45 protein-coding genes and 2 pseudogenes (2 of these 47 only partly in view) are annotated in these 57,671 nt (G+C 62.7%); 21 read left to right on the top strand and 26 right to left on the bottom strand.

Features of this window, described 5'->3' with window-relative positions:
* Positions 1-1,917, bottom strand: the 5' portion of a protein-coding gene (locus AC07OJ_RS21825; protein ID WP_495095175.1) for a multidrug efflux RND transporter permease subunit. 1,173 nt of this gene lie to the left of the window's left edge; the window shows 1,917 of its 3,090 coding nt (coding positions 1-1,917); it begins with the start codon at positions 1,915-1,917; its stop codon lies off the left edge, out of view.
* Positions 1,918-1,929: 12 nt separating this feature from the next.
* A complete protein-coding gene (locus AC07OJ_RS21820; RefSeq protein WP_065906558.1) occupies positions 1,930-3,087 on the bottom strand; it encodes an efflux RND transporter periplasmic adaptor subunit in 1,158 nt (385 codons plus the stop codon).
* A gap of 289 nt (positions 3,088-3,376) precedes the next feature.
* On the opposite strand from AC07OJ_RS21820, the gene AC07OJ_RS21815 reads away from it, so the two are divergent.
* Entirely contained in the window at positions 3,377-4,078 is a 702-nt protein-coding gene (locus AC07OJ_RS21815) for a response regulator (protein WP_065906561.1), read from the top strand.
* A gap of 3 nt (positions 4,079-4,081) precedes the next feature.
* Entirely contained in the window at positions 4,082-5,383 is a 1,302-nt protein-coding gene (locus AC07OJ_RS21810; RefSeq protein WP_106804139.1) for an ATP-binding protein, read from the top strand.
* On the opposite strand, the gene AC07OJ_RS21805 is transcribed toward AC07OJ_RS21810, so the two are convergent.
* The 3 genes from AC07OJ_RS21805 to AC07OJ_RS21795 all read right to left on the bottom strand — a co-directional run bounded on the left by AC07OJ_RS21805 (position 5,384) and on the right by AC07OJ_RS21795 (position 7,218).
* Positions 5,384-6,058, bottom strand: a complete 675-nt coding sequence (locus AC07OJ_RS21805; RefSeq protein ID WP_495095174.1) for an anti-sigma factor — start codon at positions 6,056-6,058, stop codon at positions 5,384-5,386.
* Positions 6,055-6,585 carry a sigma-70 family RNA polymerase sigma factor gene (locus AC07OJ_RS21800; RefSeq protein ID WP_495095173.1) on the bottom strand — a complete coding sequence of 177 codons (531 nt, stop codon included), beginning with the start codon at positions 6,583-6,585 and terminating at the stop codon, positions 6,055-6,057. The genes AC07OJ_RS21805 and AC07OJ_RS21800 overlap by 4 nt, the downstream gene beginning before the upstream one ends.
* 111 nt (positions 6,586-6,696) lie before the next feature.
* Positions 6,697-7,218: a DUF3455 domain-containing protein gene (locus tag AC07OJ_RS21795; RefSeq protein WP_495095172.1), complete on the bottom strand. Its 522-nt coding sequence runs from the start codon at positions 7,216-7,218 to the stop codon at positions 6,697-6,699.
* Between the two features lie 137 nt (positions 7,219-7,355).
* Here AC07OJ_RS21795 and AC07OJ_RS21790 point away from each other — a divergent pair, with 137 nt between their 5' ends.
* Positions 7,356-8,126, top strand: a complete 771-nt coding sequence (locus AC07OJ_RS21790; protein ID WP_065906579.1) for a class I SAM-dependent methyltransferase — start codon at positions 7,356-7,358, stop codon at positions 8,124-8,126.
* A gap of 91 nt (positions 8,127-8,217) precedes the next feature.
* Entirely contained in the window at positions 8,218-9,003 is a 786-nt protein-coding gene (locus tag AC07OJ_RS21785) for a sulfite exporter TauE/SafE family protein (RefSeq protein ID WP_065906582.1), read from the top strand.
* 69 nt (positions 9,004-9,072) lie between these two features.
* Here AC07OJ_RS21785 and AC07OJ_RS21780 read toward each other — a convergent pair whose 3' ends face one another.
* Positions 9,073-10,311, bottom strand: coding sequence for an acyl-CoA dehydrogenase family protein (locus tag AC07OJ_RS21780; protein WP_495095171.1), 1,239 nt, complete (start codon positions 10,309-10,311; stop codon positions 9,073-9,075).
* Between the two features lie 268 nt (positions 10,312-10,579).
* Here AC07OJ_RS21780 and sfnG point away from each other — a divergent pair, with 268 nt between their 5' ends.
* The gene (sfnG, locus tag AC07OJ_RS21775; protein ID WP_213552896.1) at positions 10,580-11,665 is read left to right on the top strand and encodes a dimethylsulfone monooxygenase SfnG; all 1,086 of its coding nucleotides are present in this window, start codon (positions 10,580-10,582) and stop codon (positions 11,663-11,665) included.
* Positions 11,666-11,669: 4 nt separating this feature from the next.
* On the opposite strand, the gene AC07OJ_RS21770 is transcribed toward sfnG, so the two are convergent.
* On the bottom strand, positions 11,670-12,764 hold the full coding sequence (locus tag AC07OJ_RS21770; RefSeq protein ID WP_495006146.1) for a peptidase C39 family protein: 1,095 nt from the start codon (positions 12,762-12,764) through the stop codon (positions 11,670-11,672).
* Positions 12,765-12,858: 94 nt separating this feature from the next.
* Between AC07OJ_RS21770 and AC07OJ_RS21765 the strand changes: the two genes are divergently transcribed.
* Entirely contained in the window at positions 12,859-14,445 is a 1,587-nt protein-coding gene (locus AC07OJ_RS21765) for a RimK family ATP-grasp domain-containing protein (RefSeq protein ID WP_065906589.1), read from the top strand.
* A 6-nt stretch (positions 14,446-14,451) separates the two neighbouring features.
* Positions 14,452-15,384 (top strand): magnesium transporter CorA family protein, encoded by a 933-nt coding sequence (locus AC07OJ_RS21760; protein ID WP_495095170.1) that lies wholly within the window; start codon positions 14,452-14,454, stop codon positions 15,382-15,384.
* 84 nt (positions 15,385-15,468) lie between these two features.
* On the opposite strand, the gene map is transcribed toward AC07OJ_RS21760, so the two are convergent.
* Positions 15,469-16,230: a type I methionyl aminopeptidase gene (map, locus tag AC07OJ_RS21755; RefSeq protein WP_495095169.1), complete on the bottom strand. Its 762-nt coding sequence runs from the start codon at positions 16,228-16,230 to the stop codon at positions 15,469-15,471.
* Entirely contained in the window at positions 16,230-16,430 is a 201-nt protein-coding gene (locus AC07OJ_RS21750; protein ID WP_027606410.1) for a ParD-like family protein, read from the bottom strand. The genes map and AC07OJ_RS21750 overlap by 1 nt, the downstream gene beginning before the upstream one ends.
* 251 nt (positions 16,431-16,681) lie before the next feature.
* On the opposite strand from AC07OJ_RS21750, the gene ilvA reads away from it, so the two are divergent.
* Positions 16,682-17,704, top strand: coding sequence for a threonine ammonia-lyase, biosynthetic (ilvA, locus tag AC07OJ_RS21745; protein WP_495095168.1), 1,023 nt, complete (start codon positions 16,682-16,684; stop codon positions 17,702-17,704).
* Positions 17,705-17,937: 233 nt separating this feature from the next.
* Complete coding sequence (locus tag AC07OJ_RS21740) at positions 17,938-18,207, top strand: DUF1652 domain-containing protein (RefSeq protein ID WP_495095167.1); 270 nt, start codon at positions 17,938-17,940, stop codon at positions 18,205-18,207.
* Here AC07OJ_RS21740 and AC07OJ_RS21735 read toward each other — a convergent pair.
* The 11 genes from AC07OJ_RS21735 to AC07OJ_RS21685 all read right to left on the bottom strand — a co-directional run bounded on the left by AC07OJ_RS21735 (position 18,204) and on the right by AC07OJ_RS21685 (position 30,046).
* Complete coding sequence (locus AC07OJ_RS21735) at positions 18,204-18,602, bottom strand: hypothetical protein (protein WP_120448406.1); 399 nt, start codon at positions 18,600-18,602, stop codon at positions 18,204-18,206. The two genes, AC07OJ_RS21740 and AC07OJ_RS21735, sit on opposite strands and share 4 nt — an antisense overlap.
* Positions 18,603-18,680: 78 nt before the next feature.
* The gene (locus tag AC07OJ_RS21730) at positions 18,681-18,950 is read right to left on the bottom strand and encodes a DUF2790 domain-containing protein (protein ID WP_065906599.1); all 270 of its coding nucleotides are present in this window, start codon (positions 18,948-18,950) and stop codon (positions 18,681-18,683) included.
* A gap of 99 nt (positions 18,951-19,049) precedes the next feature.
* Positions 19,050-19,988, bottom strand: a complete 939-nt coding sequence (locus AC07OJ_RS21725; RefSeq protein WP_495095166.1) for a carbohydrate kinase family protein — start codon at positions 19,986-19,988, stop codon at positions 19,050-19,052.
* A gap of 12 nt (positions 19,989-20,000) precedes the next feature.
* The gene (xylB, locus tag AC07OJ_RS21720) at positions 20,001-21,482 is read right to left on the bottom strand and encodes a xylulokinase (RefSeq protein ID WP_495095165.1); all 1,482 of its coding nucleotides are present in this window, start codon (positions 21,480-21,482) and stop codon (positions 20,001-20,003) included.
* A gap of 138 nt (positions 21,483-21,620) precedes the next feature.
* Positions 21,621-23,102: a mannitol dehydrogenase family protein gene (locus AC07OJ_RS21715; protein WP_495095164.1), complete on the bottom strand. Its 1,482-nt coding sequence runs from the start codon at positions 23,100-23,102 to the stop codon at positions 21,621-21,623.
* Between the two features lie 16 nt (positions 23,103-23,118).
* Positions 23,119-24,222: an ABC transporter ATP-binding protein gene (locus tag AC07OJ_RS21710; protein ID WP_495095163.1), complete on the bottom strand. Its 1,104-nt coding sequence runs from the start codon at positions 24,220-24,222 to the stop codon at positions 23,119-23,121.
* 37 nt (positions 24,223-24,259) lie between these two features.
* The gene (locus AC07OJ_RS21705) at positions 24,260-25,090 is read right to left on the bottom strand and encodes a carbohydrate ABC transporter permease (protein WP_032886872.1); all 831 of its coding nucleotides are present in this window, start codon (positions 25,088-25,090) and stop codon (positions 24,260-24,262) included.
* Between the two features lie 10 nt (positions 25,091-25,100).
* The gene (locus tag AC07OJ_RS21700; RefSeq protein WP_065906617.1) at positions 25,101-26,027 is read right to left on the bottom strand and encodes a carbohydrate ABC transporter permease; all 927 of its coding nucleotides are present in this window, start codon (positions 26,025-26,027) and stop codon (positions 25,101-25,103) included.
* Positions 26,028-26,150: 123 nt separating this feature from the next.
* Entirely contained in the window at positions 26,151-27,434 is a 1,284-nt protein-coding gene (locus tag AC07OJ_RS21695) for an ABC transporter substrate-binding protein (protein ID WP_371920659.1), read from the bottom strand.
* Between the two features lie 344 nt (positions 27,435-27,778).
* Entirely contained in the window at positions 27,779-28,684 is a 906-nt protein-coding gene (locus AC07OJ_RS21690; RefSeq protein WP_065906623.1) for an AraC family transcriptional regulator, read from the bottom strand.
* 72 nt (positions 28,685-28,756) lie between these two features.
* On the bottom strand, positions 28,757-30,046 hold the full coding sequence (locus tag AC07OJ_RS21685) for a glycosyltransferase (protein ID WP_495095162.1): 1,290 nt from the start codon (positions 30,044-30,046) through the stop codon (positions 28,757-28,759).
* A 159-nt stretch (positions 30,047-30,205) separates the two neighbouring features.
* On the opposite strand from AC07OJ_RS21685, the gene tpx reads away from it, so the two are divergent.
* The 7 genes from tpx (at position 30,206) to AC07OJ_RS21650 (ending at position 43,194) form a co-directional block, all read left to right on the top strand.
* On the top strand, positions 30,206-30,706 hold the full coding sequence (tpx, locus tag AC07OJ_RS21680) for a thiol peroxidase (protein ID WP_120448412.1): 501 nt from the start codon (positions 30,206-30,208) through the stop codon (positions 30,704-30,706).
* Positions 30,707-30,937: 231 nt separating this feature from the next.
* Positions 30,938-32,242 carry an MdtA/MuxA family multidrug efflux RND transporter periplasmic adaptor subunit gene (locus tag AC07OJ_RS21675; RefSeq protein WP_495095161.1) on the top strand — a complete coding sequence of 435 codons (1,305 nt, stop codon included), beginning with the start codon at positions 30,938-30,940 and terminating at the stop codon, positions 32,240-32,242.
* Positions 32,239-35,340: an MdtB/MuxB family multidrug efflux RND transporter permease subunit gene (locus AC07OJ_RS21670; RefSeq protein ID WP_065906631.1), complete on the top strand. Its 3,102-nt coding sequence runs from the start codon at positions 32,239-32,241 to the stop codon at positions 35,338-35,340. Before AC07OJ_RS21675 ends, AC07OJ_RS21670 begins: the two co-directional genes overlap by 4 nt.
* Positions 35,337-38,444 (top strand): efflux RND transporter permease subunit, encoded by a 3,108-nt coding sequence (locus tag AC07OJ_RS21665; protein WP_065906633.1) that lies wholly within the window; start codon positions 35,337-35,339, stop codon positions 38,442-38,444. Before AC07OJ_RS21670 ends, AC07OJ_RS21665 begins: the two co-directional genes overlap by 4 nt.
* A 167-nt stretch (positions 38,445-38,611) precedes the next feature.
* Positions 38,612-40,021: an efflux transporter outer membrane subunit gene (locus AC07OJ_RS21660; protein ID WP_226939992.1), complete on the top strand. Its 1,410-nt coding sequence runs from the start codon at positions 38,612-38,614 to the stop codon at positions 40,019-40,021.
* A gap of 275 nt (positions 40,022-40,296) precedes the next feature.
* Positions 40,297-42,393 carry a putative bifunctional diguanylate cyclase/phosphodiesterase gene (locus AC07OJ_RS21655; RefSeq protein WP_495095160.1) on the top strand — a complete coding sequence of 699 codons (2,097 nt, stop codon included), beginning with the start codon at positions 40,297-40,299 and terminating at the stop codon, positions 42,391-42,393.
* A 54-nt stretch (positions 42,394-42,447) separates the two neighbouring features.
* Positions 42,448-43,194, top strand: a complete 747-nt coding sequence (locus AC07OJ_RS21650) for an SDR family oxidoreductase (protein ID WP_065906637.1) — start codon at positions 42,448-42,450, stop codon at positions 43,192-43,194.
* A gap of 44 nt (positions 43,195-43,238) precedes the next feature.
* Here AC07OJ_RS21650 and mapR read toward each other — a convergent pair whose 3' ends face one another.
* The 3 genes from mapR to AC07OJ_RS21635 all read right to left on the bottom strand — a co-directional run bounded on the left by mapR (position 43,239) and on the right by AC07OJ_RS21635 (position 46,577).
* Complete coding sequence (gene mapR, locus AC07OJ_RS21645; protein WP_065906638.1) at positions 43,239-44,648, bottom strand: GntR family transcriptional regulator MpaR; 1,410 nt, start codon at positions 44,646-44,648, stop codon at positions 43,239-43,241.
* Positions 44,649-44,743: 95 nt separating this feature from the next.
* Positions 44,744-46,153 carry a cytochrome c oxidase accessory protein CcoG gene (ccoG, locus tag AC07OJ_RS21640; protein WP_495095159.1) on the bottom strand — a complete coding sequence of 470 codons (1,410 nt, stop codon included), beginning with the start codon at positions 46,151-46,153 and terminating at the stop codon, positions 44,744-44,746.
* A 184-nt stretch (positions 46,154-46,337) separates the two neighbouring features.
* Positions 46,338-46,577 (bottom strand): DUF3203 family protein, encoded by a 240-nt coding sequence (locus tag AC07OJ_RS21635; RefSeq protein ID WP_495095158.1) that lies wholly within the window; start codon positions 46,575-46,577, stop codon positions 46,338-46,340.
* Between the two features lie 122 nt (positions 46,578-46,699).
* On the opposite strand from AC07OJ_RS21635, the gene AC07OJ_RS21630 reads away from it, so the two are divergent.
* Positions 46,700-47,191 carry an MgtC/SapB family protein gene (locus tag AC07OJ_RS21630; protein ID WP_065906642.1) on the top strand — a complete coding sequence of 164 codons (492 nt, stop codon included), beginning with the start codon at positions 46,700-46,702 and terminating at the stop codon, positions 47,189-47,191.
* Here the strand turns inward: AC07OJ_RS21630 and AC07OJ_RS21625 are convergent.
* Entirely contained in the window at positions 47,169-47,342 is a 174-nt protein-coding gene (locus AC07OJ_RS21625; protein ID WP_315413253.1) for a hypothetical protein, read from the bottom strand. The genes AC07OJ_RS21630 and AC07OJ_RS21625 overlap by 23 nt on opposite strands.
* A 203-nt stretch (positions 47,343-47,545) precedes the next feature.
* Between AC07OJ_RS21625 and AC07OJ_RS21620 the strand changes: the two genes are divergently transcribed.
* From AC07OJ_RS21620 to AC07OJ_RS21605, 4 genes are all read left to right on the top strand, one after another.
* Positions 47,546-49,534: an alpha-1,4-glucan--maltose-1-phosphate maltosyltransferase gene (locus AC07OJ_RS21620; RefSeq protein ID WP_495095157.1), complete on the top strand. Its 1,989-nt coding sequence runs from the start codon at positions 47,546-47,548 to the stop codon at positions 49,532-49,534.
* A 149-nt stretch (positions 49,535-49,683) separates the two neighbouring features.
* Positions 49,684-53,031: a maltose alpha-D-glucosyltransferase gene (treS, locus tag AC07OJ_RS21615; RefSeq protein WP_495095156.1), complete on the top strand. Its 3,348-nt coding sequence runs from the start codon at positions 49,684-49,686 to the stop codon at positions 53,029-53,031.
* Positions 53,028-55,265 carry a 1,4-alpha-glucan branching protein GlgB gene (gene glgB / locus AC07OJ_RS21610; protein WP_495095155.1) on the top strand — a complete coding sequence of 746 codons (2,238 nt, stop codon included), beginning with the start codon at positions 53,028-53,030 and terminating at the stop codon, positions 55,263-55,265. Before treS ends, glgB begins: the two co-directional genes overlap by 4 nt.
* A gap of 52 nt (positions 55,266-55,317) precedes the next feature.
* A complete protein-coding gene (locus AC07OJ_RS21605) occupies positions 55,318-56,484 on the top strand; it encodes a GGDEF domain-containing protein (RefSeq protein ID WP_495095154.1) in 1,167 nt (388 codons plus the stop codon).
* Between the two features lie 2 nt (positions 56,485-56,486).
* On the opposite strand, the pseudogene AC07OJ_RS21600 reads toward AC07OJ_RS21605, so the two are convergent.
* Positions 56,487-56,825: pseudogene (locus tag AC07OJ_RS21600) on the bottom strand (response regulator); the annotation flags it as partial.
* A gap of 71 nt (positions 56,826-56,896) precedes the next feature.
* Positions 56,897-57,671, bottom strand: a pseudogene (locus AC07OJ_RS21595) (ATP-binding protein) (its annotated part continues 1,002 nt past the right edge of the window); the annotation flags it as partial.

The raw sequence follows: 57,671 nt of genomic DNA, 5'->3' as shown, positions 1-57,671 counted from the left end.
GGCGGAGTCATCGCTGCCACGCTGCGACCAGTCCTTGAGCGTGGTAAACGCCAGCGCCGCGTTCTGCCCCGAGCCGGAGAAGCTGAAGCCCATGATCATGGTGGTATCGCCCACCCCTGGCTCGCTGGCGTTGTGCGCTTCAATCTGCTCGGCGACCTGCACCGTGCGGTTCTTGCTCGCACCCGGCGGCAGCTGGATATCGGTGATGGTGTAGCCCTGGTCTTCGACGGGCAGGAACGAGGAGGGCAGGCGGCTGAACATCAGCCCCAGGCCCACCAGCAACACCAGGTAGACCAGCAGGTAGCGGCCGCTGCGCTTGAGCGCATAAGCCACCCAGCCTTCGTAGCGATCGGTGAGTTGCTCGAAACGTTTATTGAACCAGCCGAAGAACCCCCCCTTGGCATGGTGCTCGCCCTTGGCGATCGGCTTGAGCAGGGTGGCGCACAGCGCCGGGGTCAAGGTCAGGGCCAGGAACGCCGAGAACAGGATCGAGGTGGCCATCGACAGCGAGAACTGCTGGTAGATCACCCCCACCGAACCGGCCATGAACGCCATCGGCAGGAACACCGCCACCAGCACCAGGGTAATCCCGACGATAGCGCCCGTGATCTGGCCCATGGCTTTCTTCGTCGCCTCCTTGGGCGACAGGCCCTCGGTGACCATGATCCGCTCGACGTTCTCCACCACCACAATGGCGTCATCCACCAGGATACCGATGGCCAGCACCATGCCGAACATGGTCAGCACGTTGATCGAGAACCCCAGCAGCAGCATGGTCGCGAAGGTGCCCATCAGCGCGATCGGCACCACCAGCGTCGGGATCAGCGTATAGCGCACGTTCTGCAGGAACAGGAACATCACCGCAAACACCAGCGCCATGGCTTCGAGCAGCGTGTAGACCACCTTGGTGATCGAGACCTTGACGAACGGCGAGGTGTCGTACGGAATCTTGTATTCGACATTGGCCGGGAAGTAGCGCGACAGCTCGTCCATCTTCGCCCGCACCAGGGTCGCCGTGTTCAACGCGTTGGCGCCCGGCGCCAGTTGCACGCTGACGGCGGTGGACGGCTTGCCGTTCAGACGGGTGGAAAACTGGTACTCCTGGCTGCCGATTTCCACCCGCGCCACATCGCCGATGCGCACGGTGGAGCCGTCCGGGTTGGCCTTGAGCACGATGTCGGCGAATTCCGCCGGCGTCGACAGCTGGCCCTTGACCAGGATCGCGGCGGTGATTTCCTGGGTCCTGGTGCCCGGCAAGTCGCCGATGCTGCCGGCGGAAACCTGGGCGTTCTGCGCGCTGATCGCGGCATTCACGTCCGCCGGGGTCAGGTTGAAGCCGATCAGCTTCTGCGGGTCGATCCAGATGCGCATGGCGCGCTCGGCGCCATACAACTGCGCCTTGCCGACCCCGTCGAGGCGCTTGAGCTCGTTCATCACGTTGCGCGCAAGGTAATCGCTGAGCGCTACGTCATCGAGCTTGCCGTCGCTGGAGGTGAGGGTCACCAGCAGCAGGAAACCGGCGGACACTTTCTCCACCTGCAAACCCTGCTGCGTCACCGCTTGCGGCAGGCGCGGCTCGACCGCCTTGAGACGGTTTTGCACATCCACCTGGGCCATTTCCGGATCGGTGCCCGGCTGGAACGTCGCGGTGATGGTGGCCGAACCGAGGCTGCTCTGGGATTCGAAATACAACAGGTGGTCGGCGCCATTGAGCTCCTGCTCGATCAGGCTGACCACGCTTTCGTCCAGGGTCTGGGCCGAGGCGCCGGGATACACCGCGTAGATCTCGACTTTGGGCGGCGCGACGTTGGGGTACTGCGCCACCGGCAACTGCGGGATCGCCAGCAAGCCGGCGAGCAGGATAAACAGGGCGACCACCCAGGCGAAGATCGGGCGATCAATAAAGAACTGCGGCATTCTCAATAATCCTTATTGGCCGGGTGCCTGGGCGAGCGGCACGGGGCTGTCATCCACCTGGACTTTTTCACCGGGGCGCGCGTGTTGCAGGCCCTCGACGACGATGCGGTCACCGGGCTTGAGGCCGCTGCTGACGATCCAGCGGTCCTCGACCACCGCACCCAGTTCCACCGGTTGCTGGCTCACGGTTTGCTCGGCGTCCAGCAGCAGCACCATGGGGATACCGGCGCTGTCGCGGACGATGGCGCGTTGCGGCACGCTGATGCCTTGTTTATCGACGGCCTGCTCCAGGCGCACACGCACAAAGCTGCCAGGGAGCAAATCGAGGTCCGGGTTGGGGAATTCGCTGCGCAGGATGATCTGCCCGGTGCCGGGGTCGACGCTGATTTCGGCGAACAGCAATTTGCCCGGCAGTGGGTAGAGGCTGCCATCGTCCTGGATCAGCGTGGCCTTGGCCTGGTCCTGGCCGACCTGCTTCAGGCTGCCGGCGCGGAAGGCGCGGCGCAGGTCGTTCAGTTCGCGGGTGGATTGGGTCAGGTCGGCGTGGATCGGGTCCAGTTGCTGGATGATCGCCAGGGGCGTGGCCTCGTTCTGGCCGACCAGTGCGCCTTCGGTGACCAGCGCCCGGCCGATGCGCCCGGAAATCGGCGCCGTCACGGTGGCGTAGCCCAGGTTCAGCTTGGCGCGCTCGACGGCCGCCTTGTTGGCGGCGACTTCGGCGTTGGTCTGGCGCACGGCGGCGCGGGCGTTGTCGTAGTCCTGGCCGCTGATTGCGTTGCCTTCGACCAGCTGGCTGTAGCGCTGCTCCTGCAGGCGCGCCTGGAACGCATTGGCCTCGGCCTTGCTCAGGTTGGCCTGGGCGCTGTCGAGGTCAGCCTTGAACGGCGCCGGGTCAATGCGAAACAGCACGTCGCCCTGCTTGACGTCGTGACCTTCCTTGAACACCCGCTGCATCACCACACCGGCTACCCGCGCGCGCACTTCGGCGATGCGCGGCGCGGCGATGCGCCCGCTCAGCTCGCTGCTGATGGACAGGGGCTTGGCCTGCAGGGTTTCAATGCGGACTTTGGCCAGCGGCATTTCCGGCGCTTGCGTGGCCGACTTGTCGCAGGCACTCAGTGCCAGCGTCAGGGCCAGCAGGCAAAACGGCGCAAACAGATTCTTTGACATGCTCTTATCCCAATATTGACTGGCGCATCCTAAGGTCACCTGCGCCGTGGTGCTGTGAAGCTGTGTAGGTGGTCTGTGAAGAAATGTAAGGTGCGACCCATAGTCGGCAGAGGGCGTATATCCTTGCACAATCCTGCAAGCACTGGAGATCCCATGTGGGAGGGGGCTTGCCCCCGATCGCGGTGTATCAGTCGAAACAGCCTTCACTGACCCACCGCTGTCGGCGGCAAGCCCCCTCCCACATGGGATTTGTGTACGACCAATAACTGTATTTTCTGGAAACACCTTTATGCCCAACATCCTCCTGGTGGAAGACGACGCCGCACTCTCCGAGCTGATTGCCAGCTACCTGGAGCGCAATGGCTACCACGTCAGCGTGCTCAGCCGTGGCGACCACGTGCGTGAGCGCGCGCGGCTCAACCCGCCGGACCTGGTGATCCTCGACCTGATGCTGCCGGGCCTCGACGGCCTGCAAGTCTGCCGCCTGTTGCGCGCCGACTCGGCGGGCTTGCCGATTCTGATGCTCACCGCCCGCGATGACAGCCACGACCAGGTGCTTGGCCTGGAAATGGGTGCCGACGACTATGTGACCAAACCCTGCGAGCCACGCGTGCTGCTGGCACGGGTGCGCACCTTGCTGCGGCGCAGCAGTTTGTCCGAACCGCAGGTGGCCAATGACCAGATCCTCATGGGCAACCTGTGCATCGACCTGTCGGAGCGCACCGTGACCTGGCGCGAGCAGGCGGTGGAGTTGTCCAGCGGCGAGTACAACCTGCTGGTGGTGCTGGCCCGGCATGCCGGCGAGGTGCTCAGCCGCGACCAGATCCTGCAACGCCTGCGCGGTATCGAGTTCAACGGCACCGACCGTTCGGTGGACGTGGCCATTTCCAAGCTGCGCCGCAAGTTCGACGACCACGCCGGCGAGGCGCGCAAGATCAAGACGGTGTGGGGCAAGGGCTACCTGTTCAGTCGTTCCGAGTGGGAATGCTGATCCATGTTTCGCGTACTGCTGCGCCTCTCCCTGATCATCATCATCACCTACAGCGCGGCAATCTTCTTGATTCCCAAGCTGGTGATCCAACTGTTCGAGCATCGCTACCTCGACTACAACGTCGAGCAGTCGCGGGGCATGCAAAAGCTCATTGTCAAGCAGTACCTGCGCGCACCGGTGGAGCGCTGGTCGCAGGTCACCGAACAACTGGACCGCGACTTCGCGCCGCTGAAAGTGCAGTTGCTGCTGCGTCAGGACGCGCGCTACACCCCGGCGGAGGCCTTGCAGTTGGCGCAGGGCAAGCCGGTGATCCGCCTCGGGGAGTGGGGTTGGATGGAGGAGGTCAGCTCACCGATCAACGACCAGTTCGTGGTCAAGCTGACCATCCCTCCCGATTCGCTGGACATGAACCTGCTGTACTGGTCGATGAATGTGTTGATCGGCATCGCGCTGCTGGCGTGCCTGCTGGTCTGGCTGCGCCCGCACTGGCGTGACCTGGAGCGCCTGAAAAGCACGGCCACCCAACTCGGTCGCGGCAACCTGAGCGCGCGCACGGGGATTGCCCCCAGCTCCAACATCGGCAGCCTGGCCTCGGTCTTCGACACCATGGCCGGCGACATCGAGCACCTGCTCAACCAGCAGCGCGACCTGCTCAACGCCGTCTCCCACGAATTGCGCACACCGCTGACGCGCCTGGACTTCGGCCTCGCCCTGGCGCTCTCCGAAGACCTGCCCGAAGCCAGCCGCGAGCGCCTGCAAAGCCTGGTGGCGCATATTCGCGAGCTGGATGAACTGGTGCTGGAATTGCTGTCCTACAGCCGCCTGCAAAACCCGGCGCAATTGCCCGAACGCGTCGAGGTGGTGCTCGACGAATTTATCGACAGCGTGCTGGGCAGTGTCGATGACGAGTTGGAAAACCCCGAAATCGTTATTGATGTGGCACTCGATTGCGCCGTGGAGCGCTTCAGCCTCGACCCGCGCCTCACCGCCCGGGCCTTGCAGAACCTGCTGCGCAACGCCACGCGTTACTGCGAAAAACGCATCCAGGTCGGGGTCAAGGTCTGCCCGAAGGGCTGTGAGATCTGGGTTGACGACGATGGCATCGGCATTCCGTTGGACCAGCGCGAACGCATCTTCGAACCGTTCTACCGCCTCGACCGCAGCCGCGACCGCGCCACCGGTGGTTTCGGCCTGGGCCTGGCGATCAGCCGGCGCGCCCTCGAAGCCCAAGGCGGCACGTTAACCGCGCAGGCCTCGCCACTGGGCGGAGCACGGTTTCGCGTGTGGCTGCCCTGCGTCGCCTGATCAGAGCACTTTGACCGCGCGGCCGATTGCCTGGATCGGCCCCGTGGGTTTGCCGGTGGGTGAGCCGCTCGGGGCCTCGAGGGTCAGCTCGAACAGCTGGTTTGGCGTCAGCGGCGGCAGCTTGTCCAGCGGCACCGAGAGGGTCTGTCCCGGCTTGACCAGGCCCAGGGACACCGGCCCTTGCCAGCCGTCGCCCTTGGTCCAGAACTGCAGGGCCTTGTCGGCCGGTACTTCCATCACCCCCAATGGAATCAACTGAATCTGCTGATTGTGGCTGGCCTGGATCACCCAGCCCGGCGCCTGGCTCTGTGGCGCCACCAGCACCACCACGAAGCTCGGCGCGGCGCCGGGTGGACGGGTCAGCAGCAACGCAGACAGCACCAGGCTCGCCAGCAGGCCGGCACCGGCAAGGCCGCGCCACACGGCCAGCAGGTTCCACCACGGCACGCCGCTGGCGGCGGGTGCGAGGGTGCGCTCGATGCGCCGCCACAGGTGAGGCGAGGGCGGCACCGGTGCTGCCAGGGCTGTCAGGGGTAATAGCCGTTGCTCCCAGGCATCCACCGCGGCCCGCAGTTCGGCATCGTGCGGCAGGCGGCGTTCCACCTCGGTACGCTGCTCGATGGGCAGGGTGCCGAGCACGTATTCGCTGGCCAGTTCGTCGAGTGTTTCGTTCATGCCATGCACTCCCGCAACGCGGTGAGGCTACGTTTGATCCAGGCTTTGACAGTGCCCAATGGGGTGCCCAGTTTTTGCGCGATTTCGCTGTGGGAATAACCGTCGACATAGGCATGCAGGATGCAGGTGCGACGGGCCGGGTCGAGTTGCTCCAGGCAGGTGTGCATCTGCCCAGAGCGCGCGGGAAATTCAAAGGTCTCGGTGTCGGCGGCGAGCTGTTCGTGTTCCTCGCCCAGCGCTACCTCGCGATGCTGGTTGCGCACGTGGTTGAGCGCCAGGTGGCGGGTCACGCTGAATACCCAGCCGCGTGCCGAGCCGCGCACGGGGTCGAAACTGCCGGCGCCGCGCCAGATCCTGATAAACGCGTCGTGCACGATGTCTTCGGCCAGGGCCTTGTCCCGCACGATGCGCAATGCGACGCCGAGCAAACGGCTGCTGTCCTGCTCATACAACTGGCGCAGGGCGCGTTGGTCGCCCCGGGCACAGGCCGAGAGGCAGGCTGGGTAATCAAAGAGGGTCTCAGGCAAAACGTTGTATTCCTGGCACTGAATTAACCATCGCCACGGCCCCTGTGTGGCGAGCAAGCTTGCTCGCCACGACACGCGGGCGCCCACAGGGGGCAGCGTAGCTGACTTTGCTCAGCTGGCGGACCAGAAAATGTAATCGGCCTGGTAGCTCACTACCGCCTGCTCACCCTTGTTGGCGGCGCTGCACGCGGTACTCGGGGCAACGCCCCCTTTGAGCGCGACCCGCTGGATGTAGCTCACGCCGCTCATCGCGCCCTTGCCTTCGGCCGGGTTGGCCTTGACCAGTTGATAGGGCAGGTTGCCAGCACCCGACGGCGCCACGGCGAGCTGGGTGCCGGTGATTTTCGAACCGTCCTTGGCCTGCCAGGTGGCCGGTGGGCCGAAATAGGTGCCGACGGGCTTGCCGCTGCGATCATTGAGCACGGCCTTGGGGCCGACGAAGGTCCACTCGGTCTGGCCGGCGGCATTGGGCTTGTCGCGGCACTCGTAGGTGATTTCGCCAACGCCAGTGGTTTCCAGCGCGACCTTGTGGCCCGCCGGCACTTTGATGCTGTCGGGCACGCCGGTCTGGGCAAAAGCGGCGGGGGCGGCGATCAACAAACCGGTGAGGCAGAGCAGTGTTTTAGCGTTCATCGGTGCTTCTCCATTCAGTCAAACAGCGGGGGTACTGGAAGGACTACCCATGACGCGCACGATTGGATGCAGCGATTAGAAAATAAAGTCATGAAGGCGCACACTGTGTCCCCGCTTTATCCGAGGAGAGATTGGCAATGACTGGTGTCCACGCGTCTGCTCAACAAGGTTTCTCCACCCAGGCTGTCACCTACGCCCAGGGCCGGCCGGATTATCCACGGCAACTGACCGGCTGGCTCACGGAGGCGCTCGGCGTTGACGCGCAGTCAACTGTCATCGACCTGGGCGCCGGCACCGGCAAATTCACGCGTTTGCTCAGCACCCTGGCGCCGACCCTGATCGCCGTCGAACCGGTGCAGGCGATGGGCGCGCAGTTGAGCAAGCTGTTGCCGGACGTGCGCCTGGTCGACGGTACCGCCGACTCCATGCCCCTGGCCGCCGCCAGTGCCGACGCGGTGGTCTGCGCCCAGGCGTTCCACTGGTTCTCGACCCAGGCTGCGCTGCAGGAGATCCACCGTGTACTCAAACCCGCGGGCCGGCTGGGACTGGTGTGGAATGTGCGCGATGAGTCGGTGGCCTGGGTCGCGGCGATCACCGCGATCATCACGCCTTACGAGGGCGATACGCCGCGCTTTCATACCGGGCGCTGGCGCGAAGCCTTTACCGGCGAGCTTTTTTCCGCGCCTGAACTTAGCTGTTTCCCGTATAGCCATGTCGGCAGCCCTCAAGAGGTGATCATGGATCGCTTCCTCTCGGTGAGCTTTATCGCTGCGCTGCCAGACGCGGAAAAGGCCAAGGTGACCGCGCAGTTGCAGGACTTGATCGACACCCATCCGGACCTGCGCGGGCGCGACACCGTGGCCTTCCCGTACCAGACTCAGGCGTACGTCTGTCGTCGATTGAGCTAAAAGGCATAAAGTCAGATCATATTGATATAAGTCGTTATAAGAAAAATCGCTATCCTGCGGCCAGAAATTTATAAGGCCGCGGGAAGTTGTAATGGATGTGGGTAATGTTGGTTTTGTAGTCGCGGGCCTGATCGTTGGTTTTATCGTGGGCATGACCGGCGTGGGCGGGGGCTCGTTGATGACGCCGATCCTGTTGTGGTTCGGCATCAATCCGGCCACGGCGGTCGGCACTGACTTGTTGTACGCCGCGATCACCAAGTCCGGTGGCGTGCTGGTACACAGCAAGAACAAGAACATCGACTGGACCATCACCGGCTGGCTGACCCTGGGCAGCGTGCCTGCCGTGTTGCTGACCCTGTGGTTCCTCGCCAGCCTGCACACTGACCCCAGCGCCATGAACGCGGTGATCAAGCAGGCCCTCGGCGTGGTGCTGCTGCTGACGGCCCTGGCGATCCTGTTCAAGAAAAGCCTGCTGGCCTTCGCCCAGCGCCATGCCGGCGATGGCTACCACATGAACCCGCGCAACCTGAATGCGTTGACGGTGGTGACCGGTGCCGTGCTGGGCACCATGGTCGCGCTGACCTCCATCGGCGCCGGCGCACTGGGCACCGTCGCGTTGTTTATCCTTTATCCGTTCCTGGCCACCCGCCGCCTGGTGGGCACCGAGATCGCCCACGCCGTGCCCCTGACCCTGGTGGCGGGCCTGGGCCACGCCGGCATGGGCAATATGGACTGGCACCTGCTGGGCTTTTTGCTGATGGGCTCGCTGCCGGGCATTTACCTGGGCAGCCACATGACCGGCAAAGTCCCGGACGGCGTATTGCGCCCATGCCTGGCAATCATGTTGATGACCATCGGCTACAAACTGGCCTTTTAAGACATAAACAGGGTCCAAAGGTGAGAGGGGGCAAGCCCCTCCCACATGCTGACTGCGATCAACCTTGATTCAGGCTTTCGCCGGCCCATTACCGATCTGCCACACAAACGGTGGCTCGGTCGCATTGATCACCCAGTCGCCGACGATCCGCGCCTTGTAGATCACCGGGTTGTGCGACGACACCGTGCGCGCATTGCGCCAGTGGCGGTCCAGGGACTTGCCCTGGCGCACATCCGACGCCCCCAGTGCATTGAACAGTTCGCTGGTGGCGCGCTGGATCAATTCCGACACCACCACCTGCGCCGTGGCCGACTCGATCTCGGCGGCCAGATTGGCCGCGTGCTCAGCCGCATCATCGCCGCCAAACCGCGCCAGGTAAGCCTGTTGCGCCGGCGCTGCGGCTCTCAACGCGCTGGCTTCGGCGGCATACACCAGCGCCGCGACTTCACCCACCACCTGCTGGACCTGTGCATCCTGGCTGACATGCGGCGCATTGCCGTGGCTGTAGATGCGTTTGCGGCTGCGCACCTGATGGGCGACATCGCGCAACGCGGCGCGGCCGATACCGGCGAGGCTGGCGAGCAGCACCAACTGGTAGAACGCGGTCTGGTATTTGAAGCGGGTAGCGAAGTCGATGACGTTGTCCGCCTCCACCACCGCATCGGTAAAGCGCGAGGTGCCGCTGCCGGTGGTGCGTTGGCCGAAACCGTCCCAATCATCGCTGTGCACCACGCCGGGCTGGCGCGCGCGCGTGGCGGCGATCACATCGCCGCCGGTGTCGCTGCGTTGGGCGTACACGTCGATCCAATCAGCGAAAATGCTGCCGGTGCTGTAGAACTTTTCGCCGTTGAGCTTCCAGTTATCGCCATCCGGGCTGACCTGGGTGACCACCTCACCGATGGCCACGGCGCCGATTTCAGTCCAGGCGCAACCGACGATATCGCCGTCGACAAAGCGCTTGAACCACAGGTCGCGGCCGGCACTCGGGGCGGCGTTGAGGCGATCTTCGGCAAACGCGAAATGCCCGCGCAGGGCCTGGGGCACGTTGGAGTCGGCTTCAGCCAGCTCGATCAGCAACTCGAACAACTGCGGCAGGGACGCGCCGCCACCGCCGTATTCCACCGGCACCCGCACGGCGCCGAAACCGGCTTGTTTAAGCCACTGGATCGGTTCATGGGGCAGGGTGCGGGTTTGCTCGCGCTCCACCGCACCCGCAGCGATACGCTGGAAAATCGGGCGAAAGCGCGCGGCGAGGGTGGTGTAGTCGACGCCGGTGGACAGCGGGTTGATGACGTGTTGTTCGGTCATGGGCAAAAGCTCCAGGGCAGTGATCAATGCCAAGGGTGATTGCACACTCCGTGCCGGGTGCCCGGGCCCATGTTTACGCGGGAGATGCTGCGCCAGCTGTTGCCCCAGCAACAGTGAACCGACAAACCGCCACGATCCGCGACAGGCGTCTGCGCCTGATCGCCGGCCGGGTTTTCCGCCGTAGCCCGCACGGCGCGTGCGTTTGCCCACGGCTGGCACGCTTGCTGCTCAACCCCTCGGTACATCCCTGTGTGCGAGGTAGTGATCGATGAGTCAGCAAGCCGTGAAATTTGCCTATTGGGTGCCCAACGTCAGCGGTGGGCTGGTGGTGAGCAAGATCGAACAGCGCACCCATTGGGGCATCGACTACAACCGCAAACTGGCGCAACTGGCCGAAGCCGCCGGCTTCGAATATGGCCTGACGCAGATTCGCTTCACCGCCGGCTACGGCGCCGAGAACCAGCATGAGTCCGTGGCGTTCAGCCACGCGCTGCTGGCGGCGACCACCACGCTCAAAGTGATTGCCGCGATCCTGCCCGGCCCATGGCAACCAGCGCTGGCGGCCAAGCAACTGGCAACCATTGACCAGCTCACCAACGGCCGCATCGCGGTGAACATCGTCAGTGGCTGGTTCAAGGGTGAGTTCCAGGCCATCGGCGAACACTGGCTGGAACACGACGAGCGTTATCGCCGTTCCGAGGAATTCATCCGTGCCCTCAAGGGCATCTGGACCCAGGACAACTTCACCTTCAAGGGCGACTTCTATCGCTTCAACCAATACACCCTCAAGCCCAAGCCGCTGGGCCAGCCGGAAGTGTTCCAGGGCGGCAGTTCGCGCGCGGCGCGCGACATGGCGGCGCGGGTGTCGGACTGGTACTTCACCAATGGCAACACCCCTGAAGGCATCAAGGCCCAGGTCGATGACATTCGCGCCAAGGCCGCTGCGAACAACCATTCGGTCAAGGTCGGCGTCAACGCCTTCATCATTGCCCGGGATACCGAGGAAGAAGCCCGCGCCGTGCTCGCGGAAATCATCGACAAGGCCGACCCGGAGGCGGTGAATGCGTTCGGCGACGCGGCCCGGCAGGCCGGCAAGGCTTCCCCCGAAGGCGAGGGCAACTGGGCCAAGTCCAGCTTCGAAGACCTGGTGCAGTACAACGACGGCTTCAAGACCAACCTGATCGGCACCCCGCAGCAGATCGCCGAGCGCATCGTCGCGCTCAAGGCCGTGGGCGTGGACCTGGTACTGGCCGGTTTCCTGCACTTCCAGGAAGAGGTCGAGTACTTCGGCCAGCGCGTGTTGCCACTGGTGCGCGAGCTGGAGGCCAAGGCCGCGATCAAGCAGGTGGCCTGAACATTCACCGGGTGAAGACCACCACCGCCGCGCGCAGCTTGTTATTGCCAAAGCGGCACATGCGCTCGAACTCCGCATGGCTGACCGGCAGGTGCTGGCAGTCCAGGGGCTGGCGGTGCTGGCTGTGGTCCACATCCGGGTCGTGCAGGTAGACGAAGTCGTCGTCGCAGTCGGTGACGATCACCCAATGCGGGGATTTCGAGCGGGTAAGGCGGTAGCTGCTGATCAACACCAGCGGCTGTCCGCCCTCCTGCAACAGCCGGGGCAAGTCCAGGGCGCCGCCGAAAACCTGCTCGACGTCGCTGCCTGCCAACTCTTCCTCAAACGCGGCATGCACCACGCGCATGACGTCCTTTTTATGCGGATCGCGTACGCCATCCAGAAACAACGGCCCGCGCACATTCACCTGCATCCGCACCCGAAAGCCCCGACGCCACGCCGCCAGAGCCAGGCCTTGCGGGCTGCAGCCGCCATGGCCGGCGGTCATGAACACGGTGGTCGCTTCCCGCCAGATCTGCAGCTCTTCGCGGCGCAGGGCCGGGCGCTCCGGGACCAGCGCGCCCATGGCCATCAACAGGCAGGCGGCGCCACAGGTGAAGTCGGTGGTCTGTTGGTAATACGGCACGCTGTGCGAGCGCGCATCCTGGTGCTGCAGGATGCGTTTTTCCAGGCGCAGGGCCGGGCTGTGGTCTTCGTAGTAGTCGTTGATCAGGGCAAAGCGGCGGTAGCCGTTGCGTTCATACAGGGCGAGGGCGCCGGGGTTGTCGGTGCGCACTTCCAGGCGCAGGTAGGCGCAGTCGTGTTCCACTGCGCAGGCCTCGATGCGGCTCAGCAGCTGTTTGCCCAGGCCCATGCCGCGCGCGTGCTCGGCGATGGCGATGGAGTACAGCCGTGCCAGCGAGGTGCCACGGTGGAACAGCACCAGCGCATAGCCGAGCAATTGCCCGTCCTGTTCCGCCACCAGCAACCGGCCATGGGCGCGGCTGACCATCCAGTGGAAACTGCGCGGTGACAGCCGGTCAGTGGTGAAACAGTGCTGTTCCAGTGCCACTAATTCAGGCACGTCCTCGGGGGCTGCAACGCGAAAGAAAAGAGCCATATGACCGCCGTAAAAGTTGCGTAACGAAACGGGACTTCTCTAAAAGATCGTGCTTAATAGAAAAGGTCGAGTTCTCTAAAGCGGATCAAATATTATGTCGGCGGTACAAGGTCATTGGCGTGAAGTATCCGAGCAAACTGTCGCGGCGACAATAACCAATAAGGGTTATTTTTCCGCACCCCCCAAAGGCGCCAGTCAAGTTGTGATCATTGTCGAGCGCAAGGAAGACTGGGCCTCCTACTTCCCCAGCGAAGACATCGTCACCGCGCAGGAATACCTGGAGCAAACCCGCGAAAGCGAGACCGGCAAGCGTGTGCAGGTGATCAACTTGTGCCGCAGCTACAAGTACCTGGGGCACGGCTATTACTGTTCATTGCTGGCTGAAGCGCGCGGGCACAAGGTGATTCCGTCGGTGCGCACCATCAGCGAGCTGACCAAGAAGTCACTCTACGGCCTGGCGCTGGATGACCTGGATAAAACCCTCGATAAAGCCTTGAGTCATCATCTCTACAGCAATACCGAAGGCTTTACCCTGACCCTTTACTTTGGTCGAACCAATATTGAACCGTTGCAGGAGTTGGCCCGCCAGTTGTTTGAAGCGTTCCCGTGCCCGATCCTGTTAGTTGAATTCAGAAAGAACAACGGCTGGCACATTGAAGGGGTCAAGTCCGGCGTACTGCACAAGTTGCGCGATGACCAGGAAGATCAATTCGCCCACGCCCTCGACAACTTCAGCCGCAAGATCTGGCGTCAGCCCCGTTCACGTCGTCTGGCCCGTTATGACCTGGCGATTCTTCACGATCCCCAGGAGCAGCTGCCGCCGTCCAATGCCAAGGCGCTGGAGAATTTCATCCGCGTGGGCAAGGGCCTGGGCATCGATGTGGAGTTGATCGAGCGCAAGGACTACTCGCGCCTGGCCGAATACGACGCCTTGCTGATCCGCGAGACCACAAGCGTCGACAACCACACCTACCGCTTCGCCAAGAAAGCCGAGAGCGAAGGGCTGGTGGTGATGGATGACCCGGCCTCGATCCTGCGCTGCACCAACAAGGTCTACCTCACCGACCTGCTCAACAGCCATCAACTGGGCATGCCCGCCACCGAGATTCTCTACAAGGAACGACCGGAAGATTTCGAACGGGTCGGCGAGCGCCTGGGTTTCCCGCTGGTGCTGAAGATCCCCGATGGCTGTTTCTCCCGGGGTGTGATCAAGGTCGAAAGCCAGGAAGCCTTGCTCAAGGCCACTGCCGAGCTGTTCGAACATTCGGTGCTGCTCCTGGCCCAGGAGTTCTTCTACACCGAATACGACTGGCGCATCGGCGTGCTCAATCGCAAGCCGATCTTTGCCTGCCAGTACTTCATGTCCAAGGGCCATTGGCAGATCTACAACCATAAGGCCATTGGCTCGGACATCAACGGCGAGTGCCGCACCCTGGCGGTCCACGAAGCGCCCAAGGCGGTGGTGGAACTGGCGGTGAAGACCGCCAACCTGATCGGCGACGGGCTCTACGGCGTCGACCTCAAGCAGTCCGGCGACAAGGTGGTGGTGATCGAGGTCAACGACAATCCCAACCTGGATGCGGGCATCGAAGACGCCTATTTGCAGGACGACCTGTATGGCCTGGTGCTGGAGGAATTCGTTCGGCGCCTGGAGTTGAAACGCCAGGGCCAGGTCTGGTGAGTCGCGATGATCCAGCGTTTTGAGCTAATCAATGGAAAACTGCTGGGCGTGGACAGCACCTTGGCGCCGATCCTGTTATTCAACAACCCTGACCCGAGCGAGCGTGAATGGCTGCGTGACCATCACAAGCTGGATGAGCATGCACTCGCGTCGGCCCTGGACCCGGACGAGGTCTCGCGCATCGAGTTTCACCCCGACAACCTGTTCCTGATCTGGAAGCGCCCGGAGAACTATTCCGGCGGCGGCAACCTGGTGTTCGAAGTGTCGTCCTGCGGCCTGCTGTTTTCACCCGGCCGGCTGCTGGTAATCGCCACCGATGAAACCCCGCTGAGCGGCCTGGGCCAGCGCCGGCCGCTGCACACGCCGCTCGACGTGTTGCTCGACCTGCTGCTCAACAACATTCATCACTACCTGGGCCACCTCAAGGTGATCAAGCTGGTCGCGCGCGAGTTGCAGCAGCAGTTCAATGCGTCGATGAGCAACCATCACCTGATGCAGATGTTCAACCTCAGTGAAAGCCTGATCTATTACATCAACGCGCTGCACAGCAACGGCGCCGTGCTGTCGCGGCTGCGCAACCACGCGGAAAAAGAGCACTTCAGCGCGGAAATCCTCGGCTTGATCGATGATCTGATCATCGAGAACCATCAGTGCTACAAACAGGCCGAGATCTATTCCAACGTGTTTTCCGGGCTGATCGATGCGCGCGGCAACCTGATGAACAACAGCATGAACAACCTGTTGCGCAAGCTGACGCTGATCAACGTGGTGTTCCTGCCGCTCAATCTGATTGCCAGTGTGGGTGGGATGTCGGAGTTCAGCATGATGACGGCGGGTACGCCGTGGTGGGTGTCGTACCCGTTGTTCCTGGCTGCGATGGGGTTGGGGGCAGGCTTGATGGTGCTAGTGCTCAAGCGGATGGCGGGCGCGGCGATGTAAAGGTGGCGATGCATCAGGCACGCCTCTGCGCTTGGTTTGGGGCTGCTGCGCAGCCCAGCGCGGGACAAGCCCGCTCGCCACAGATTACTCGCCTGGCGGTGTTTGCAGGGTCAGCACTTCAAAGCCATCCGCCGTCACCGCTACCGTGTGCTCCCACTGCGCCGACAGGCTGTTGTCCTTGGTCACCACCGTCCAGCCATCTTTCAGGCTGCGCACCTTGGAACTGCCCTGGTTAAGCATCGGTTCGATGGTAAACACCATGCCTTCGCGCAGTTCCATGCCGGTGCCGGGGCGGCCGAAGTGCAGGATCTGCGGGTCCTCATGCATCTGCTTGCCGATGCCATGGCCGCAGTATTCACGCACCACGCTGTAGCCGTTGGCCTGCGCGTGGCTCTGGATTGCATGGCCGATATCGCCCAGGCGTGCGCCGGGCTTGACCTGGCGGATGCCGGCCCACATCGCCTCAAAGGTTATTTCCACCAGGCGCCGCGCCTTGGGGGCGACGGTGCCGATCATGTACATCTTGCTGGAGTCGGCGATAAAGCCGCCTTTTTCCAGGGTGATGTCGATGTTGATGATGTCGCCGTCCTTGAGGATCTCCTTGGCGCTGGGCATGCCGTGGCACACCACCTCGTTGATCGAGGTGTTGATGGAGAACGGGTAATCGTATTGCCCGAGGCTGGCGGGGCGGGCCTGCAGGTCGTTGCGGATGAAGGCCTCGACGGCGCTGTCCAGCTCCAGGGTGGAACGGCCGGCGCTGACAAAACCGTCGAGCATGTCGAACACTTTGGCCAGCAGGCGCCCGGATTCGCGCATGACAGCCAGTTGGGCGGCGGTCTTGATCATCAGCTGCGCCCCCGGATCAGGTCGGGCTTGTCCAGCAGCAGTTTGTTGATCAACTCGTGGTAGGGCAGGCTGGGGTTCAGTTCGGCGAGCAGGCCGACCTTGATCCAGAACTCGGCCTGGGCGTTGATGGAGCGGTCCATGGCCGCACTGGCCAGGCGGAGTTGTTCGTGCAGTTGGTCGCTGATCTTGACGATGCCCATGGTCTTCACTGTGCTGGATTGATATACGAATCGTATATGTTTCGTATGCTTGAAGTAAACAGGATGTTGACTTGGTCCGGATGGCCGGTTAATTTCCTGGCATGACCTTCCAAGCCTTCCGCAGCCAGCCAAGCATTATTATTACCGCCATTCCTCATTTGGCGGGATAGCACACGGCTGCACCCAGACCCGCCCTTGAGGCGGGTTTTGTTTTTCCGTCTCCCGGGCTCTACACACACCAGGAGACACCCATGAGCAGCTGTCCCGTTCCTCCCCGCGCTGATGCAGGCCTGCTTGACCACTATGTGAAAAAGATCCTCGCCGCTCCGGTCTATGACCTGGCGGTGCGCACGCCCCTGCAAGCCGCGCCGGCGCTGTCGGCATTGCTCGGCAACCAGGTGCTGCTCAAGCGCGAAGACCTGCAGCCGACCTTCTCCTTCAAGATTCGCGGTGCCTACAACAAGCTCGTGCAACTGACCGCCGAGCAGAAGGCGCGGGGCGTAGTCACCGCGTCGGCAGGCAACCATGCCCAGGGGGTGGCGCTGGCGGCGCGTGAACTGGGGATCCGGGCGCGAATCGTGATGCCCGCGACGACGCCTGAATTGAAGGTGCTGGGCGTGCGCTCCCGGGGCGCCGAAGCGGTGTTGCACGGTGCCAGCTTTCCCTTTGCCCTGGCCCACGCGCTGCAACTCGCCGACGCCTCCGGTTATACCTTCGTGTCGCCCTTCGACGACCCGGATGTAATCGCCGGCCAAGGCACGGTGGCCATGGAGATCCTGCGCCAGCAGCAAGGGCCGCTGGACGCGATCTTCGTCCCGGTCGGCGGCGGCGGGCTGATTGCCGGGATCGCGGCCTACGTCAAATACCTGCGGCCCGAAGTGCGCATCATCGGCGTCGAGCCCGAAGGCTCCAGTTGCCTGTTGGCGGCCCTGCGCGCCGGTGAGCGTGTGGTGTTGCCGAGTGTCGACGGGTTTGCCGATGGCACGGCGGTCGCGCAGATCGGTGCGTTTGGTTTTGAAATCTGCCGGCAGTGGGTGGATGAAGTGATCACCGTGAGCAATGACCAACTGTGCAGCGCCATCAAGTTGATCTACGACGATACCCGCTCCATCACCGAGCCTTCCGGTGCCTTGGCGGTCGCGGGTATTCGCCAATACGTGTCAATGCGTGGCATAGCGGGGCAGACATTGGTAGCGGTTAATTCCGGCGCGAACATCAACTTCGATAGTTTGCGATATGTTGCTGAAAGAGTGGTCGCGCAAGGCGCAGTTTGATACCAGGCGTGGGGTTAAACGATTAATCGCAGCAGTTCGACGATTATTTCATCTATCCGGCCAAGCTTATATAAGGGTGCTGGGTGCTTATGAGGAATGGTTACAACGAGACTGGATTTTGCCGAGTAGGCTGGTGATGGTAAGCGTCTTCCAGGGGCGGCAAGACGCGGCAGGCACACGCTTGCCAGACTAAAAACAATCGATTGGCAGTCTCAGAAAAGGAGAGGTTGGCCATGCTTTCGGAATTAGAACTTCGCAGTATTATCGAAGGAAGTTTCCTGCCTAAACGGTGCGAATGCACCAAAGCCGAAGATGCCTCGCTGACGATCAAGGTCTATGACGACCGCGACCGTGACCGGGTGGATTTGGAAGTCAAAGGTATCAACGCCGACAAACTCGACAGCAGTCGAGCCTTGTGCAACCTGATCACCGGGTTGCGTGAAGACCTCAAGCACAGCCATGCACCCGTGCTGCAACGAGTAGCTGCGCGCAACCTGTACTAGATCGACGCTTGAGAGTGAGTGACCGAAGACCTGTGGGCCTGGATAAACGCCAGGCCCAATACGGTTTCCGTTGCCACCGCCAGCAGGATCCCAGGGCCTGCATTGCCATTGATCCACTCCCCGAACCCCAATACGGCCAGCACCAGGCAGCCGGCGATAAACCCGCTGGTCAGGGCGCGGCGTGTGTCTGAGGGTGGGGCAAGGCGAGCACGGTAGAACATGAGGCCGATGGCCAGGAACAGCGCGGCATTGCGGCGCGACACCAGCCCGGTGGCGCTGGAATACTCGACACTCCATAACCACAGCAGCAGGTCAGGACGCAGGCCCCAGACAAGTGCAAGGGCGAAGCAGAGCAGGGCGGTGAATGTTGCGAGAGAGCGGAAACTCAACTGCATGGCGAATCCCTTCAGCCGTATGACAAGCCCGCAAGACTACTCCTTCCTGTGCGGGCCTGTCCTGGGTCTTTCACCGGCTCAATTCTGGAAATCGCAGGCTTCGGACATTTTCCGATAGCTCACGTCTTCGACCTTGCCGGCCGTGTCCACAAACTTGATATCCGCCTTGATGACTTTGCAGTCATTGGTCTGGGCCTCGTTCATGGCCAGCACCTTGGCGATGTTCATCGGCATGCCGTAGTGGTAGGGCACAGGGGTGACGGTCGCCGTTTGATCGGCAGCCTGGGCCAGGCCCGACACCGCCGCCAGCGCCAGCGCGCCGCCAAGCATTAAAGTGCGCAGTTTCATGGTGGTTCTCCGCAAGTGAGTACACTTTCACTCTCGACTTGCGGGATTAACCGTCGATTAATTTTTGCCTGGCTGACAAAACCTTCATAAAGGCTGGATTCAGCCGAGTTGATCACGATACGGCAAATCCGGCCCAGTCTTGCCACACGTCAACGCGGCAGCGCAGATGGCGAAGCCGAGCATCGTGTCGATCTGCGTGCGGGTCAGTTGTTGCAGGCCCTCCACTGAATCCAGGTTTTGCTCGGTCAACCAGGCAATCAAGGCGGCCTGGAAGGTATCGCCAGCGCCGACGGTATCGGCCATCACCACCTTCTGCGCCGGTTGCGACCAGTTGCCGTGCTGGCGGCTGAAGACGCTGGCACCGTCGCCGCCACGGGTGAGGAATACCAGCTGGCAGCGGTGCTGCAGCCAGCCTTGCAGCACGCTTTCCGGCGACTGGTCGGGGTAGAGCAGGTGCAGGTCTTCGTCGCTGACCTTGATCAGGTCGGCGTGCTTGACCAGCTCCGCCACGCGCTCGCGCCACAGCTGGATATCCGGCTGGGGGTTGAGGCGTACGTTGGGGTCGAGGCTGATCAGGCGCTTGCCGCTTTCGCGCTTGACCAGGCTCAGCAGGGTGTCGCCGATCGGCTGCACCACCAGCGAGAACGAGCCGACATGCAGGCCGCGAATGTCCGCGCCCAGCGCCGGCAAATGGGCGACTTCGAGCAGGCGGTCGGCGCAGCCTTCGCCGCGGAAGTTGTACTGCGGTGAACCATTGGCGCCCACGGCGACCATCGACAACGTCGTCGGCGCGGCAAACTCCACCAGGAATTGTTCGCTGACGCCTTCATCCTTGAGCACCTGCAACAAGCGACGGCCGAGGAAGTCGGTCGACAGCCCGCCGAACAGCCCGGCATCGATGCCCAGGCGGCGTAGCCCGACCGCCACGTTGAACGGCGAGCCACCGGCAATTGCCTTGTAATTGACCTTGGAAGCCTGCCCGCTGGCATCTTCCTCGCTGAAAAAATCAAACAGCGCTTCACCGCACACCAGATACATAGTCGTTCGCTCTTAAAGGGTTGCTACTAGCTGTTGATAGCGCGCGTACGCCTGTTGGTAGGCGCTGACGCTGGCTGCCACCGGCAGGGTACGGCTGGCCGGGTCGACGCTCACGCACCGGTCGCACAGGCTGGCCAGGGATTCGCCGGACTGGCACCACGCCGCCTGGATCGCCGCGCCCAGGGCCGCCGCCTCGCTTTGTTCGGTGCAGACAACCTCGGTATTCATGATATCGGCGACCATCTGCCGCCACACCGGGCTTTTCGAACCGCCGCCGATCAAGCGGATGCGCAGGCTTTGCAGGCCGGTGTGGCGCAGCAGGTCGAGGCCGTAGCGCAGGCCGAAGGTGGTGCCTTCGACCACGGCGCGGCACAGGTTGGCGCGGGTCAGGTTGGTCATGGTCAGGCCGTGCAGGCTGCCGGTGGCGTGGGGCAGGGCGGGCACGCGTTCGCCGTTGAGAAACGGCAGCATGCTCACGCCGTCGGCGCCGATCGGGGCCTTTTCGACCAAGGCGTTGAACGCGTTGAGGTCCAGCTCGAACAGCTCGCGGATTACCCCGGTGGCGTTGGTCAGGTTCATCGTGCAGATCAACGGCAGCCAGCCGCCGCTGGAGGAACAGAAAGTCGCCACCGACGCCTGCGCACTCACGTTGGGTTGGTCGGCGAAGGCATACACGGTGCCCGAGGAACCCAGGCTCATGGTGATCACACCGGGGGCGATATTGCCGGTGCCGATGGCGCCCATCATGTTGTCGCCGCCGCCGCTTGAGACAAGCGCGTTGGGGTTGATGCCCAGGCGTTCGGCGATGGCCGGCAGGATCGTGCCCACCGCCTGGTCGGCGTCAATCAGTTCGGGCAGCGCGGCCTGCAGGCGACCGCTGGGGTCGATGTGCTGGAGCAGCGCCACGTCCCATTCACGGGAGCGCACATTGAAGTAACCGGTGCCGGAGGCATCGCCGTATTCCGCCACGGCGCGGCCGGTGAGCCAGTAGTTGAGGTAGTCGTGGGGCAGCAGGATATGTGCGATGCGCGCGAACACGTCCGGGTGCTGCTCGCGGGTCCAGAGCAACTTCGACACGGTGTAGCCTGGCGCGATGGCCACGCCGAGGCGTTCCAGCGAGCCACTTTCGCCGCCCAGGTAGTGCAGTAGACGATCATTTTCGGGCGCGGTTTCGGTGTCGCACCACAGCTTGGCCGGGCGCAGCACCTGGCCGCTGTCATCCAACAGCACCAGCCCGTGCTGCTGGCCGGACACGCCGATGCCGAGGATATCCTGGCCGTCGACGCCGGCCTGTTGCAAGGCGCGGTGGGTGGCTTCGGTAAAGGCGTCCAGCCACTCCTGGGTGTGCTGTTCGCGACGGCCATTCGCGCCGCTGATCAGTGTGTGCGCCGCAGCGCCGAGGCCCAGCACCTTGCCGCTGGACGCGTCGAGGACGATGGCCTTGGTGCCTTGGGTGCCGCAGTCGATACCGAGGAACAGGTTTTGCTGGGTCATGAGGGTGTGCTCAGCGGTGTTATTTTTTTGGATTGGCAACCCGGTCCAGTGTGGGAGGGGGCTTGCCCCCGATGGCTGTGGGTCAGTGAAGGATATTTGCCTGACACACCCTCATCGGGGGCAAGCCCCCTCCCACATTTAAACCGGTTTCTTCAGGAGGTTCTGTAGGGTTTCGGTGACGCCGTTATCACGCAAGCTCCCATAGCAACGCTCGAACGCTGCCACAAACTCCGGCGAGTTGGGAATAGCCGTGCCGAAAATCTCTTCCACGCCCAGCAAGCGTTGGCTGATCAGTGCGTCATCCGTCACCAGCCCCTGGCAGAATTCGGCGCGCGGATCGGGGATCTTGTAGTGCACGCCATTTTCATCCACGCCCTTCAGGTACAAGGCCCACGCGGCAACGACCAGCGCGGCGCGCTCGGTTTCACGACCGTCGGCAATCAAGCGGTTGATGGTCGGCACGGTGAACTTGGGAAACTTCGAGGAGCCATCCGAGCACACGCGCTCCAACTGGTCGGCAATCGCCTGGTTGGAAAAGCGGTCGACCAGGGTCTGCTTGTAGTCGGTCAGGTCGATACCCGGTACCGGCGCCAGGTTCGGCGTGACATCCAGGTCCATGTAGGCGCGCATGTACGCGACGAACAGCGGGTCGTTCATGGTCTCGTGCACGAACCGGTAGCCCTTGAGAAACCCCAGGTAAGTCAGGGCCAGGTGGCTGCCGTTGAGCAGGCCGATCTTCATCTCTTCATAGGGCGTCACGTCATCGGTGAACTGCACGCCGACCTTCTCCCAGGCCGGGCGACCGTTGACGAACTTGTCTTCCAGCACCCATTGCACAAATGGTTCGCAGACCACCGGCCAGGCATCGTCGATGCCGTGCTCGTCGTGCAACTGCAGGCGGTGGGCGGTGCTGGTCATCGGTGTGATGCGGTCGACCATGGCGTTCGGAAAGCTCACATTGGCCTTGATCCAGTCGTGCAGGTCGGCATTGTGCAGCGCGGCAAAGGCCAGCAACGCCTTGCGCGTGACGGCGCCGTTGTGGGGCAGGTTATCGCAGGACATCACCGTGAACGCCGGGGTGCCGGCGGCGCGGCGCTGGGTCAGCGCGGCGCAGATAAAGCCGAACACGGTTTTCGGTGCGCCGGGGTGCGCCAAGTCATGCTGGATCTGCGGCAGGTGGGCCATGAACTCGCCGTTGCTGTCGTCGATGCAGTAGCCGCCCTCGGTGATGGTCAGGGAGACGATGCGAATCTGGGGGCTGGCCAGTTTGTCGATCAGTGCCTGGGCGCTGTCTTCGGCGAGCAGCATGTCGCTGATCGAGCCGATCACACGCACTTCGGTGTCGTCGGTATCGCCCAGTTCATAGAGGGTGAACAGGTAGTCCTGGCCCGCCAGGTCGTCGCGGGCCTTGCGGTCCTCGCTGCGCAGGCCGACGCCGCAGATGCTCCAGTCCAGGCCTTCGCCGGTGTTCATCAGCGCATCGGTGTAGTACGCCTGGTGCGCACGGTGGAAACCGCCGACGCCGATATGGGCGATGCCCTGGGAGGTGCTGGCAATCGCATAGGCCGGGATGTTCACGTGCGGCGCCAGTTGGGTAAGGTTCTGCTTATTCAGTTTCATCACAACTCTCGCGAAATCAGGCGGCAGCGCGCAGTGGGCGGGCCACGGCTACACCGTCGGTGTCGAACAGATGGCAGTGCGCCGGGTCCAGGTGCAGGTGCAGCGTCTCGCCGTATTGGCTGGCCATGTCGCCACGGATCCGCATGGTCAACGGCTCGCCATTGGCGGTGATGACGTGGCAGAAGGTGTCGCTGCCCAGGCGCTCGCCGACGTCGGCGGTGACGGTCAGGGAGGTCTGGCCCGGCGCGGCGATTTCCAGGTGTTCCGGACGAATGCCCAGGGTCACCGCGCTGCCGACGCTCAGGGTCGCGCCGCTCAACGGCAGGCTGATGGTGGTGCCGGCGTCGAGTTGCACCTCGCAGCCGTGGTCTTCGACGCGCGTGACCTTGCCCTTGAGGAAGCCCATCTTCGGCGTACCCAGGAAGCCCGCGACAAACAGGTTGGCCGGCTGGTGGTACAGCTCCAGCGGCGAGCCCACTTGCTCGATACGGCCGCTGTTGAGGACCACCACCTTGTCGGCCAGGGTCATGGCTTCGACCTGGTCGTGGGTCACGTAGATCATGGTCGCCTGCAGCTCTTTATGCAGGCGCGCCAGCTCCAGGCGCATCTGCACGCGCAGGGCGGCGTCGAGGTTGGACAGCGGTTCGTCGAACAGGAAGATTTTCGGGTTACGCACAATCGCCCGGCCAATCGCCACACGCTGGCGCTGACCGCCCGACAGTTGCTTGGGCTTGCGCTCCAGCAACGGGCCGAGTTCGAGGATACGCGCCGCTTCGCTGACTTTGCTCTCGACCAGTTTCTTGTCGACGCCGGCCAGGTCCAGGGCAAACGACATGTTCTTGCGCACGCTCATATGCGGGTACAGCGCGTAGGTCTGGAACACCATCGCCAGGTCGCGCTTGGCCGGGGTTACTTCGGTGATGTCGCGGCCGTCCAGTTCGATGGTGCCGTCGGTGACTTCTTCCAGGCCCGCGATCAGGCGCAGCAGGGTCGATTTACCGCAGCCCGAGGGGCCGACGAAGACCACGAACTCCTTGTCGTTCACTTCCAGGTCGATGCCTTTGATGATCGAGAAACCTTCGAAGCCTTTTTGCAGATTCTTGATTTTCAGGTTGGCCATGATGGGCCTCCGCTTTGAATTTTTTATTGAAAGGCCGTTATTTCACGGCGCCGAAGGACAAACCGCGTACCAGCTGTTTCTGGCTGATCCAGCCAAAGATCAGGATCGGCGCGCAGGCCAGGGTCGAGACGGCGGACAACTTGGCCCAGAACAAGCCTTCAGGGCTGGAGTAGGAGGCGATCAGCGCGGTCAGCGGTGCTGCGTTGGAGGAGGTCAGGTTCAACGACCAGAACGCTTCGTTCCAGCACAGGATCAGCGACAGCAATACCGTGGACGCCAGGCCGCCCTTGGCGATCGGCAGCAGCACCCGGACCATTTCCTGCCACAGGGTGGCGCCGTCCAGGCGCGCGGCTTCGAGGATGTCCTTGGGGATGTCCTTGAAGTAGGTGTAAACCATCCAGACCACAATCGGCAGGTTGATCAGGGTGTAGATAATGATCAGTGCGATGCGCGTATCCAGCAGGCCGAAGCTCTTGGCCAGCAGGTAGATCGGCATCAGCACGCCCACCGGTGGCAGCATCTTGGTGGAGAGCATCCACAGCAGCGTGCCTTTGGTGCGCTTGGTCTCGTAGAAGGCCATGGAGTAGGCGGCGGGCACCGAGATCAGCAGGCACAGGGCGGTGGCGCTGAACGAAATCAGCACCGAGTTCCAGGCGTAGCTGAAGTAGTTGCTGCGCTCGTTGATGTGCAGGTAGTTCTCCAGCGTCGGCGTGAAGATGAACTGCGGTGGGGTAGCGAACGCATCGATTTCGGTCTTGAAGCTGGTCAGCACCATCCAGAAGATCGGGAAGAAAATCAGGATCGCGATGGCCCAGGCCAAAGTGCCGAGCAACAGGCTTTGCAGGCGGCGGGATTGTTGAAGCGTCATGGCGCGGCCCTCAAGGCTTGTCAGTCAGGTTTTTGCCGATCATCCGCACCAGGATGATCGCCGCGATATTGGCGATGACCACGGCGATCAAGCCGCCGGCCGAGGCCATGCCCACGTCGAACTGCACCAGCGCCTGGTTGTAGATCAGGTAGGCGAGGTTGGTCGAGGCGTAGCCCGGCCCACCGTTGGTGGTGGTGAAGATTTCGGCGAACACCGAGAGCAGGAAGATGGTTTCGATCATCACCACCACGGCAATCGGGCGTGCCAGGTGGGGCAGGGTCAGGTGCCAGAAGATCGCGATGGCGCCGGCGCCGTCCAGGCGTGCGGCTTCCTTTTGTTCCTGGTCGAGGGACTGCATGGCGGTCATCAGCAGCAGGATCGCAAACGGCAGCCACTGCCACGACACAATGATGATGATCGACAGCAACGGATAGTGCGCCAGCCAGTCCACCGGCTCGGCGCCGAACAGCTTCCAGACGGCGGCGAGAATCCCCGACACCGGGTGGAAAATCAGGTTTTTCCAGATCAGCGCACCGACGGTGGGCATGATGAAGAATGGCGAAATCAGCATCACCCGCACGATGCCACGGCCCAGGAACTCACTGGCCTCCAGCAAGGCACTGATCAACACGCCGAACACCACGCTGATCAACAGCACGCTGCCAACCAGCAACAGGGTATTGGTGGCGCCCGGCAGGAAGCCTGAGTCGGTGATGAAGTAGGTGAAGTTCTCCAGCCCCACGAATTGGTTTTCGCCAGGGTAGAGCAGGTTGTAGCGGATCAGCGAAAAGTACAGGGTCATGCCCAGCGGCACGATCATCCACAGCAGCAGCATGGCGACCGAAGGGGTGACGAGGAACCAGCCGGGGTTGGCCAGGCGGCTTTTGCGTGGCGTGTGAGGCGTGGTCGTTTGCACTTGGGCAGTGGTGGTATTCATAGGATCAGGACCAGTCAGGTACATGCAGAACGAGAATCGGAGCGCGGTCAGGGTGGGAACTGGCTTGCCTGCATCGCCGGCAAGCCAGTTCCCACATAAAGCAGTTACGGCGGTGTGCCGGCTTTATTTGGGATAACCCGCCCGCTTCATTTCACGCTCGGTGGTGGTCTGCGCGGCGGTCAATGCAGCATCCACCGTCTGCTGACCGGTCAGCGCACCCGAGAAGAACTTGCCGACCTGGGTACCAATCGCCTGGAATTCAGGAATGGTCACCAACTGGATCCCGATATACGGCACGGGCTTGAGGGTCGGTTTGGTCGGGTCGGCGACTTTCAGCGATTCGAGGGTCACCTTGGCGAACGGCGCGGCCTTCATGTACTCGTCGCTGTAGGTCGATTTGCGCGTACCTGGCGGTACGTTGGCGATGCCGTCGGTCTTGGCCACCAACTGGCTGTATTCCTTGGAGGTCGCCCAACTGGTGAACACCTTGGCGGCGTCCTTGGCCTTGGAACTGGTCGGGATCGCCAGTGACCAGGAGTACAGCCACGAGGTGCCCTTGTCGGTCTTCTCGTGCGGGGCAAAGGTGAAGCCGACATGGTCAGCCACTTTGCTTTGGGTCTTGTCGGTGACAAACGAGCCGGCCACGCTGGCGTCGACCCAGATTGCGCACTTGCCGCTGTTGAACAGCGCCAGGTTTTCGTTGAAACCGTTGCTGGAGGCACCCGGCGGGCCGGATTTCTTCATGTTGTCGACGTAGAAGTTCAGCGCGTCTTTCCATTCGGGGCCGGTGAATTCCGGCTGCCACTTCTCATCGAACCAGCGCGCCCCGTAGCCGTTGGCCAGGGTGGTGATCAGCGCCATGTTTTCGCCCCAACCGGCTTTGCCGCGCAGGCACAGGCCGTATTGCTCTTTGCTCTTGTCGGTGAGTTTGGCCGCGAATTCGCCGATCTGGGTCCAGGTCGGGTGCTCGGGCATGCTCAGCCCGGCGTCCTTGAACAGGTCGGTGCGGTAATAGGTGATCGAGCTTTCGGCGTAGAACGGCAGGGCATACAGCGAACCCTTGACGGACAAACCGTCACGCACCGAAGGGAATACATCATCGAGGTCGTAGGAAGCCGGCAGATCCTTCATCGGTTCCAGCCAGCCCTTGGCGCCCCAGAGTGCGGCTTCGTACATGCCGATGGTCAACACGTCGAACTGCCCGCCTTGGGTGGCGATGTCAGTGGTCAGGCGTTGGCGCAGCACGTTTTCTTCAAGCACCACCCAGTTCAGCTTGATATCCGGATGCTCGGTCTCGAAGGTTTTCGAGAGCTTTTGCATGCGGATCATGTCGCTGTTGTTGACGGTGGCAATGGTCAGGGTTTGCGCGCCAAAGCTGACGGCGCTGAGGGTCATGCATACAGTCATGCAAGAACAGGCAAGCAGAGTTTTTGCTGTGAACTTCATCGCGCACTCCATTTCTGCGCCCAGGGGCTGCAGAAGGACAGTTATTGTTGTTGTGTCTTCCCACGAACGGCCAGGAAGAGTGTGCGTTGATTACAGCCTTCAAATGGGGTTATGACAAATCCTTGGGCGCACTTGCACTGATACTTTTTTGCACTCGCATTGAAAGCAGCTGAAACGATTCGCCGAGTGTGTCCCCCGGCAGGCTGGCGATGCTCGTAGACGAATACGCGCAAACCTGGATCAACGCGGCGTTTGTGGGACGTTCGCCGGCAAGCCGGCTGCTACGGGACCGCGCAGCGCTCGGTTCAGGCCAGGTTCTGCTCGGTGAGCCGCTGCACCGCCAGGCGCCGATAGTGGGAAGGGGTCATGCCTTTCAATTGCTGGAAACGCCGATTGAAGTTGGAGATGTTGTTGAATCCCGACTCAAAGCACACGTCCGTCACCGCCTTGTCGCCATCGGCCAGCAGTTCGCAGGACTTGCTGATGCGCAACCGGTTCACAAACTCGATAAACGTGCGGCCGGTGGCCTGCTTGAACACCCGGGAAAAATACGTCGGCTTCATCCCCAGGTATTCCGCGACTTCCTCCAGCGGCAACTCGCGTGCGTAGTGGGCGAAGATGTAGTCCACCGCGCGGTTGGTGCGGTCCACGCTGTGTTCGTCAGCCAGGTGGGCGGTGTTTACCCCCGACAGCAACTGGTAGTCCTCACACGCGCTGAGCACCTCCAACAGAATGAAAAAGTGCCCCAGGCGCGCCATGCCCTGGGCATCCTCGATGCGCTGCATCAGGGTCATGGCCTGGGCGATGGTCTTTTTGCAGCGAAATTCGATGCCGTATTGCGCCCGTTCCAGCAGCGGCGTGAGCGTCTTGAGTTCGGCGAAGATATGGCTGCCGTGCTCGAACAGCTCATCGGTGAAGTTCACCAGCATGTCGCGCTTGGGCACCACTTCGTCTTCCTCGACCTGGCTGATCCAGTTGTGCGGCAGGTTGGGGCCGGTGAGAAACAGGCTTTCGGGGTAGAAATTGCCGATGTAGTCGCCGATAAACACTTTGCCCGAACTGGCGACGATCAGGTGCAGCTCGTATTCCTTGTGGAAATGCCAGCGCACCAGCGGGCAGGGGAAGCCGTGTTGGCGATAGATGATGGACAGACCGTTGTGATCGTCCATCAGCTCGTAGGAAGGGTCGGTGATTCGCGCTGCTCGGGTCATGCTGCCGTCGCTTTATTGTGGTTGCTGCCTGGGATAATGCCCCCTCGCGCGCGACCTCGCCAGCACCGGTGTTCAGGCGAGGCGGTTTTTGGCCTCGATCCACTGGGACATGTACTGCGTACTTTTATGCGCGTGATGGCGCAGCATGCTGCCGGTGAAGTTATCCCGGCGATGGGCGGCAAGGTGGCTGCGGCAGTGTTCCAGGCAGGCCACCAGTGCCGGGCCGTGCAGGTCCTGGTCATAGCGGCTGGCCAGTAACTGGCGGCCGCGCTCCTGCGCCTGGGTCCAGCGTTCGCGGTCCTGGTACAGGCTGACCGCGGCGGCGACGAATGCCTGCGCGTCCTCGGCGAGTACGCCGGGCCAGGCCTGCTCGTCACCCATGGCTTCGGCGCCGATCGGGGTGGTGATATTCGGCGTGCCACACAGCATCGCATCGGCCAGCTTGCCCTTGATACCGGCACCAAAGCGCAGCGGCGCGAGGCAGATGCGTGCAGCGGTCATCACTTGCAGCGCGTCTTCTGCCCAGTTCATCACGTGGAAGCCTTGCGCCGGGTTGTGCAGGGCCGTGGCCTTGGGCGGAGTGTAGGCGCCGTAGATATGCAATTGGGCGCCGGGCAATTGCTGACGGATCAGCGGCCACAGGCTGTTCTTCATCCACAGCACCGCATCCCAGTTGGGCGCGTGGCGGAAGTTGCCGATGCTGAGGAAGTGCGCGCGGTCTTCAAACGGCACAAACGCCGCGGTCGGCGGCTGCAGCATCAGCGGGCACCAGTGGAGCAGGGCGGCGGGCACCTTGAACTGCTCGGTGAGCAGGCGGATTTCGACGTCGGAGATCATCAGGCTGATGTCACAACGATAAATCGCGGCGATTTCGCGCTTGGCCAGGTCGGTGTCGGCCATCAACTCGAATTCCTCCCGCAGCGCGGGGGTGAACAGGGCGCTGAAGTCGTCAGTGTCGGGATGGGCCTTGAGGTGCGCCTTGAAGCGCTGCTGGCGCGCGTCCCGAAGGCTTTGCAGGTCGGAGGTCTCAAGCACGCGCAGGGCGTCGGGGCAGCATTTTTCCACGCGCCAGCCGAACTGCTCTTCCATCATGAAACGGTCGAACAGCACGATGTCCGGGGCCAGTTTGCGGATAAAATCGTCGAAACTGCTGTTATTCAGTTCAATCGCGCATTCGCGGATGCCGAGGGCGGGCAGGTCCGCCTTGTGTTCGCCGATGGTCGCCGGACTGCTGAAGGTAATGTCCCAACCTTGTGTAAGAAAACTCTCAAGGATCTGCATCATGTGCCCGCCCGCCGCCGAAGAGCGCGGCTCCGGCCAGACATAACCAATGACCAGGACTTTGGTGGCAGGCTGATTCATCAACAACGGCTTCCTTTAAAGGCAGGGCAAAAGCGCGCAATTAAACCACAACCCGGTGGCATGACAATTTGCGTCTGGTGGTAGGTAGCCACGGTACTTTGTGGTTAACTTCGGCCTCTCGAATTCGTTTAACCAAAACCCAGCATAAGGATTCTGTTCATGGCTCAAGTCACCCACCGTGGCAACCCAATCAAGGTTGAAGGCGAGCTGCCGCAAGTCGGTTCCCAGGCTCCGGATTTCATCCTCACCGCCGGCGACCTGTCGGACGCAACCCTGGCGACCTTCGCCGGCAAGCGCAAAGTGCTGAATATCTTCCCAAGCGTTGACACCCCGACCTGCGCGACCTCGGTTCGCAAGTTCAACGCCCAGGCCAATGACCTGAACAACGCCGTGGTCCTGTGCATCTCCAGCGACCTGCCGTTTGCCCAGGCGCGCTTCTGCGGCGCTGAAGGCCTGGAAAACGTGAAAAACCTGTCGGACTTCCGCGACCCGGGCTTCGCCGTTGATTTCGGCGTCTCCATCGCCGAAGGTGCACTGCGTGGCCTGACCGCCCGTGCCGTGGTAGTGCTGGATGAACACGACAAGGTCCTGCACAGCGAACTGGTCAGCGAAATTGGCCAGGAACCCAACTACGAAGCCGCCCTGGCTGTTTTGAAGTAACTGTTTCGGCGCATTACTGTCGTTTTGCAGTAACACGCGTGCTACATGATTGCGGCCTGGCCTAGTCCAGGCCGTTTTTATTTGTCGTTCAGGCGCTTAGCGAAATAGGCAATGGACTAAGGTCAGAAGTTAAAAGTTGTAAGCCCAAGGTAAATAGCCGGTAAAGGCGCTTTTCTTAAAGCGCTCCAGTGCTTATCTTTCAGCCTCCCAAAGAAGAAGCTCTCGCGCCCAATGGTTGATCACTCCATGCAATCCTCCCCCCGCAACTCCCGCCGCTGGCTGTTCGGCCTGCTCGTGCTGCTGGTCATCGCCGGCCTGTGCTGGAAATTCTGGCCCGGCAGCCACAAGGACGCCGACGCGAAAAAACCGGCTGGGCATGCCGGCAAGTCGGGGATGATGCGCCCGGGCTTCGGCGGGTCTACCGGCCCGATCCCGGTGCGTGTGGCGCCTGCGGTGCTGGGGGAATTCCCGGTGTACTACAAGGCCTTGGGCACGGTGACGGCGCTCAATACCATCAATGTGCGCAGCCGGGTGGGCGGCGAGCTGGTGAAGATCGCCTTTGAAGAAGGGCAGATGGTCAAGGCGGGCGACCTGCTGGCCGAGATCGACCCGCGCAGCTACCAGAACGCCTTGCTCCAGGCCCAGGGCACGCTGATGCAGAACCAGGCCCAGCTGAAAAACGCCCAGGTCGACGTCGAGCGTTATCGCGGCCTGTACGCCCAGGACAGTATCGCCAAGCAAACCCTGGACACCGCCGAAGCGCTGGTCCTGCAATACCAGGGCACGGTCAAGACCAACCAGGGCGCGGTGGACGACGCCAAGCTCAACCTCGAATTCACCAAGATCCGCGCGCCAATCAGTGGCCGCGTCGGCTTGCGCCAGGTCGACGTCGGTAACCTGGTCGCTGCCAATGACACCACGTTCCTCGCGGTCATCACCCAGACCCAGCCGATCAGCGTGGCGTTCACCCTGCCGGAAAACACCCTGGAAACCGTGCTCGCCCGCTATCACGCCGGCAACAAGCTGCCCGTCGAAGCCTGGGACCGTGGCGACGTGAAGCAGCAGGCCACAGGCGTGCTGCAAAGCCTGGACAATCAGATCGATGTCACCACCGGCACCCTGAAATTCAAGGCGCGGTTCGATAACAAGGACCAGGCACTGTTCCCGAATCAGTTCGTCAATGTGCACCTGCTGGCCGACACCCTGCACAATGTGGTGCTGGCGCCGTCGGCGGCGATCCAGTTCGGCAACACCGGCACCTTTGTCTACGTGCTCGACGGTGACAAGAAGGTCAAGGTCCAGCCCCTGGTGGTCGGCGATACCGACGGCGACAACACGGTGATCAAGGAAGGCCTGAAGGCCGGCGACCGTGTGGTGCTCGAAGGCACCGACCGCCTCAAGGACGGCAGCGAAATCGAAGTGGTCAACGACAGCAGCGAAGTACCGACCACCCCCACCGAACACCTGCAGGGCCAGCCGGCAGCTAAAGGGGAGACCGGCGCCGCCGCCGGCAAGGCGCAAAAGGTCGGTTCATGAACCTGTCGCGGCTGTTTATCCTCCGCCCGGTCGCCACCACGCTGAGCATGCTGGCGATTGTGTTGGCCGGCATCATCGCGTATCGCCTGTTGCCGGTATCGGCGTTGCCCCAGGTGGACTACCCGACCATCCGGGTGATGACCCTGTACCCCGGCGCGAGCCCCGATGTGATGACCAGTGCGGTGACCGCGCCGCTGGAGCGCCAGTTCGGGCAAATGCCCGGTCTCACCCAGATGGCGTCCACCAGCTCCGGCGGCGCGTCGGTGCTGACCCTGCGCTTCAACCTCGACATCAATATGGATGTTGCCGAGCAACAGGTTCAGGCCGCGATCAACGCCGCCACCAACCTGCTGCCCAAGGATTTGCCGGCGCCGCCGGTGTACAACAAGGTCAACCCGGCGGATACCCCGGTGCTGACGCTTGCGATCACCTCCAAGACCATGCTGCTGCCCAAGCTCAACGACCTGGTCGACACGCGCATGGCGCAGAAAATCGCGCAGATCAGCGGCGTCGGCATGGTCAGCATCGCCGGCGGCCAGCGCCAGGCCGTGCGCATCAAGGTCAACCCCGAGGCCCTGGCGGCGAACGGCTTGAACCTGTCGGACGTGCGCACCCTGATCGCCGCCTCCAACGTCAACCAGCCCAAGGGCAACTTCGACGGCCCCACGCGAGTGTCGATGCTGGATGCCAACGACCAGCTGGTCTCGCCGCAGCAATATGCCGAACTGATCCTGGCCTACAACAATGGCGCGCCGCTGCGCCTTAAAGACGTGGCTGAAATTGTCGACGGTGCGGAAAACGAGCGCCTCGCCGCCTGGGCCAATGAAAACCAGGCCGTGCTGCTGAATATCCAGCGCCAGCCGGGTGCCAACGTGATCGAGGTGGTCGACCGCATCAAGGCGCTGCTGCCGAGCATCACCGACAACCTGCCGGCCGGCCTCGATGTGACGGTGCTGACCGACCGCACCCAGACCATCCGCGCCTCGGTCACCGATGTGCAACACGAATTGCTCATCGCCATTGCCCTGGTGGTGATGGTGACGTTCCTGTTCCTGCGCCGGGTCAGCGCCACGATCATCCCGTCCATTGCCGTGCCGCTGTCGCTGGTGGGTACCTTTGGCGTGATGTACCTGGCCGGTTTCTCCATCAACAACCTGACGCTGATGGCCCTGACCATCGCCACCGGCTTCGTGGTGGACGATGCGATCGTGATGCTGGAGAACATCTCGCGCTATATCGAGGAGGGCGAGACACCCTTGAATGCTGCGCTCAAGGGCGCCAAGCAGATCGGCTTCACCCTGATATCCCTGACCCTGTCGCTGATCGCGGTGTTGATCCCGCTGCTGTTCATGGCCGATGTGGTGGGGCGGCTGTTCCGCGAATTTGCCATCACCCTGGCCGTGGCGATCCTGATTTCCCTGGTGGTGTCGCTGACCCTCACGCCAATGATGTGCGCGCGCCTGCTCAAGCGTGAACCCAAGGAAGAGGAGCAGGGCCGTTTCTACAAGGCCAGCGGCGCCTGGATCGACTGGCTGATCGAAGCCTACGGGCGCAAGTTGCAGTGGGTGCTCAAGCACCAGCCGCTGACCCTGCTGGTGGCCATCGCCACGCTGGGCCTCACCGTAGTTCTCTATCTGGTGGTGCCCAAGGGCTTCTTCCCGGTGCAGGACACTGGCGTGATCCAGGGGATTTCCGAAGCCCCGCAGTCGATTTCCTTTGCGGCCATGAGCCAGCGCCAGCAGGAGCTGGCGAAGATCATCCTCGCCGACCCGGCGGTGGAAAGCCTGTCGTCGTATATCGGCGTGGATGGCGATAACGCCACGCTGAACAGCGGTCGCCTGCTGATCAACCTCAAGCCCCATGGCCAGCGCGACTTGAGCGCGGCCCAGGTGATCACCCGCCTGCAACCGGAAATCGACAAGATGGTCGGCATCCGCCTGTTCATGCAGCCGGTGCAGGACCTGACCATTGAAGACCGCGTCAGCCGCACGCAGTACCAGTTCAGCATGTCCTCGCCGGACGCCGACCTGCTGGCGCTGTGGAGCGACAAGCTGGTGCACGCCCTGAGCCAGATGCCGGAACTCACCGACGTGGCCAGCGACCTGCAGGACAAAGGCCTGCAGGTGTACCTGGTAATCGACCGTGATGCGGCCTCGCGCCTGGGTGTCAGTGTGTCGACCATTACCGACGCGCTGTATGACGCCTTCGGCCAGCGGCAGATTTCGACCATCTATACCCAGGCCAGCCAGTACCGCGTGGTGCTGCAGGCGCAGTCCGGGGAAACCCTCGGCCCTGCGGCGCTGAACCAGATCCACGTGAAAACCACCGATGGCGGCCAGGTGCGGCTGTCGAGCCTGGCCCATGTGGAGCAGCGCCAGGCGCAACTGGCGATTGCGCATATCGGCCAGTTTCCGGCGGTGATGATGTCGTTCAACCTGGCCCCCGGCGTCGCGCTGGGCAAAGGCGTGGAGCTGATCAACCAGGCGCAGAAGGACATCGGCATGCCGGTGGGCGTGCAGACCCAGTTCCAGGGCGCGGCGCAGGCGTTCGAGGCGTCGTTGTCGAGCACCTTGCTGCTGATCCTGGCGGCGGTGGTCACCATGTACATCGTGCTCGGCGTGCTCTACGAGAGCTACATTCACCCGATCACCATCCTGTCCACGTTGCCGTCGGCGGCGGTGGGAGCCTTGCTGGCGTTGCTGCTCAGCGGCAATGACCTGGGCATGATCGCGATCATCGGCATCATTTTGCTGATCGGTATCGTGAAGAAGAACGCGATCATGATGATCGACTTCGCCCTCGACGCCGAACGCAACCAGGGCCTCGACCCGCAGACCGCGATCTACCAGGCGGCGCTGTTGCGTTTCCGGCCGATCCTGATGACCACCCTGGCCGCGCTGTTTGGTGCGGTGCCGCTGATGCTGGCCACCGGTTCCGGTGCCGAACTGCGTCAGCCCCTGGGCCTGGTGATGGTCGGCGGTTTGCTGGTGAGCCAGGTATTGACGCTGTTCACCACGCCGGTGATCTACCTGTACTTCGATCGCCTGGGCCGTCGCTGGCGCAAAGAGCCGCAAAGCCTGGAGCCGGTTGAGTCATGAATTTGTCCGGACCGTTCATTCGCCGGCCGGTAGCCACCATGCTGCTGAGCCTGGCGATCATGTTGCTGGGGGGCGTGAGCTTCAACCTGCTGCCGGTGTCGCCGTTGCCGCAGATCGACTTCCCGGTGATCGTGGTGTCGGCCAGCCTGCCGGGGGCCAGCCCCGAGGTGATGGCGTCCACCGTGGCCACGCCGCTGGAGCGCTCCTTCGGCGCGATTGCTGGCATCACCACCATGAGCAGCTCGTCGAGCCAGGGCTCCACGCGGGTGATCCTGGCATTTGACTCCGACCGCGACATCAACGGCGCGGCGCGAGAAGTGCAGGCGGCAATCAATGCTTCGCGCAACCTGCTGCCCAGCGGCATGCGCAGCATGCCCACCTACAAGAAGATCAACCCGTCCCAGGCACCGATCATGGTGCTGTCGCTGACCTCGGACGTGTTGCAGAAGGGCCAGTTGTACGACCTGGCGTCCACCATCCTTTCGCAAAGCCTGTCCCAGGTGCCGGGCGTGGGCGAAGTGCAGATCGGCGGCAGTTCCCTGCCGGCGGTGCGCATCGAACTGGAACCCAAGGCCCTCGACCAGTACGGCGTGGCCCTGGACGACGTGCGCAACACCATCGCCAACGCCAACCAGCGGCGGCCCAAGGGCTCCCTGGAAGACAGCGAGCGCAACTGGCAGATCCAGGCCAACGACCAGCTGGAAAAAGCCAAGGACTATGAGCCGCTGCTGATTCGCTACCAGAACGGCGCAGCCCTGCGCCTGGGCGATGTTGCGAAGATCAGCGACGGCGTCGAAGACCGCTACAACAGTGGTTTCTTCAACAATGACTCGGCGGTGCTGCTGGTGATCAACCGCCAGTCCGGCGCCAACATCATCGAGACCGTCAGGCAGATCAAGGCGCAACTGCCGGCGTTGCAGGCGGTGCTGCCGTCCAGCGTCAAGCTCAGCCTGGCCATGGACCGCTCGCCGGTGATCACCGCCACGTTGCATGAAGCCGAGATGACCTTGCTGATTGCGGTGGGGCTGGTGATCCTGGTGGTCTACCTGTTTCTCGGCAACTTCCGTGCGTCGCTGATCCCGACCCTGGCGGTGCCGGTGTCGCTGGTGGGCACGTTCGCGATCATGTACCTGTACGGATTCTCGTTGAACAACTTCTCGCTGATGGCGCTGATCCTTGCCACCGGCCTGGTGGTCGACGATGCCATCGTGGTGCTGGAGAACATTTCCCGGCATATCGACGACGGCGTGCCGCCGATGAAGGCGGCGTACCTGGGCGCCCAGGAAGTGGGCTTCACCTTGCTGTCGATGAACGTGTCGCTGGTGGCGGTGTTCCTGTCCATCCTGTTCATGGGCGGCATTGTCACCAACCTGTTTCGCGAGTTTTCCATCACCTTGTCGGCGGCGATCATTGTGTCGCTGATTGTTTCGCTGACCCTGACGCCGATGCTCTGCGCGCGCTGGCTCAAGCCGCACGTGAAAGGGCAGATGACCGGCCTGCAGCGCTGGAGCCAGAAGATCAACGACCGCATGGTCGCCGGCTACGCCACCAGCCTCGACTGGGTGCTGCGCCACCGCCGCCTGACCCTGCTCAGCCTGTTGCTGACCATCGGCGTGAACGTGGCGCTGTACGTGGTGGTGCCGAAAACCTTTATGCCGCAGCAGGACACCGGTCAGTTGATCGGTTTTGTGCGCGGTGATGACGGGCTGTCGTTCAGCGTGATGCAGCCGAAGATGGAAACCTTCCGCAAGGCCGTGCTCAAGGACCCGGCAGTGCTCAGCGTGGCCGGCTTTATCGGCGGCAACAACGGCACCAACAACGCGGTGATGCTGGTGCGGCTCAAACCGATCAGCGAGCGCAAGATTTCCGCCCAGGCGGTGATCGAGCGCCTGCGCAAGGATGTACCGCTGGTGCCGGGCGGGCGCCTGTTCCTGATGGCTGACCAGGACCTGCAATTTGGCGGCAGCCGCGACCAGACCAGCGCGCAGTACTCCTACATCCTGCAAAGTGGTGACCTGGCAGCGTTGCGCCTGTGGTACCCGAAAGTGGTCGCCGCCTTGCGCGAGCTGCCGGAGCTGACCGCCATCGACGCCCGCGAAGGGCGCGGCGCGGCCCAGGTCACGCTGATTGTCGACCGCGACCAGGCCAAGCGCCTCGGCATCGATATGAACATGGTCACGGCGGTGCTCAACAACGCCTACAGCCAGCGGCAGATCTCGACCATCTATGACAGCCTCAACCAGTACCAGGTGGTGATGGAGGTCAACCCCAAATACGCCCAGGACCCGATCACCCTCAACCAGATGCAGGTGATTACCTCCACGGGCGCACGGGTGCCGTTGTCGACCATTGCCCATTATGAAAACAGCCTGGCGGATGATCGCGTCAGCCACGAAGGCCAGTTCGCCTCGGAAAACATCGCCTTCGACATGTCGCCCGGCGTCACGGTGGAGCAGGGCACGGCCGCCATCGAGCGGGCGATTGCCAAGGTCGGCCTGCCGGAAGACGTGATCGCCAAGATGGCCGGTACTGCCGATGCCTTCGCGGCCACGCAGAAAGGCCAGCCGTTCATGATCCTCGGCGCGCTGGTGGCGGTGTACCTGGTGTTGGGCATCCTGTATGAAAGCTACATCCACCCGCTGACGATCCTCTCGACCCTGCCGTCGGCCGGGGTTGGCGCCATGCTCGCCATCTACCTGACCGGGGGCGAGTTCAGCCTGATCTCCTTGCTGGGGCTGTTCCTGCTGATCGGTGTGGTGAAGAAGAACGCGATCCTGATGATCGACCTCGCCCTGCAACTGGAACGCAACGACGGCATGGGGCCGCTGGAGTCGATTCGCAGTGCCTGCCTGCTGCGTTTGCGCCCGATCCTGATGACCACGTTGGCGGCCATCCTCGGGGCCTTGCCGCTGCTGCTTGGCACCGGCGATGGCGCGGAAATGCGCCACCCGCTGGGCCTGACCATTATTGGCGGCCTGGTGTTCAGCCAGGTCCTGACCCTCTACACCACCCCGGTGGTCTACCTCTATCTCGACCGCGCGCGCCACCGTTTCAACGCCTGGCGCGGCGTGCGCACCGATGCTGCCCTGGACACTGCGCTATGACTGACTCAATCAACGCCAACGCACCGCATCCGGTTGCCGTGGCGGACCTCGACAACGCGCCTTGCTCCGCAGGCGCCGGCTTGCCGGCGAAACCCCCTCGGACACCGGGTGTGCCCCGGCTGGGCGCGTTTTCGTTGGCGACCTTCGCGAGCAAACTCGCGCCTACGATGGGGCTTGCGCTGCTGCTCAGCGCCTGTGCCGTCGGCCCGGATTACAAGCGCCCGGAAGTGGTCGAGCCAGCACAGTTCAAGGAAGCCCAGGGTTGGCGCCAGGCGACGCCGAGCGATTCCCTGGCCCGTGGCGCCTGGTGGGAGTTGTACGGCGATCGTCAACTCAATGACCTGGTGTTGCGCCTGAACAACTCGAACCAGACCGTGGCCCAGGCCGAGGCGCGCTTTCGCCAGGCCCAGGCCCTGGTGCGCAGTTCGCGCGGGGCGTTTTACCCCACTGTCGACCTGAGCGCCGGCAAAACCCGCGCGAGCCAGGGCACTGGCAGCAGTAACGCCAGCCTCAGCAGTTCCAGCAGTGGCATCCGCGACACCCTCAATGCGCAGTTGGGCGTGAGTTGGGAGGCGGATATCTGGGGCAAGTTGCGCCGTGGCCTGGAAGCCAACGAAGCCAGTGCCGAGGCCAGCTCGGCCGACCTCGCGGCGATGCGCCTGAGCCAGCAGTCGGAACTGGTGCAAAGCTATCTGCAACTGCGCGTGATGGATGAGCAGACGCGCCTGTTGCAAGCGACCCTGGAGACTTATCAGCGCTCCCTGCAAATGACCGAAAACCAATACCGTGCCGGCGTCTCCGGCAAGGATGCGGTCGCCCAGGCGCAGACCCAGCTCAAGACCACCCAGGCCAGCCTGATCGACCTGATCTGGCAGCGCGCCCAGTTGGAAAATGCGATTGCCGTATTGATCGGCGAGGCTCCGGCCAACTTCAACCTGGCGGTGAGCAAGGACATCCCGGCGCTGCCGCAGATTCCGGTGAGCCTGCCGTCGCAACTGCTGGAACGCCGCCCGGATATCGCCTCGGCCGAACGTTCGGTGATCGCCGCCAACGCGAATATCGGCGTGGCCAAGGCAGCCTACTACCCGGACCTGAGCCTGAGCCTGGCCGGCGGCTATTCCAGCAGCACCTACGCCGACTGGATCAGCCTGCCGAACCGCTTCTGGTCGGTGGGCCCCAAGCTGGCCATGACCCTGTTCGACGGCGGCCAGCGCTCGGCGGAAGTCGACCGCAGCGTGGCCTCCTATGACGAAACCGTGGCCAAGTACCGCCAGACCGTGCTCGACGGCTTCCGTGAAGTGGAAAACTACATGGTGCAGCTCAAGGTGCTGGAAGACGAAGCAGTGGTGAGCAATGAAGCACTCGACGCCGCGCGCGAGTCACTGCGCCTGACCCAGAACCAGTACAAGGCCGGGCTGATCGCCTACCTGGACGTGGTAACGGTACAGGCCACCGCGCTGAGCAATGAGCGCACCGTGCTGACCTTGCTGCAGACGCGCCTGGTGGCCAGCGTGCAACTGATCGCCGCGTTGGGCGGTGGCTGGGATGGGCAAACGCCCATTGCCGAAAAGGACTGACCCCCCCCCAATCCACTGCCGGCGCCGACTTGCCGGCGATAGCTTCACTCGGTGTTTCTGACGGACCGAGTGTGCCTATCGCCGGCAAGCCAGCACCTACGCAGAGGCGGCGTCTGCAGTGCCTTGCGCAGCGGCCGCGAGCCAGATGATTGGCGTCAAATTGCCACTAATGGCGCTCTGATAATTAATCAAGTGCTCAAGAATTAATCTCGCTACAATCGCCCGCTTTGCCATTTCGCACGGGTCTCTCGGGCCCGTTGTGTACGAGAAGTCCCATGCTCATCGGTAGTTATTCCCCCTCGCTCGTCGTGATTTCGCTGTTTGTCGCGATTCTCGCTTCCTACACCGCCCTGGACCTGACCGGTCGTCTCGCGACGGCCAAGGGTCGCGCCGTTTACCTATGGATGGCCGGCGGGGCGTTGGCGATGGGAGTGGGCGTGTGGTCCATGCACTTTATCGGCATGCTGGCGCTGCGCCTGCCGTTTGCCCTGGGGTTTGACCTGGGCATTACCGCGCTGTCGTTATTGATCGCGGTGTTGTCCAGTGGTTTTGCCTTGTGGTTGGTCAGCCAGCCACGACTGCCCGCGTGGCAGCTGGCCTTGGGTGCGCTGATCATGGGGGCCGGCATCGCCAGCATGCATTACACCGGCATGGCCGCGATGCGCATGACCCCCGGCATCGACTACGACCCTACCTTGTTTGGCGCCTCGTTGCTGATCGCGGTGGTGGCCTCCGGTGCAGCGCTGTGGATTGCGTTCAATCTGCGCCGCAACACCCCCTACGTGCGCCTGGCCCGGGGCGGCGCGGCGGTGGTGATGGGGATCGCCATCGTCGGCATGCACTACACCGGCATGGCGGCGGCGCAATTTGCCGATGAGAGCTACTGCGGCGCCGCGTTGAGCGGCTTGAGCGGCAAGGGCCTGGATAACCTGGTGCTGGTGACCTCGTTGGCGGTGTTGATCATCGCGTTGCTGACCTCACTGCTCGACGCGCGCCTGGAAGCCCGCACGGCCGTACTCGCCGACTCGCTGACCCTGGCCAATCAGGAACTCACCCACCTGGCGTTGCACGACATGCTCACCGGCTTGCCCAATCGCACGTTGCTGGCGGATCGCATTCAACAGGCCATGCAAGCGGTCAAAGAGCAGGGCGGTTGCTTCGCGCTGATGTTTATCGACCTCGACGGCTTCAAGCCGGTCAACGATGCCTTTGGTCACCATATGGGCGACCAACTGTTGCGCGAAGTCGGCCTGCGCCTGCGCGAGGACCTGCGCAGTCAGGACACCCTGGCGCGCATCGGCGGGGATGAGTTTGTGTTGCTGGTGCAACTGACCCAGCCGGATGACGCCCTGGGCCTTGCTGAGCGCCAGGTGGTACTGATCAACCGCGCGTTCCAGGTGGCCGAGCATGAACTGAAAATCTCCGCCAGCGTCGGCATCGCCATGTTCCCGGGCAATGGCAGCAGCCCCCAGGAACTGCTGATGAACGCCGACGCCGCGATGTACCACGCCAAGGGCATGGGCAAGAACGGCTACAGCTTTTTCGATGTGTCGATGAATACCAATGCGCGCAAGCAACTGCAGTTGCTGCAGGACCTGCGCAATGCCGTCGAGCAGCAGCAATTTCGCCTGTACTACCAGCCCAAGTTCGATGCGGTCAGTGGCATCCCGGTCGGTGCCGAGGCGTTATTGCGCTGGGAGCATCCGCAACAGGGCCTGTTGCTGCCGGCGATCTTTATCGAGCTGGCGGAAAAGACTGGCCTGATCATTCCGATTGGTGAGTGGGTGCTCGACGAAGCCTGCCGCCAGATGAGTCTGTGGTATGCGCAGGGCTATGAAGACTGGCGCATCGCCGTGAACCTCTCGGCGCTGCAGTTCTGCCATGCCGGGCTGGTCAAAAGTGTCGCCACGGCACTCGCGCGGCACCAGTTGCCGGCCAACAGCCTGACCCTGGAAATCACCGAGACCACCGCCATGAGCGATGCCGATGCGAGCATGACGGTGTTGCAGCAGTTGTCGGAAATGGGCGTGGATTTGTCCATTGACGATTTCGGCACCGGCTATTCCAGCCTCATGTACCTCAAGCGCTTGCCCGCCAACGAGTTGAAGATCGACCGCGGCTTCGTGCGTGACCTGGAGCACGACAGCGACGATGCCGCCATCGTTTCGGCGATCGTTGCCCTGGGCCAGGCCCTGGGCTTGCGGATTGTCGCCGAGGGGGTGGAGACCGATGTGCAGCAGAATTTCCTTACGCGGCTGGGGTGTAATTCCCTGCAGGGCTACCTGCTCGGCCACCCGCTGCCGGCCGACAGTTTCATGCTCGACATCCAGCGTGCCGAAGAGGCAGTCGCGCCTGACAAAAGCCGTGCGTGACGGTTAGTATTGGATCCAACCATAACCATCAGGTTGGATCAGGAGACCGCACGCATGGACAAAGTTGTCATCATCACCGGGGGTAGCCGCGGGATTGGCGCCGAGACGGCACTGCTGGCAGCTCGCGAGGGCTATCGCATCTGCATCAACTACCAGTCCGATGAAACCGCCGCCCACAGCGTCCTCGAACAGGTGCGTGCCTTGGGCGCCCAGGCGATTGCCGTGCGTGCGGATGTCAGCATTGAAGATGAGGTGATCGCGCTGTTCAACCGAGTGGATGCCGAGTTGGGGCGTGTCACCGCATTGGTCAACAACGCCGGCACCGTCGCGCACAAGGCGCGGGTCGATGAAATGTCTGAATTCCGCATCCTGAAAATCATGAAGACCAACGTGCTCGGCCCGATCCTCTGCGCCAAGCACGCGGTGCTGCGCATGTCGCCCAGGCATGGCGGGCAGGGTGGCAGTATCGTCAACGTGTCATCGGTGGCGGCGCGCCTGGGTTCGCCGGGGGAGTACGTTGACTATGCGGCCTCCAAGGGCGCACTCGACACCTTTACCCTGGGCCTGTCCAAAGAGGTCGCGGGCGAGGGCATTCGCGTCAACGCGGTACGCCCGGGGTATATCTTCACCGACTTCCACGCCTTGAGCGGCGACCCGGACCGCGTCAGCAAACTCGAATCCGGTATCCCCATGGCCCGTGGCGGACGCCCGGATGAAGTCGCGGAAGCGATTATCTGGTTGCTGTCGGACAAGGCCTCGTATGCCACCGGTACGTTCCTGGACCTGGGCGGCGGCCGTTGATGTTGGGGTGAGGGAGCAAGCGCCCTCGCCACAAGGCATCGGGATCAGAAGGAGCGGACGATCCGCCCCAAGGTCTCCATGGCTTTTTCCGACGCTTCAGTCCACGGGCTGCCGTAGTTCAGGCGGATGCAGTTGCGAAAGCGCTGGGTAGCCGAGAAGATCGGGCCCGGCGCAATGCTGATGCCTTGCGCCAGCGCCATCTGGAACAACTTCAATGAGTCGGTTTGCTCGGGCAATTCCAGCCACAGGAAATAGCCGCCGGCCGGTTGGCTGACGCGGGTCTGGGCTGGGAAGTAACGCGCAATGGCGGCGAGCATGGCGCTTTGCTGTTCCTCCAGGGCATAGCGCAATTTGCGCAGGTGCCGGTCGTAGCCGCCGTGCTGCAGATAATCGGCAATCGCCGCCTGGGCCGGCATCGATGGGCACAGCGAGGTCATCAGCTTCAGGCGTTCGACTTTCTGCGCATAGCGCCCGGCGGCCACCCAGCCCACGCGATAGCCGGGCGCGAGGCTCTTGGCGAAGGAGCCGCAGTGCATCACCAGGCCCTCGGTATCAAACGCCTTGGCCGGTTTCGGCGCGTGTTGGCCGTAATACAACTCGGCGTACACATCGTCTTCGATCAGTGGCACCTGATGGCTGCGCAGCAGTTCTACCAGCGCCTGCTTCTTGGCCTCTGGCAGCGTCGCGCCCATCGGGTTCTGGAAGCTGGTCATGGTCCAGCAGGCCTTGATCGGGTAGCGCTCCAGGGTTTGTGCCAGCGCGTTGAGGTCAATGCCGTCGCGCGGGTGCACGGGGATTTCGACTGCCTTGAGTTTCAGGCGTTCGAGCACTTGCAGGCAGGCGTAGAACGCCGGTGCCTCGATCGCGACCAGGTCGCCGGGTTCCGTCACGGCCTGCAGGCACAGGTTGAGTGCTTCGAGGGCGCCATTGGTGATCAGCAGTTCTTCCATGGGCAGCATCAGCCCGCCGACCATGTAGCGCAGGGCAATCTGCCGACGCAGTTGCGGGTTGCCCGGCGACATGTCGGTGACCACCAGGCGCGGGTCCATCTCGCGGCTGGCGCTGGCCAGGGAGCGGGCCAGGCGCGGCAGCGGGAACAGCATCGGGCTGGGGAAGGCCGAGCCGAACGGCACGGTGTTGGGGTCCTTGATCGAGTCCAGCACCGAGAACACCAGTTCGCTCACGTCCACTTCAGTGGACTCGTGCACGTGCTCGCTCACCACCGGCTCGGAAAACGGGCTCGGTGCGTGGGTATTGACGAAGTAACCCGAGCGCGGCCGGGCGCGGATCAGCCCACGTCGCTCCAGGAGGTAATACGCCTGGAACACCGTCGATGGGCTGACGCCGTAAGTCTGGCTGGCATAGCGCACCGAAGGCACACGCTGGCCGGGGCCGAGCACGCCGGAGCGGATCAGTTCTGCAATGTCGTCGGCAAATTTTTCGTAGCGTTTCATGGGGGCCTAATCAGCTTTTTGAAAGTGTACGCAAGTCCATGGCAGGCGCCGGCAAGTCAGCGCCACAGTTGAATCGCCACTGGGTCGGATAGACCTCAGCGGTTCAGCGGGGCGACAAAACGGCTGTCGGCCGCGCTGTAGATCCAGGGTTCATCCACATCCGTGACCTTGAAACGCAAGGTCTGCGAGCTGCTGGTCGGTTTGTCGGCCAGCAGGGCCACGGACACCGGCACATCGCTGATCTCCCCAGGCGCCAGGCTGATCTCGGTCTTGCCCTGCAACTGGAAGCCTTCGCCGTCCACCAGCTCCAGGCGGTAATCCTGGCGTTGCTGGGTCTTGTTGATGACCTTGAGGCTGTAGATATTCTCGATCAGGCCCTGGGCATTTTCGCGGAACATGCCGCGGTCCTTGGTCACATCCAGCGACACCATCGGCCGTCCCACCAAGGCCACCACCAGCGCGGCAATCATCACCAGCAGCGCGGCACTGTAGCCGATCAGGCGTGGCCTGAGCAGATGAGTCTTGCCGCCTTGCAGTTGATGTTCGGAGGTGTAGCTCACCAGGCCGCGCGCGTAACCCATCTTGTCCATGATCGAGTCGCAGGCGTCGACACAGGCCGCGCAACCGATGCACTCCATTTGCAGGCCGTCGCGGATGTCGATACCGGTGGGGCACACCTGCACGCAGAGCTGGCAGTCGATGCAATCCCCCAGGCCGACGTCGGCCGGCCTGGCCTCACGTTTGCGCGGGCCACGGCTTTCGCCACGGGCGGCGTCATAGGAGATGGTCAGCGTGTCCTTGTCGAACATCACACTCTGGAAGCGCGCATACGGGCACATGTGCATGCACACCGCTTCGCGCAGCCACCCGGCGTTGAGGTAGGTGGCGGCGGTGAAGAACAGCACCCAGAACAGGCTGACGCCGCCCATTTGCCAGGTCAGCAGCTCGGCGGCCAGCGGGCGGATGGGCGTGAAGTAGCCGACAAAGGTCAGCCCGGTGAGCACGCTGATGCCCAGCCACAGGGTGTGCTTGGCCGCGCGCCGCGCCAGTTTGTTCACGCTCCACGGCGCCGCTTGCAACTTGATACGTTGATTGCGCTCGCCTTCGGTGACTTTCTCACACCACATGAACAGCCAGGTGAACGAGCTTTGCGGACAGGTGTAGCCGCACCACACGCGGCCGGCGAACACGGTAATCGCAAACAGGCCGAAGGCGCAGATGATCAGCAGCGCTGACAACAAAATGAAATCCTGGGGCCAGAAGGTCGCGCCAAAGATATGGAATTTGCTCTGCGCCAGGTCCCAGAGTACCGCCTGGCGGTCGCCCCAGTTCAGCCACACGGTGCCGAAGAAGGCCAGGAACAGCAAGCCGGCACCGCCGATACGCAAGGTGCGGAACAGGCCGGTGAAGCTGCGGGTATGAATCAGGTTGTCGCTGGATTTGGCCTTCACCTTCTTTGGGTGTATGGGCACAAAGGTTTCCACGGTTGGGATTCTTTCGCTCATGGTCGTTCGCTCATCAGCCTCCATCAGGCGGATGAACTATGCGCGTGGCGCTGTGTGCATAACAGACTCAGCTAGGGCGATAAAAAGGGGATCAGATAAGGGCTTCAAGCGCCGCTGCGACAATGTGCTGCACCCCGTTGCATCAGGGGTGCAGCGCTATCCTGGGCGTGCTGATACAGATCAATTAAATCAACGAACCAGGTTCTTCGGCCTTCACATGTTGGCGCCCGTCGTGGGCGCCGGCGACCGTGAGCGCATCGGCCTCGGCTTCAGTGATATAGATCCGCTCGGCCGCCAATTCCACGTAGGACATGGATTTTTCGATGTCGGTGACGATATTGACCCGTGTCGCCGGCACGCTCTGTTCCTGGCCATTGTCATCGAGCATGAAGTAGCACAGCTGGTTTTCGATACGAATGGGCATGCCGTTCTCCTTTCTCATGGGCTATGAACGTTAGGGCGCAGCGATGTGCGCGGGTTCAAGGCAACTGACTGGCGGTCGCCGCTGTCCATCGTTGACCCATAAAGACAAAAAGGACGGCATCCATGGACGCCTGGTGGCAAGAAGTGTGGCAAACCCTGCAAGCTGAATTTGCCGATATCGGCGATGCGAAACAACTCACCCAAATCACCGTGCGCCTGCTGATCGCTGCGGTCCTGGGCGGCATTCTCGGCTTTGAGCGCGAGAGCAAGGGCAAGGCCGCGGGCGTGCGCACCCACATGCTGGTGGCCTTGGGCGCGGCGCTGTTCGTGATGGTGCCGCAGATGTCCGGCAATCAGGCCGATGCCATGAGCCGCGTGGTCCAGGGCGTGATTGCCGGGATTGGCTTCCTCGGCGCCGGGACCATCATCAAGGGCAAGGATGAGGAAGAAGGGCACGTGAAGGGCCTGACCACCGCCGCCGGCCTTTGGATGACCGCTGCGATTGGGGTCTCGGCCGGGTTGGGCCGGGAATCGACAGCGGTGCTGAGTACCTTGCTGGCTCTGCTGGTGTTCAGCGTGATGCCAAAAATCGTCAAGCGTTTTGAGAAGGGCTGACAATTACGGGCGGCATGGTGGTCGGCGGCTCCTCCACGGGTGGCGGGTCTTGGGGCGGGTCTTGTTCCGGAATCGGCTCCGGCTCGGTGGGTGGCAGCGTCGGGTTGTCGATATTCGGGTCCGGGGTTTCTGCCGGGATCGGGATATTCATCGGTGTGGCCTCCTTTGTGCTTTGCTCTATCGGTGGACAGCCGCCGGGGCGATTTGATTCCCGCTCAATGGCCGCACATCCACCTGAACTTTTCCCGGTGAGGCAGGCTCGGACCTTATACGGCCCTGCTCAGGGAGAGCGGCGTCGTCTCAGAATTCAGATCAAGCAAAGAGCGTCCACAGGGCGTAAGGGGAAGATGCTCGATGACTGCTGAAACACAGGTTCCAGAAGAATCCCTCTTGCCGCTGTCCCAGGCACTGTTGCTGCCCAGGATCGCGATCGAAAGCACCACCCCCGTGATCGATGGCGGCGAATTCGCCGTCAAGGCGGTGGTTGGCCAGCGCATTGACGTTACCAGCAAAGTCTTTGCCGACGGCCACGACAAGCTGGCGGTGCTGATCCGCTGGCGCCCGCTGCACCAGGAACACTGGCACAGCGTGGTGATGAACGACGTGGGCAACAATGGCTGGGAGGGCGGGTTCACCGTCAGTGACCAAGGCCCCCACGAATATTGCATTGAAGCCTGGATCGATACCTTCGCCAGCTTCTGCTACGAACTGCGCAAGAAACATGAGGCCGGGGTACCGGTCAGCCTGGAGTTGCAGGAAGGCCGCAGCCTGGTGCTGCAGGCCGCCGAACGCAGCGACAACGAGTTGCGCGACCGCCTGATGCTGCTGCACCACGAACTCTCCGGCCTGCTGGAAACCGAGCAGGTCGCGCAGTTCCTGCACGAAGACAGTGCACATTTGATGACCCAGGCCGACCACCGTGCCTATTTGAGCATCAGCCGTGTCTACCCGATTGATGTCGAGCGCGAGGCGGCTCAGTTTGCCAGCTGGTACGAGCTGTTTCCGCGCTCGATCACTGACGATCCCGCCCGCCACGGCACCTTTAACGATGTGCACTCGCGCCTGTCGATGATCCACGACATGGGATTCGACGTGCTGTATTTCCCGCCGATCCACCCCATCGGCCGCAGCCACCGCAAGGGCAAGAACAATTCCCTGACCGCCGGTCCGGAGGATCCGGGCAGCCCGTATGCCATCGGCAGCGAGGAGGGCGGCCATGAGGCAATCCATCCGCAATTGGGCAGCCGCGATGACTTCCGGCGCCTGGTCAAGGCCGCCGCCGATCACGGCCTGGAAATCGCCCTGGACTTCGCCATCCAATGCTCCCAGGACCATCCGTGGCTCAAGCAACACCCGGGCTGGTTCAACTGGCGCCCGGACGGCACGATCAAATACGCCGAGAACCCGCCGAAGAAATACCAGGACATCGTCAACGTCGACTTCTATGCCGCCGACGCAATCCCGGGCCTGTGGACCGAATTGCGCGACATCGTGGTGGGCTGGGTGGAAGAGGGCGTGAAGACTTTTCGCGTCGACAACCCTCACACCAAGCCGCTGCCGTTCTGGCAATGGCTGATCAGCGACGTGCGATCCAAGCACCCCGACGTGATCTTTCTCGCCGAGGCGTTCACCACGCCGGCAATGATGGCGCGCCTGGGCAAGGTCGGCTATTCCCAGAGCTACACCTATTTCACCTGGCGCAACACCAAGGCCGAACTCGGTGAGTACCTGACGCAGCTGAACCAGTCGCCGTGGCGTGAATGCTACCGGCCGAACTTCTTCGTCAACACGCCGGACATCAACCCCGGCTTCCTGCACGAATCCGGTCGGCCGGGGTTTCTCATCCGCGCCGCACTGGCGACCATGGGCTCGGGCCTGTGGGGCATGTATTCGGGTTTCGAGCTGTGCGAAGCGGCGCCGGTGCCGGGCAAAGAGGAATACCTGGACTCGGAGAAATACGAGATCCGTCCACGGGACCTCACTGCGCCCGGCAACATCATTGCCGAGATCGCCCAACTCAACCGCATTCGCCGACAGAATCCGGCCTTGCACACGCACTTGGGCCTCAAGCTCTACAACGCCTGGAATGACAACATCCTGTATTTCGGCAAACGCAGCGAGGATGGCAGCAACTTCATCCTGGTGGCCGTCAACCTCGACCCGTTCAACGCCCAGGAAGCGCATTTCGAGCTGCCGCTATGGGAGTTGGGCCTGCCCGACGATGCCCAGACCCAAGGCGAAGACTTGATGAACGGCCATCGCTGGACCTGGTACGGCAAAAACCAGTGGACCCGCCTGGAGCCGCATATGCCGTTCGGGATCTGGCGCCTCACTGTTGCCTGAGACCGTCTCCCCTGCAGGCGCCGGCTCGCCGGCGATGGCAGCGGGCCTGACACCTTTTTTTCGCTGAAACACCGCGACCGCCGGCAAGCCGGCTCCGACACGGGTTCGCGGTGTTTCAAGTGGATGTTCACGCATTTCAGGAGTTTCCAATGGCGAAGAAACCCAAGGCTGCCACCTTTATCAAAGACCCGCTCTGGTACAAGGACGCGGTGATCTATCAGGTTCACGTCAAATCCTATTTCGACTCCAACAACGACGGCATCGGTGACTTTCCCGGGCTGATCGCCAAGCTCGACTACATCGCCGACCTGGGCGTGAACACCATCTGGCTGCTGCCGTTCTACCCCTCGCCGCGCCGCGACGATGGCTATGACATTGCCGAGTACCGGGGCGTGCACAGCGACTACGGGACCATGGCCGACGCCAAGCGCTTTATCGCCGAGGCCCACAAGCGCGGATTGCGGGTCATCACCGAGTTGGTGATCAACCACACCTCGGACCAGCACCCCTGGTTCCAACGCGCGCGCAAGGCCAAGCCCGGTTCGGCGGCGCGGGACTTCTACGTATGGTCGGATGATGACCAGAAGTACGACGGCACACGCATCATTTTCCTCGACACCGAAAAATCCAACTGGACCTGGGACCCGGTCGCCGGCCAGTACTTCTGGCACCGCTTCTATTCCCACCAGCCGGACCTCAATTTCGATAACCCGCAGGTGATGAAAGCCGTGCTGTCGGTGATGCGCTACTGGCTGGACATGGGCATCGACGGCCTGCGCCTGGACGCGATTCCCTACCTGATCGAACGCGATGGCACCAACAACGAAAACCTTCCTGAAACCCATGGCGTGCTCAAGCAGATCCGCGCCGAGATCGACGCGCATTACCCCGACCGCATGCTGCTCGCCGAGGCCAACCAATGGCCTGAAGACACCCAGCTGTACTTCGGTGACCGCAAGGGCGATGACGGTGACGAGTGCCATATGGCCTTCCACTTCCCGCTGATGCCGCGCATGTACATGGCGCTGGCCCAGGAAGATCGCTTCCCGATCACCGACATCCTGCGCCAGACCCCGGAGATCCCCGCCAACTGCCAATGGGCGATTTTCCTGCGCAACCACGATGAACTGACCCTGGAAATGGTCACCGACAAAGAACGCGATTACCTGTGGAACTACTACGCCGCTGACCGCCGCGCGCGGATCAACCTGGGTATCCGCCGGCGCCTGGCGCCGTTGGTGGAGCGTGACCGTCGACGTGTCGAACTGCTCAACAGCCTGTTGCTGTCGATGCCAGGCACACCGACCCTGTATTACGGCGATGAAATCGGCATGGGCGACAACATCTACCTGGGCGACCGTGACGGGGTGCGCACGCCGATGCAGTGGTCCATCGACCGCAACGGCGGTTTTTCCCGCGCCAACCCGGCGAGCCTGGTGTTGCCGCCGATCATGGACCCGCAATACGGCTACCAGTCGGTCAACGTCGAAACCCAGGCCCAGGACCCACACTCGCTGCTCAACTGGACCCGCCGCATGCTTGCGGTACGCAAGCAGTCCAAGGCGTTCGGCCGTGGCAGCCTGAAAATGCTCTCGCCAAGCAACCGCCGCATCCTCGCCTACACCCGCGAATTCACCGGCGACGATGGGCGCACCGAAATCATCCTGTGCGTGGCCAACGTGTCGCGCAGTGCCCAGGCGGCCGAACTGGACCTGTCGGCCTTCGCCGGCATGGTACCGGTGGAGATGCTGGGCGGTAATGCGTTCCCGCCGATTGGCCAGCTGAATTTCCTGCTGACCCTGGCGCCATATGGCTTCTATTGGTTCGTGCTGGCGGCGGAAAACCAGATGCCGAGCTGGCATGTGGAACCGGCGCAAAGCATGCCGGACTTCACCACGCTGGTGCTGAAAAAACGCATGGAAGAGCTGCTCGAAGAGCCGTGCCGCACGACCCTGGAGCAGACCTCGCTGCCGGCCTGGCTGCCCAAGCGGCGCTGGTTTGCCGGCAAGGACACGGCCATCGACAGCGTGCGCATCGTCTATGGCGCACGCTTTGGCGACCCGCAGCACCCGGTGTTGCTCAGTGAGCTTGAGGTGACCGCCGGTGGCCAGGTCAACCGTTATCAGCTGCCATTCGGCTTTCTCGGCGAAGACCAGTTCACCAGCGCCTTGCCACAGCAACTGGCGCTGGCCCGCGTGCGCCGTGTGCGCCAGGTCGGGTTGGTGACGGATGCCTTCAGCCTTGAGCACTTCATTCGCGCGGTCATCCAGGGCCTGCAAGCCGGCACCGTGCTGAACACCAGCGATGGCGACCTGCGTTTTGAAGCCACGCCGCACCTGCCCAAGTTGCAGCTCAATGACGAGTCGGTGGTGCGCTACCTGTCGGCCGAACAATCCAACAGTTCAGTGGTGGTGGGCGAAAGCCTGGTGCTCAAACTGATCCGCAAAGTCAGCGCCGGGGTGCACCCGGAGCTGGAAATGAGCGCCTACCTGACCGCCGCCGACTACCCGAACATCTCGCCATTGCTGGGCTCGATGGTGCGCCGCGATGCGGCGGGCGACGACAACCTGTTGATGATTGCCCAAGGCTACCTGAGCAACCAGGGCGATGCCTGGAGCTGGACCCAGAACAACCTCGAACGCGCGATCCGCGACGAACTCGCCGAAGCCATTTCCGAGCAGGAACAGCACTACAACGCCCTGGGCGAACTGGCCGACTTTGCCGGATTGCTCGGGCAGCGCCTGGGCGAAATGCATGGGGTACTGGGCGCGAAGACCACCAACAAAGACTTCAAGCCCGAGGTCACCACAGTCAAGGACACCCAGGCCTGGGCCAAGGATGTCGGTGCACAGATCGACCGCGCCCTGCAATTGCTCAAGCTGCACCAAAGCCAATTGAACCCTGGCGATCAGGCGCTGGTCAGTGAATTGCTGGCGCAGAAAAAAGCCATCGCCAGCCATGTGCAGGCCTTGGCGAAAGCCACGCTGGGCGGCCTGCGCATTCGTGTCCACGGTGATTTGCACCTGGGCCAGGTGCTGGTGGTGAAGGGCGATGCCTACCTGATCGACTTTGAAGGCGAGCCTGCGCGGCCGCTGCATGAGCGCCGGGGCAAGCACAGCCCGTACAAGGATGTGAGCGGGGTGTTGCGTTCCTTTGATTACGCGGCGGCGATGGCGCTGAATGTGCAGGGCGTGGATCACTCGTCGGAGGCGGACGTTGCCCGCAAGCGCGTGACCGATCGTTACCTGAAAGAAGCGCGCCAGGCATTTATCCAGGCTTATCAGGCAGCTACGTCTACACTGGCGCATGACTGGCAGGATGCCAAGGGCCAGGACGCTGCGCTGACGTTGTTCAGCCTCGAGAAGGCCGCGTATGAAGTGGCTTACGAGGCGGAAAATCGCCCGACCTGGCTGCCAGTGCCCCTGCAAGGGTTGCACGGCTTGCTGAGTGGGCTTGTACCTATATCGAAAACTGTACGCGGTGGGGAGACGTCATGAGCTTTACACATAAAGAACCGCTGCAGCCGAAATTGACTGCATTGCCGGCGTCCAACGACGTCGAAGCGCTGGTGCGCGCCGAGCACCATGATCCGTTCTCGATCCTGGGACCGCACGATGACGAGCAGGGCGGCCAGTTTATCCGCGCCTTCCTGCCGGAAGCCCTCAGTGTGCAGGTGCTGGCACGCGACAGCGGCGAGCAGATCGGCAGCCTCGATGCGACCCAGGTGCCGGGTTTGTTTGTCGGGCACTTCGCGACTCGCCAGGACTACCTGCTGAAAATCCAGTGGGCGGGCGGTGAGCAGATCACCGAAGACCCCTACAGCTTCCAGCAACTGCTGCTGGGTGAAATGGACCTGTACCTGTTTGCCGAAGGCAATCACCGCGACCTCGGCAGCTGCCTGGGCGCCCAGGTGACCAGCGTCGACGGCGTGGAGGGCGTGCGATTTGCCGTGTGGGCGCCGAATGCCCGGCGTGTGTCGGTGGTCGGCGACTTCAACATCTGGGACGGGCGTCGGCACCCGATGCGCCTGCGTCATCCGTCCGGTGTATGGGAGATCTTTATCCCACGCCTGCAACCGGGCGCAGCCTACAAATACGAAATTCTCGCTGCCAACGGGATCCTACCGCTCAAGGCCGACCCGATGGCGCTGGCGACCCAACTGCCGCCGGACACCGCCTCCAAGGTCGCGGCGCCGTTGCAGGTGGACTGGCAGGACCATGCGTGGATGCAGTCGCGCGTCGAGCGCCAGAAGACCACCGCGCCGCTGTCGATCTACGAGCTGCACGTGGGTTCCTGGCAGTGCGAACTGGACGAGGCGGGCGAGGTCTCGCGCCAATACAACTGGCGCGAGCTGGCCGAACGGCTGGTGCCCTATGTGCAGCAACTGGGCTTCACCCACGTTGAACTGATGCCGATCATGGAGCACCCGTTCGGCGGCTCCTGGGGGTATCAGGCGCTGTCGCAATTCGCCCCGACGGCACGCTTTGGCTCGCCGGAAGACTTTGCCTACTTCGTCAATGCACTGCATCAGGCGGATATTGGTGTGATTCTCGACTGGGTGCCGGCGCATTTTCCTACCGATACCCACGGTCTGGCGCAGTTCGATGGCACCGCGCTGTATGAATACGCCAATCCGCTCGAAGGCTTCCACCAGGATTGGGACACGCTGATCTACAACCTGGGCCGCACCGAAGTCCACGGCTTCATGCTGGCTTCGGCGCTGCACTGGCTCAAGCACTTCCACATCGATGGGCTGCGCGTGGATGCCGTGGCGTCGATGCTGTACCGCGATTATTCGCGCAAGGCCGGCGAATGGGTACCCAATCGCCACGGCGGTCGCGAGAACCTCGAAGCCATCGACTTCCTGCGCCACCTCAACGACGTGGTCGCCCTGGAGGCGCCCGGCGCGCTGGTGATTGCCGAAGAATCCACCGCCTGGCCCGGCGTCAGCCAGCCCACCCAACAGGGCGGCCTGGGTTTCAACTACAAGTGGAACATGGGCTGGATGCACGATTCGCTGCACTACATCCAGCAGGACCCGGTGTACCGCGCCCATCACCACAATGAACTGAGCTTCGGCCTGGTGTATGCCTGGTCCGAGCGTTTCATCCTGCCGATTTCCCACGATGAAGTGGTGCACGGCAAGCACTCGTTGATCGACAAGATGCCCGGCGACCGCTGGCAGAAATTTGCCAACCTGCGTGCTTACCTGGCGTTCATGTGGATGCACCCTGGCAAGAAACTGCTGTTCATGGGCTGCGAATTCGGCCAGTGGCGCGAGTGGAACCACGACCAGCAGCTGGATTGGTACCTGCTGCAATACCCGGAACACCGCGGCGTGCAGAAACTGGTGGGCGACCTGAACCGCCTGTACCGCGAGGAACCGGCCCTGCACGAACAGGACGACGCGCCCCAAGGCTTCCAATGGCTGATCGGCGACGATGCGATCAACAGCGTGTATGCCTGGCTGCGCTGGAGCAAGGATGGCAAGCCGGTGCTGGTGGTTGCCAACTTCACCCCGGTGCCGCGTGAGGCGTACGCCGTCGGGGTGCCGTTTGCCGGGAGCTGGAGCGAAGTACTCAACAGCGATGCCGACCTGTATGCGGGCTCCAATTACGGTAACGGTGGCACCGTTTCCACGCGTGATGAGCCGCGTCATGGGCAGGCGGTCTCGCTGTCCTTGAATCTGCCGCCGTTGGGTGTGTTGATTCTGCGGCCCCAAGCGCTTTAAAGCGCTCTACACGGCTGGATTCTGTTGTCCGCGCTACTGGCAGGGTGCCACAATGGCACCCTTGTCGTGGCAGTTGAATCAGGCGAATTTCATGAACGGCCTTGGGCGTAGGCAGGACCAGGATTGCTTTATAGAGGAACAGGTGCGGACTGACCGTTTGCATCAGTTGTTTCGGCAGTCCTTTGCCGCGATTTTCGGCAGTTACCTCGCTGCGGTGATGCTCTGCTGGCTGTGTTGGGAGCGTTTTGACCACACGGTCATGCTGGTCTGGCTATTGGTGCTGGCGGCCACGTCATTGCTGCGGGTCAAGATGTTCATGGAGTGGTTCCGCTGTCCCAACGACGAGCGCACCCCGCAGCGCTGGGAACGTCGCTACTGGATCACGCTGATGCTGTCTGCCGGCGTCTGGGGCGCCGGCGCACTGGCCGTGATGCCGACCGACGATCGAGTGTCGCAGGTGCTGGTCATGCTGTTTACCGTGGGCATGTCGGTGAGTGCCGTCTCGTGTTATTCCGCGTATCGCTACATGACCCTGGCGTCCCTGGCCCTGGTGCTGCTGCCGTGCACGCTGTGGCTGTTGTTCCAGCCGTCGTCGATGCAAGTCGGGGTGGCTGTCGCCGTGCTGGTGTTCTCCACCTTTGTGGTCAGCGCCACGCGCAAGCTGTCGGATGCGCTGGAAAAAGCCTTTCGCCTGACCCGGCAAATGGAACGGGCCCACAACATCTCTACACGCGCCGCACAGACCGACGAACTCACCGGGCTGATGAACCGTCGCGCGTTTTTCGAACATGCCCAGGTGTTGTACGCGCAATGCCGCCACAACCAGCAGCCGTTGTGTGCGCTGATGCTGGACATGGACCACTTCAAGCAGATCAACGATACCTACGGTCACCAGGCCGGTGACCAAGTGCTGCGCCAGATTGGCGGGGTGATCAGTGCCTCGTTCCGCCAGGCCGATGTCTACGGCCGCCTGGGGGGCGAGGAGTTCGCGGTGCTGCTGCCCAATACCTCGCTGGAAGCGGCGCGAGACATTGCCGAGCAGTTGGTCAAGGCGATTTCCGGCCTGGTCTCCGAGCCGGTGCATGGCTTGACCGCCAGCCTCGGCGTGGCCTCCACCCATACCCTTGACCAGGATTTGCACGACCTGATGAACACCGCCGACAAGGCGCTATATCGCGCCAAGGCGTTGGGTCGCAATCAAGTGGCCGTGGCGGAATAGGCTCAGTCCTTGAGCATGGCCTTGGCCAGCACCCGTGCGACCTGGTCGGCGGAGTAGGGCTTGGCGAGGAACTCGAAGCCTTCATAGCCGCTGTCAGCCAGCTCCTCGCTGTAGCCCGACGTGAGGACTATCGGCAGGTCCGGCCGGCGCTCGCGCAGCACCCTGGCCATCATCACGCCGGTGATTCCCGGCATGACCACGTCCGAGAACACCCCGTCGAAGGCCATGGCGTCCGCGCCGGCCATCGCCAGTGCCTGTTCGGCATCGGTGGCCCAGGTGGTCTGGTAGCCCAGGTCCTGGAGGATCTGGTTGGCGAAGCGGCCCACGTCGAGGTTGTCTTCCACGATGAGGATATGGCGGTGCGACGGGTCATGGTCCGGGCACGCGGCTTGCTGCAGGTGCGCCAACTGGACTGCCTGGGATTCAACGGCCGGCAGGTACAGGGTAAATACCGTGCCCTGGCCCGGGGTGCTGGCCACGTCGACGTTGCCGCCGGACTGCTTGGCGAAACCGAACACCTGGGATAAACCCAGCCCCGTGCCTTTGCCGACGGCCTTGGTGGTAAAGAACGGCTCGAAGATGCGCTCCAGGTTGTCGCTGGCCATGCCGCTGCCGGTGTCGGCCAGGGACACCGTGACGAAGGGCTGGCGCGACTCGGCGTCGCCACGGATACGCGGCAGGGCCGCCACGGTGGCCACGCGCAGGGTCAGCGTGCCTTGGCCGTTCATGGCGTCACGGGCGTTGAGGGCCATATTGATCAGCGCGGTTTCGAACTGGCTGGAGTCGACGCGCACATGGCACGGGCTGTCGGGCAACTCGACGCGCACCTGGATCCGCGCCCCGGTGAGGCTTTCCAGCATCTCGCCGATATTCCTGACCCGCAGGCTCACATCGAACACTTCCGGGTTCAATGGCTGGCGCCGGGCGAAGGCGAGCAGCTGGCTGGTGAGTTTGCTGGCCCGCTCGACGGTGTCCGACACCGCGCCCATGTAACGCTGGCGCCGCTCCTCGGAGAGACCGGGCTGGCGCAGGAAATCCACCGACGAGCGAATGATCGTCAGCAGGTTGTTGAAGTCATGGGCGACGCCGCCGGTCAACTGGCCGATGGCTTCCAGCTTCTGTGACTGGCGCAGCGCGGCTTCGGCCTGGGAGAGGGCGGTGGTGCGTTCCGCCACCCGCTGTTCCAG

This window comes from Pseudomonas sp. GW821-FHT09C08 (assembly GCF_059418125.1).
This window is presented reverse-complemented; position numbering and strand designations above follow the sequence as displayed.

Coding starts and splice junctions, on each gene's coding strand:
- AC07OJ_RS21820 (WP_065906558.1), bottom strand. CDS start 3,087: ATGTCAAAGAATCTGTTTGCGCCGTTTTGCCTGCTGGCCCTGACGCTG.
- AC07OJ_RS21815 (WP_065906561.1), top strand. CDS start 3,377: ATGCCCAACATCCTCCTGGTGGAAGACGACGCCGCACTCTCCGAGCTG.
- AC07OJ_RS21810 (WP_106804139.1), top strand. CDS start 4,082: ATGTTTCGCGTACTGCTGCGCCTCTCCCTGATCATCATCATCACCTAC.
- AC07OJ_RS21805 (WP_495095174.1), bottom strand. CDS start 6,058: ATGAACGAAACACTCGACGAACTGGCCAGCGAATACGTGCTCGGCACC.
- AC07OJ_RS21795 (WP_495095172.1), bottom strand. CDS start 7,218: ATGAACGCTAAAACACTGCTCTGCCTCACCGGTTTGTTGATCGCCGCC.
- AC07OJ_RS21790 (WP_065906579.1), top strand. CDS start 7,356: ATGACTGGTGTCCACGCGTCTGCTCAACAAGGTTTCTCCACCCAGGCT.
- AC07OJ_RS21785 (WP_065906582.1), top strand. CDS start 8,218: ATGGATGTGGGTAATGTTGGTTTTGTAGTCGCGGGCCTGATCGTTGGT.
- AC07OJ_RS21780 (WP_495095171.1), bottom strand. CDS start 10,311: ATGACCGAACAACACGTCATCAACCCGCTGTCCACCGGCGTCGACTAC.
- sfnG (WP_213552896.1), top strand. CDS start 10,580: ATGAGTCAGCAAGCCGTGAAATTTGCCTATTGGGTGCCCAACGTCAGC.
- AC07OJ_RS21770 (WP_495006146.1), bottom strand. CDS start 12,764: ATGGCTCTTTTCTTTCGCGTTGCAGCCCCCGAGGACGTGCCTGAATTA.
- AC07OJ_RS21765 (WP_065906589.1), top strand. CDS start 12,859: ATGTCGGCGGTACAAGGTCATTGGCGTGAAGTATCCGAGCAAACTGTC.
- AC07OJ_RS21760 (WP_495095170.1), top strand. CDS start 14,452: ATGATCCAGCGTTTTGAGCTAATCAATGGAAAACTGCTGGGCGTGGAC.
- map (WP_495095169.1), bottom strand. CDS start 16,230: ATGATCAAGACCGCCGCCCAACTGGCTGTCATGCGCGAATCCGGGCGC.
- AC07OJ_RS21750 (WP_027606410.1), bottom strand. CDS start 16,430: ATGGGCATCGTCAAGATCAGCGACCAACTGCACGAACAACTCCGCCTG.
- ilvA (WP_495095168.1), top strand. CDS start 16,682: ATGAGCAGCTGTCCCGTTCCTCCCCGCGCTGATGCAGGCCTGCTTGAC.
- AC07OJ_RS21740 (WP_495095167.1), top strand. CDS start 17,938: ATGCTTTCGGAATTAGAACTTCGCAGTATTATCGAAGGAAGTTTCCTG.
- AC07OJ_RS21735 (WP_120448406.1), bottom strand. CDS start 18,602: ATGCAGTTGAGTTTCCGCTCTCTCGCAACATTCACCGCCCTGCTCTGC.
- AC07OJ_RS21730 (WP_065906599.1), bottom strand. CDS start 18,950: ATGAAACTGCGCACTTTAATGCTTGGCGGCGCGCTGGCGCTGGCGGCG.
- AC07OJ_RS21725 (WP_495095166.1), bottom strand. CDS start 19,988: ATGTATCTGGTGTGCGGTGAAGCGCTGTTTGATTTTTTCAGCGAGGAA.
- xylB (WP_495095165.1), bottom strand. CDS start 21,482: ATGACCCAGCAAAACCTGTTCCTCGGTATCGACTGCGGCACCCAAGGC.
- AC07OJ_RS21715 (WP_495095164.1), bottom strand. CDS start 23,102: ATGAAACTGAATAAGCAGAACCTTACCCAACTGGCGCCGCACGTGAAC.
- AC07OJ_RS21710 (WP_495095163.1), bottom strand. CDS start 24,222: ATGGCCAACCTGAAAATCAAGAATCTGCAAAAAGGCTTCGAAGGTTTC.
- AC07OJ_RS21705 (WP_032886872.1), bottom strand. CDS start 25,090: ATGACGCTTCAACAATCCCGCCGCCTGCAAAGCCTGTTGCTCGGCACT.
- AC07OJ_RS21700 (WP_065906617.1), bottom strand. CDS start 26,027: ATGAATACCACCACTGCCCAAGTGCAAACGACCACGCCTCACACGCCA.
- AC07OJ_RS21695 (WP_371920659.1), bottom strand. CDS start 27,434: ATGACTGTATGCATGACCCTCAGCGCCGTCAGCTTTGGCGCGCAAACC.
- AC07OJ_RS21690 (WP_065906623.1), bottom strand. CDS start 28,684: ATGACCCGAGCAGCGCGAATCACCGACCCTTCCTACGAGCTGATGGAC.
- AC07OJ_RS21685 (WP_495095162.1), bottom strand. CDS start 30,046: ATGAATCAGCCTGCCACCAAAGTCCTGGTCATTGGTTATGTCTGGCCG.
- tpx (WP_120448412.1), top strand. CDS start 30,206: ATGGCTCAAGTCACCCACCGTGGCAACCCAATCAAGGTTGAAGGCGAG.
- AC07OJ_RS21675 (WP_495095161.1), top strand. CDS start 30,938: ATGGTTGATCACTCCATGCAATCCTCCCCCCGCAACTCCCGCCGCTGG.
- AC07OJ_RS21670 (WP_065906631.1), top strand. CDS start 32,239: ATGAACCTGTCGCGGCTGTTTATCCTCCGCCCGGTCGCCACCACGCTG.
- AC07OJ_RS21665 (WP_065906633.1), top strand. CDS start 35,337: ATGAATTTGTCCGGACCGTTCATTCGCCGGCCGGTAGCCACCATGCTG.
- AC07OJ_RS21660 (WP_226939992.1), top strand. CDS start 38,612: ATGGGGCTTGCGCTGCTGCTCAGCGCCTGTGCCGTCGGCCCGGATTAC.
- AC07OJ_RS21655 (WP_495095160.1), top strand. CDS start 40,297: ATGCTCATCGGTAGTTATTCCCCCTCGCTCGTCGTGATTTCGCTGTTT.
- AC07OJ_RS21650 (WP_065906637.1), top strand. CDS start 42,448: ATGGACAAAGTTGTCATCATCACCGGGGGTAGCCGCGGGATTGGCGCC.
- mapR (WP_065906638.1), bottom strand. CDS start 44,648: ATGAAACGCTACGAAAAATTTGCCGACGACATTGCAGAACTGATCCGC.
- ccoG (WP_495095159.1), bottom strand. CDS start 46,153: ATGAGCGAAAGAATCCCAACCGTGGAAACCTTTGTGCCCATACACCCA.
- AC07OJ_RS21635 (WP_495095158.1), bottom strand. CDS start 46,577: ATGCCCATTCGTATCGAAAACCAGCTGTGCTACTTCATGCTCGATGAC.
- AC07OJ_RS21630 (WP_065906642.1), top strand. CDS start 46,700: ATGGACGCCTGGTGGCAAGAAGTGTGGCAAACCCTGCAAGCTGAATTT.
- AC07OJ_RS21625 (WP_315413253.1), bottom strand. CDS start 47,342: ATGAATATCCCGATCCCGGCAGAAACCCCGGACCCGAATATCGACAAC.
- AC07OJ_RS21620 (WP_495095157.1), top strand. CDS start 47,546: ATGACTGCTGAAACACAGGTTCCAGAAGAATCCCTCTTGCCGCTGTCC.
- treS (WP_495095156.1), top strand. CDS start 49,684: ATGGCGAAGAAACCCAAGGCTGCCACCTTTATCAAAGACCCGCTCTGG.
- glgB (WP_495095155.1), top strand. CDS start 53,028: ATGAGCTTTACACATAAAGAACCGCTGCAGCCGAAATTGACTGCATTG.
- AC07OJ_RS21605 (WP_495095154.1), top strand. CDS start 55,318: ATGGCACCCTTGTCGTGGCAGTTGAATCAGGCGAATTTCATGAACGGC.